Source organism: Tatumella saanichensis, assembly GCF_000439375.1.
GTDB classification, from domain to species: Bacteria; Pseudomonadota; Gammaproteobacteria; order Enterobacterales; family Enterobacteriaceae; genus Tatumella; species Tatumella saanichensis.
Genome location: NZ_ATMI01000014.1, coordinates 1 through 57221, shown reverse-complemented (window position 1 = coordinate 57221; position 57221 = coordinate 1). Strand labels below are relative to the sequence as shown.

The window sequence follows — 57221 nt, the reverse complement described above, 5'->3', positions numbered from 1 at the left end:
GAGAGCGCTTTCTTGCCAGACACCGTGCTATTTATGCGGTATTGGCGAAAGAACTGGCCGGGCCTGTCCATGCACTGGCGTTGCACACCTATACCACCACCGAATGGCAGGGACTGCAAGATACCGTACCGGCCTCGCCAGATTGTCGGGGCGCAGGGCTGCAAGCCTGATACGGACAACCCGATAAACGGCCTTTACGGCCGTTTTTTTGTTCTGAAAAGTCCCATTCAGGCAAAAATCGGTGATCCCGGGCCGATCCTCTGCATGTGGCTTCTCGACTCATACAGATGATGCCGCTATAATGCTGCGTCTATTTTTCCGGAATGTCTTCGGGACGCTTCTGGTAACAGGGAATGGAGTATTCTTCAGGGAAGCCCTCCCGGTTGTCAGATAGTGCGTATTGATAATGCGTGATGTCTGAAGTTGACCGAGCACGTGATTTTTTGAGGTAACAAGATGCAAGTTTCAGTAGAAACCACAGAGGGCCTGGGCCGTCGCATTACCATCACAGTCGCTGCTGAGAGCATTGAGACTGCGGTGAAGAAAGAACTGATCGACGTTTCTAAGAAAGTTCGTATCGATGGTTTCCGTAAGGGTAAAGTCCCTGCCAACATCATCGAGCAGCGTTACGGTGCATCCGTACGTCAGGACGTGCTGGGCGAAGTGATGTCCCGCAACTTCATTGATGCGATCATCAAAGAGAAAATTAACCCAGCGGGCGCACCTAAGTATGTCCCGGGTCAGTATAAAGCAGGCGAAGACTTCACTTACTCTGTTGAGTTTGAAGTCTACCCTGAAATCGAACTGAAAGGTCTGGACGCAATCGAAGTTGAAAAACCTCAGGTTGATGTGACAGACGAAGACGTCGACACCATGCTGGACACCCTGCGCAAGCAGCAGGCTGACTGGAAAGAAACTGACGAAGCGGCGACCGCCACTGACCGTGTTACCATCGACTTTACCGGTACTGTTGACGGTGAAGAGTTCGAAGGCGGCAAATCGTCTGATTTCGTTCTGGCAATGGGCCAGGGCCGCATGATCCCAGGCTTCGAAGAAGGTCTGGTCGGTCATAAAGCTGGTGAAGAATTCACCATCGATGTGAAATTCCCAGAAGAGTACCACGCGGAAGCCCTGAAGGGTAAAGACGCGAAGTTTGCGATTGTTCTGAAGAAAGTAGAACAGCAAGAACTGCCGGAGTTCACTGAAGAGTTCGTAAAACGTTTTGGCGTGGCTGACGGTTCAGTTGCTGGCCTGCGTACCGAAGTTCGTAAGAACATGGAACGTGAGCTGAAAAATGTGGTGCGTAACAACATCAAAACTCAGACCATCGATGGCCTGATCAAAGAGAACGACATCGCGGTTCCTGCGGCCCTGATCGACAGCGAAATCGACGTTCTGCGTCGTCAAGCGGCACAGCGTTTTGGTGGTAACGAAGCTCAGGCGCTGGAATTACCACGTGAACTGTTCGAAGAGCAGGCAAAACGTCGCGTTGTTGTCGGTCTGCTGCTGGGTGAAGTGATCCGTACCAGCGAACTGAAAGCTGATGAAGATCGCGTCAAAGCGATGATCGAAGAAATGGCATCTGCTTACGAAGATCCACAGGAAGTCATTGAGTTCTACAGCAAAAATAAAGAGCTGATGGACAATATGCGTAATGTGGCTCTGGAAGAGCAAGCGGTTGATGCACTGTTAGCTAAGGCTAAAGTGACTGAAAAACCTGCTAAATTCCACGATCTGATGAACCAGGCGCAGCAGTCTGCCTAAGTCATTCCAGAGCATGGAGTGATGTGAAGCCCGTGGCCGGAATGGCCACGGGCTTTTTTGCTTATGGTCGTTAACGACCCAGCAGGTATACTTTTTCTTTATATTTCCTCAATCTGCTAACGGATAATCGTGGAATCTGGTGCATAATCTTCGCGAATCCTCAAAAGATTGTTATGCTTGATTTACTGGCAGTTATCCCCATATCAAAGGGAATGAAGGAAGAGACTGACTGATTAACCGTCCTGACGTAGTCGGAACAGGGCTGCCCGGTAGGAATTCCGGCAGTCCTCACGTAAAATCGGTACAGAGTGTTACCAACGAAATTTATTCAGGAGACGGTTATGTCTTACAGTAGCGAAAGTGAAATGATGGCATCCCAGATGGCACTGGTGCCGATGGTGGTTGAACAGACCTCACGGGGTGAGCGTTCTTACGACATTTTTTCCCGCTTACTTAAAGAGCGTGTGATCTTTCTGACCGGTCAGGTTGAAGACCATATGGCCAACCTGATCGTCGCGCAGATGCTGTTCCTGGAAGCAGAGAACCCTGAGAAAGACATCTACCTGTACATTAACTCGCCAGGTGGCGTCATCACCGCCGGTATGTCAATCTATGACACCATGCAGTTTATTAAACCGGATGTGAGTACCATTTGTATGGGCCAAGCCTGTTCCATGGGCGCATTTCTGCTGACAGCGGGTGCCGAAGGCAAGCGTTTCTGCCTACCAAACTCCCGTGTGATGATCCACCAGCCGTTAGGCGGTTTCCAAGGGCAGGCATCGGACATCGAAATTCATGCCCGTGAGATCCTGAAAGTGAAACAGCGTATGAACGAACTGATGGCAAAACACACCGGTAAGCCATTAGAGCAGATCATTGAAGATACCGAGCGCGACCGTTTCCTGTCAGCATCTGAAGCGGTAGAGTATGGCTTAGTGGACTCTGTCCTGACACAGCGTAAATAAGACACTTTGCTACACTTATCTGCTGAACCTAAGCAGAATCTAAAGCTGGCAGTGTATTGATGAGTACAACAGGTCATTCCTAAAGAGGGCCTGTTGTCGAAACAACAAAGAGGTTAACTGATGACAGAGAAGCGCAAAGACGGTTCAGGTAAGTTGCTGTACTGCTCTTTTTGCGGCAAGAGCCAGCATGAAGTGCGTAAACTGATTGCCGGACCGTCAGTGTATATCTGTGATGAGTGTGTTGATCTGTGCAACGACATTATCCGTGAGGAAATTAAAGAAGTTGCTCCTCATCGTGAGCGTAGTGCATTACCTACGCCACATGAAATCCGCACTCATCTTGATGATTACGTGATTGGCCAAGAAAAAGCCAAAAAAGTGCTGTCGGTAGCGGTTTACAACCACTACAAGCGTCTGCGCAATGGCGATACCAGCAACGGTGTTGAACTGGGTAAAAGTAACATTCTGCTGATCGGTCCTACCGGTAGCGGTAAAACTCTGCTGGCAGAAACCTTAGCCCGTTTACTGGATGTGCCGTTCACTATGGCGGATGCCACCACCCTGACCGAAGCCGGTTATGTCGGTGAAGATGTTGAAAATATCATCCAGAAATTGCTGCAGAAGTGCGATTACGATGTTGATAAGGCCCAGCGTGGTATCGTTTATATCGATGAAATCGACAAAATCTCTCGTAAGTCGGACAACCCTTCAATCACCCGTGATGTTTCCGGTGAGGGTGTACAGCAGGCATTACTGAAGCTGATCGAAGGTACTGTCGCTGCGGTACCACCTCAGGGTGGCCGTAAGCATCCGCAACAGGAATTTTTGCAGGTCGATACCTCTAAGATTCTGTTTATCTGCGGCGGAGCATTTGCTGGCTTGGATAAAGTTATCGCTCAGCGTGTCGAAACCGGTTCAGGTATCGGTTTCGGGGCGACGGTAAAAGATACTTCCCAGAAAGCGACCGAAGGTCAGTTGCTGTCTCAGGCAGAGCCTGAAGATTTGATTAAGTTTGGTCTTATCCCTGAGTTTATCGGGCGTCTGCCAGTGGTCGCGACCCTGAATGAACTGAGTGAAGAAGCGCTGATCCAGATCCTGCGTGAGCCAAAAAATGCCCTGACTAAACAGTATCAGGCGCTGTTCAGCCTAGAAGGTGCTGAACTGGAGTTCCGTGACGAGGCTCTGACGGCGATCGCTAAAAAAGCGATGATTCGCAAAACCGGTGCCCGTGGCCTGCGTTCTATCGTCGAAGCAGCGTTACTGGACACCATGTATGATCTGCCTTCGATGGACGGTATTGAAAAAGTGGTGATTGATGACACCGTCATCAACGGTGAATCAGAGCCGATGCTGATTTACGGTAAGCAGGAAGCCCAGGCCTCCGGCGAATAATTAAGCAAGTTTGTAAATCTGGTCATCATCGAAAGGGGAAATTTGCTTCCCCTTTCATTTTTCTCACATTTATGACATTGAATGTCGTGTCATCATCCCCATATACTCAAATATATTTGGTCTGAACACCCACGCAACTGCGAAGGGCGTCACAGCCCATACCTTGGCGGAAATTAACTAAGAGAGAGCTCTATGACATCTGAGCGTTCCGAACGCATTGAAATCCCCGTATTGCCATTACGCGATGTGGTGGTTTATCCGCACATGGTTATTCCGTTGTTTGTTGGACGTGAGAAATCAATCCGCTGTCTGGAAGCAGCGATGGACAACGATAAAAAGATCCTGCTGGTGGCTCAGAAGGAAGCCTCAACCGATGAGCCAGGCGTGGCAGATCTGTTTTCTGTCGGGACTGTTGCCTCTGTCTTACAGATGCTGAAACTGCCGGACGGCACTGTTAAAGTGCTGGTCGAAGGCTTGCAGCGTGCGCGTATTGATACCCTGACCGATGACGGTGACCATTTTGTTGCCCGTGCGGACTATCTACAGCCGGCTGATATTGAAGAGCGGGAAGAAGAAGTCCTGATCCGCACCGCAGTCAGCCAGTTTGAAGGCTATATTAAGCTCAACAAAAAAATCCCACCGGAAGTGCTGACGTCATTGAATAATATCGATGATGCAGCCCGACTGGCGGATACTATTGCTGCCCATATGCCGCTAAAACTGGCTGATAAACAGTCGGTGCTGGAGATGAACGACATCAACGAACGCCTCGAATATTTAATGGCGATGATGGAGTCTGAAATCGATCTGCTGCAGGTTGAAAAACGCATCCGTAACCGGGTGAAAAAGCAGATGGAGAAAAGCCAGCGCGAGTATTATCTGAATGAGCAGATGAAAGCAATTCAGAAAGAACTGGGTGAAATGGATGACGCGCCTGACGAATTTGAAGCGCTGAAGCAGAAAATCGACGCCGCCAAGATGCCGAAAGAGGCACAGGAAAAAGCGGAAGCAGAACTGCAGAAGCTGAAAATGATGTCACCGATGTCTGCGGAAGCGACCGTTGTTCGTGGCTATATTGATTGGATGGTACAAGTACCTTGGACTGGGCGCAGCAAAGTCAAAAAAGATCTGCGTAAAGCTCAGGAAACCTTGGATACTGACCATTACGGCCTGGAGCGAGTTAAAGACCGTATCTTGGAATATTTAGCGGTACAGAGTCGCGTGAACAAAATCAAAGGGCCAATCCTGTGCTTGGTTGGGCCTCCGGGTGTGGGTAAAACCTCCCTGGGACAGTCAATCGCCAAAGCGACCGGCCGGAAATATGTCCGCATGGCACTTGGTGGCGTCCGGGACGAAGCTGAAATTCGCGGTCACCGCCGGACCTATATTGGCTCTATGCCGGGCAAACTTATCCAAAAAATGGCGAAAGTCGGGGTCAAAAACCCACTGTTCCTGCTCGATGAGATCGACAAGATGTCTTCTGATATGCGCGGCGATCCGGCATCAGCCCTGCTGGAAGTGCTAGACCCTGAGCAGAACGTGGCCTTCAACGATCACTATCTGGAGGTCGATTACGATCTGTCCGATGTGATGTTTGTCGCCACCTCTAACTCCATGAATATTCCTGCGCCATTGCTGGATCGTATGGAAGTGATCCGTCTGTCTGGGTATACAGAAGATGAAAAGCTGAATATCGCGAAACGTCATCTGTTACCGAAACAGATTGAACGCAATGCGCTAAAAGCTAAAGAAATCACCGTGGAAGACAGCGCCCTAATGGGGATTATCCGCTACTACACCCGCGAAGCTGGGGTACGTAGTTTAGAGCGTGAGCTGTCGAAACTGTGCCGTAAAGCGGTGAAAGCGTTGCTGCTGGATAAAGACCAGAAGCACATCACTATCAACGGTGACAACCTGAAAGATTACCTCGGGGTACAGCGCTTCGATTATGGTCGCGCTGACGATCAGAACCGTATCGGTGAAGTGACGGGTCTGGCATGGACCGAAGTGGGGGGTGATCTACTGACCATCGAAACCGCCAGCGTACCGGGTAAAGGGAAACTGAGCTACACCGGTTCCTTGGGTGAAGTCATGCAGGAATCGATTCAGGCTGCGATGACGGTGGTCAGAGCCCGTGCCGAAAGCTTGGGTATTAGCAGCGATTTCTATGAAAAGCGTGATATTCATGTGCATGTGCCGGAAGGGGCGACCCCGAAAGATGGCCCGAGTGCCGGTATCGCCATGTGTACGGCGCTGGTCTCTAGCCTGACGGGTAACCCTGTCCGTGCCGACGTGGCAATGACAGGGGAAATTACTCTACGTGGCCAGGTTCTGCCTATCGGTGGTCTGAAAGAGAAACTGTTGGCAGCGCACCGTGGTGGTATTAAAACGGTTCTGATCCCGGATGAAAACAAACGTGATCTGGAAGAGATCCCAGACAATGTGATCGCTGATCTGAAAATTTATCCTGTGAAGCGTATCGAAGAAGTCCTGAGTCTGGCCTTGGAGCGCGCTCCTGAAGGTTTTGAAATCGTCACTGCGAAATAATTCGGTCAGCTCTGCTCCTCTTTATGGGGAGCAGGCTTTCAGAAACCCCCACGATGCTCAAAATTCGGACTCAATAACATTGTGTCCATTCGCGGGGCTTGCTATAACAGGGCTGTTCTTTATCCGGCGTCTTCCTGCCGGTAAAGTGAAAAAAATAAAAAGGGGATGAACGAGTGAATAAGTCACAACTGATCGATAAAATTGCGGCAGATGCGGATATTTCCAAAGCAGCAGCTGGACGTGTTCTGGATGCATTTATGGGCGCGGTGACCGACTCTCTAAAAGAGGGCGATGAAGTGGCGCTGGTTGGCTTCGGCACTTTCTCTGTACGCGAAAGGGCAGAGCGTACCGGACGCAACCCGCAGACCGGTAAAGAAATCACTATCCCGGCAGGTAAGGTTCCTGGCTTCCGTGCAGGTAAAGCGCTGAAAGACTCTGTAAACTAATAATTTTTTATACCCTGAAAGGATTTTCTTTCATGGATTGAGGACTGATCCCGCGTTCTCATGTAACATACAGGCACATCGTGGTGATGTGCCTTTTTTACGTCCGGCGTGTATAGACCTGGGCGGCATCACCAGAGACGAGCAAAACACGGCGGCTATGGCAGCCCCGGTTTTGGGTTGAACGGCGACGGTAAAGCGTCATATTTACACTACAGCGGAGTGTTGCCATACCATGATGGACAATTTACGCACGGCCTCTAGCCATATCGTGCTGAAGATTATACTGGGACTGATCATTGTTTCTTTTGTACTGACCGGCGTGGGTAATTACCTGATCGGCGGGAATAGCGATTACGCGGCAAAAGTGAACGGCACCACTATCAGCCGGTCTCAGCTGGATAATGCCTTTAACAATGAACGTAGTCGTCAGCAGCAACAACTGGGTGCACAGTTCTCACAGTTGGCGTCAAATCCTGACTTTATGCAGCAGATGCGCCAGCAGGCGATGTCTGATCTGATTGATCAGACTCTGCTTCAGCAGTACATGAAATCCCTGAACCTGCAAATCAGCGATGCGCAAGTTAAGCAAGCGATCTTTGCTCAGAAAGCGTTTCAGACCAATGGTAAATTTGATAATGCCCGTTTTAACGGTATTATCAATAATATGGGCTACACCGCCGATCAGTACGCTGCCGCTCTGCGTAAAAGCTTGGCCACCAGCCAACTGGTGGATGCCGTGACCAATACTGATTTTATGCTGAAAAATGAAACCGCTCAGCTAGTGAGTCTGGTCGGACAGAAGCGAGACTTCCGTGAAGCGGTGATCAGCACTAATGCCTTAGCAGCTAAACAGACTGCCTCTGAGGATGAAATCAACAGCTATTACCAGCAACATAAAGACAGCTTTATGTCGCCGGAGCAGTTCCGCGTCAGTTACCTGGCCTTGGATGCAGCGTCTATGCAACAAACGCCGACCCAGCAGCAGGTTCAGGCCTGGTATGACAGCCACAAAAGCAACTATAGCCAGCCAGCGCGTAGCCGTTTCAGTGTGATTCAGGTCAAGACCGAAGCGGATGCTCAGGCAATCTTAGCCCAGCTGAAGCAAGGGGCTGATTTCGCCACTTTGGCAAAACAAAAATCTATCGATCCTATCTCTGCCCGTCAGGGCGGTGATATGGGGTGGCTGGAGCCAGATACTCTGCCAGATGAACTGAAAAATGCAGGTCTGACCGAAAAAGGTCAACTGTCAGGCGTGATCAAAAGCTCTGTTGGCTACCTGATTGCCCGGTTGGATGATGTTCAGCCTGAACAGGTTCAGCCATTGTCTGCGGTCTATAACACTGTGGCTCAGGCAGCAGAACAGGACGCAGCGGTCAGCGCCTTCTATAAACTGCAGCAGAAAGTCAGCGATGCGGCCACTAATGACAACAGCTCTCTGGCGGGTGCCGCCAGCGTAGCCGGAGTGAAGCCGGTAGAAACTGACTGGTTCAGCCGTGATTCGGTGCCGGATGCCCTGAATTTCGACCCAGTGAAACAGGCTATTTTTGGCGGCAGTCTGCTGGGTAGTAATGGCGGTGCGGGGAATAATTCTGACATCATCACTGTCGACGGCGATCGTGCCTTTGTGGTACGCATCTCCGAGCATAAAGCGCAGGCAGTGAAACCTTTGGATCAAGTTAAAACACAGATTGCCGATCGTATTAAGCAGGATAAAGCCCTGCAGGCAGCTCGTGCTCAAGCGACCTCGCTGTTGGCTGATTTGAAGCAGGGTAAAACCGACAGTTTCGACGCAGCAGGACTGAAATTCGGTGCCAGCGAAACCTTGACCCGTAATAGTCAGAATGCGCTTACTTCTGATGTGTTTAACTTATCTCTGCCACAGGACGGTAAATCCTCCTACGGTAGTGGCGAAGATATGCAGGGGAATGTCGTCATCATCGCGTTGGATAAAGTTGAAGCCGGTGCATTACCGACAGCCCAGGTACAGCAGTTGGCGGCAGGCGTGACGCAGAATAATGCACAGCTGGTGTTTGATGCACTGCTGCAAAACCTGCGTCACGATGCGAAAATAAAACTGGGTGCGGCTGCGCAGTCTCAGTAATCCCTCGCAAAAAACAGGGTATACTCTGTTAACTAAAAGGCTGCCTTGTGCAGCCTTTCTCGTTTCTGCATTCTGCCGGTTTTTCTTGTCGTTTGCCCTTGTCATGATGGCCCTGACTTTTCACATCAGGAGCATTGTTATGACATTCTATCCCCCACAGCGGTCCGGCATTCTCACTTTCTGGATGATGGCTATCGCCTTGATCTGGGCACAGCCTTTGCGCGCAGAAGAAGCACCCGTTCCCGAAAATCCGGTGCAATCTAGCCCATCCGCTAAAGTGAGCATCAATCAGGGCAGTGCAGAAATGTTGGCGGCAGCGCTGAACGGAGTCGGCCTAAGAAAGGCGCAGGCGATAGTGGAATACCGTGAACAATACGGACCTTTTACCCGCGTCGAACAATTAGCAGAAGTGCCAGGTATTGGCGAAAGTCTGCTGCAGCGTAATCTCAGCCGCTTGACCCTGTAAACACTGGCGAGCTAATAGCTCAAGCACGCGCTGGCTGTATACAGTGTGGTAAAAGGCCTGCGTAATAAGAGCACATGAGTTAAAGCCTCTTGCTACCCGTGGAATGCCAAACTCAGACGAGCAGTGTGCCTATACCGTAGCTGCAGCTTCTGACTGCTATGACAGAGTAAAAGGTATTGCCAGAGGGGTCAGAGTGATAATGCTGGATCGCAGAAGCAGAAGCAGAAGCAGAAGCAGAAGCAGAAGCAGACCTTACGGTCCCGTCTGTGTCGGGACCGTAAGGTTTATCCACTAACGTAATCCGGTCTTCTGCTTCATCTCAGCCATCATCGCCTGAGGCTGCTGCTGGTACTCTTCTAGGCCACGGGCCCTTAGATGACAGGCAGCACATTCACCGCAACCATCGCCCTTGATACCGTTATAACAGGTCAACGTCTGCTGACGGACCAAATCAAGCTGCTGCCAGTAATCGGCCAGCGCCCAGGTTTCCGCCTTGTTGAGCCACATCAGTGGGGTTTCAAAACGCACGTCACGGGCCATACCCAGGGTAACAGCATGGTTCAGCGCTTTAACAAACTCATCTCGGCAATCAGGATAGCCGGAAAAATCGGTTTCACAGACCCCGGTGATCACTGCTTCGGCCTCCACCTGATAGGCATATACCGAGGCCAATGTCAGAAACAGAATATTACGGCCAGGCACAAAAGTACTCGGTAGCCCGTTGCTGTCTGGTGTATAGGAAGGCACCGGAATGTTATCCCGCGTCAGACTGCTGACCGCCAACTCATTGAGCAGGGTGACATCCAAAACCTTATGGGCCCTAGCGCCTAACTGTAGGCTGAGTTCACGGGCGACATCAATCTCCTGACGATGACGTTGTCCGTAATCGAAAGTGACACAATGCACTTCATCATACTGGTTCAGAGCCTGGATCAGGCAGGTGGTGGAATCCTGTCCGCCACTAAAAACGACCACTGCGCGTTTCATTGGTTAATTCCTGTCAAAAGTTCGCGGCCAGTTTACCTTTTGCAAACTAAAAGAACAAAGGTATGCAGCGTCGAGGTTAGCTGTTCACTTTAAGCAACCCTGTAACAGAGAACTGATGTCGCTGAGATCACCGATATGTTCGTCTACCCACAGTGGGTTGTAATAGGTATCTGGATAGCGTTCACCGCTGTCACAGATCAAGGTCACCAGTGAACCGGTCTCTCCGCGAGCCTTCATCTGTGTTGCCACCTGCAGCATTCCGGCAAAGTTAGTCCCAGTAGAAGGCCCAACACGGCGACCAAGGATTTTCTCCAGTGCCAGCATCGCAGAAACGGAAGTGGCGTCCGGTATTTTCAGCATTTCATCGATGACATCCGGTAGAAATGACGGCTCTACCCGTGGACGGCCGATACCTTCGATACGGCTGCCACAGTGATGGGTCAGAGTAGGATCACGAGACTGCCAGTAATCATAGAACACCGAGTTATCCGGATCAGTGACCAGCAAGTGAGTGGGTAGGCCGCGGTAACGCAAATAACGTCCCAGTGTTGCGGATGTGCCTCCGGTTCCGGCGCTCATAATCAGTGTATGCGGAATAGGGCAGGGCTCACCTTCTAACTGACGAAAAATACTCTCAGCGATATTATTGTTGCTGCGCCAGTCCGTCGCGCGCTCAGCATAAGTGAACTGATCCATATAATGGCCATTCAATTGTGCGGCCAGCTCTGCGGATCGAGCATAGATTTGGGCGGAGGTGCTGACAAAATGGCATTCCCCCCCATAAAAGCGGATTTGGTCAATTTTACGCTGCGCGGTTGCGGCTGGCATCACTGCAATAAAAGGCAGGCCCAATAACTGTGCAAAATAGGCCTCGGAAACTGCGGTACTGCCAGAGGAGGCTTCGATAATCGGGGTATCTTTGCGGATCCAGCCATTACTCAGGCCATACAGAAACAGCGATCGGGCCAGACGATGTTTCAGGCTGCCGCTGGGGTGAGTGCTCTCATCTTTCAGATAAAAGTGAATACCTGGAAAATCCTTCAACGTGAAGCGGATCAGGTGTGTGTCTGCAGAGCGCCGGAAATCGGCACTTATTTCATTGATCGCATCGCGAACCCAGCTATCGGCCATCGTACTTATTCTCCTGTCAAAAAAAGCAGCATAAAGCACCCTGCGGAAAAAAAGATGGTTAAAAATCAGCTATTATGGCTTCATTAGGGAAAAATTTTCTCTCGGGGAAGATAATGATAGATAAAACCGACCGTAAACTGCTCAATCTGTTGCAACAGGATAGTACGCTGTCATTACAGTCACTGGCTGAGGCGGTGAATCTGACGTCAACGCCCTGTTGGAAAAGGCTGAAAAAACTGGAAGATAATGGCATTATTCGCCGCCGGGTGACCCTGTTGGACAGCGAAAAGCTCGGCCTGGGTCTGACCGCGTTTATGTTTGTAAAAACCCAGAAACACAGTAAAGAGTGGTATCAGACCTTTGTGGGGCTGATCAATGAGTTGCCGGAAGTGATGGGCTGCTATCGGATGTCCGGGATCTATGATTATTTACTGCAGATCCAAGTCGCTGACATGAAAAGCTACGATGCCCTGTATAAAAGATTGGTGGAAGGGATTGAGGGTTTGACGGAAGTGACCTCCAGTTTCTCAATGGAAGAGATCAAATACACCACTGCGCTCCCGCTTAAACCGTAATCTGCAAGCTGATGAGAGCCCGCTGTGCTGCTTTTTCGATACTTACGTGATTATTTCTCTTCTGAATGGCGGCGCTATACCGGGGCCGTCAGCCTGCTTATCATTATTTCGCTGATGCAACTAGTGCCTCCGCACTTGGTAGGAATTATTGTCGACGGTATCAGCCACCACACTCTGAGCCGGCAACAGATCACGGGGCTTATCCTCGCCATGCTCCTGATTGCGCTGCTGGCTTATTTACTGCGTTATCTGTGGCGGATCCTACTGTTCGGTGCCTCCTACCGGCTGGCGGTGGTGTTACGGGAAAAATATTACCGACAACTGAGCCAGCAAAGTCAGCAGTTTTATCAGCAGCAGCGTACCGGCGATCTCTTAGCCCGTGCGACCAATGATGTCGATCGTGTGGTCTTCGCCGCCGGAGAAGGGGTACTGACCCTGATTGATTCGCTGGTGATGGGACTGGCAGTGCTGGTGGTGATGAGTACGCAAATCAGCGGCAAACTGACGCTGATTGCACTGTTACCGATGCCGGTGATGGCGTGGTTTATTAATCGCTGTGGAAAAACATTGCACCAGCGTTTTCGTCAGGCTCAGGCTGCTTTCTCCTCTTTAAATGACCAAGCGCAAGAGAACTTGACTAGCATCCGCATGATTAAAGCCTTCGGTTTGGAAAACTATCGTGCCCAACAGTTTGCCGAGACGACTGCTCTCACCAGCCAAGATAATGTCCGCGTCTCGAAAGTGGACGCTTTATTTGAGCCCTCTATCTATCTGGCGATTGCCGCCTCTAACTTTCTGGCGATAGCCGGTGGAGGCTGGATGGTATGGCATCAGCAATTGACTCTCGGACAATTAACCAGTTTTGTGATGTATCTTGGGCTAATGGTCTGGCCGATGCTGGCACTGGCATGGATGTTTAATATCGTGGAGCGGGGTAGTGCAGCCTGGGGGAGGATCTCGGCACTGCTTTCATTAGCGCCGGTACTGAAAGACGGACATCGTCGGTTACCTGATTTATCCGCACCCCTGCGTGCCGATATTGACGCCTTCCGTTATCCGGGGGCGGAGGCTGACAGTTTGACGGATATCCGCTTCCGGCTACAACCTGGCCAAACATTGGGGATCTGTGGTCCTACCGGCAGCGGTAAAAGTACGTTACTGGCGTTGATCCAACGTCACTATGAGGTGACTGCCGGACAGATCAGTTACCACGGGTATCCACTGCCTGAGATCGTGCTCGATGAATGGCGGCAACGCCTGGCGGTGGTTAATCAAAGCCCGTTTTTGTTTTCGGATACGGTGGCGGCCAATATCGCCCTGGGCGATCCCCATGCCAGCCAAGAGAAAATTGAGCAGGCCGCCATATTGGCGTGTATCCATGAAGATATTTTGCGTTTGCCAGAAGGGTATCAGACCCAGGTCGGTGAGCGGGGTGTCATGTTATCTGGCGGACAGAAACAACGTATTTCTCTGGCGCGGGCACTGCTGGTTAATGCCGAGATCCTGATCCTTGATGATGCAGTGTCTGCCGTCGATGCGCGTACCGAACACCGCATCCTCTCCGGTCTACTGAAACATCAGGGCAAACGTACCCTTATTATTACCGCCCATCGTTTATCCGCGTTGAGCGGTGCTGATGAAATCTTGGTATTACGGCATGGAAAAATCGCCCAGCGAGGCAGCCATCAGACTTTAGCGGATACCGCTGGCTGGTACCGTGAAATGTACCATTACCAACAGCTGGCCGCCTCCGTGACTGGGCACCCGATCCCACCGGCACAGGAGCCTTAAGTGACTCAGCCTGCTTCCTTTCTCAGTACCCTGTTGCGGCTGCTAAGTTATGCGGCCAAATGGAAAAAACAGCTTTGGCTGGCGATAGTATTACTGATCTTCGCTTCGGCGGCGCAGGTCGCTGGCCCAGCGCTGATCAGCGCCTTTATCGATCAGGTGATCACTACCCGACACTGGCAGTGGACGACCGTGCTGGCACTGGGAGGCGGCTTTGTGATCCTGCAGATGCTGGCCGCTTGGTTTAACTATCGCCAGTCGCTACTGTTTAACCGCATTGCCATTGGTATTGTGGCGACATTGCGTTGTCAGGTGATGGAGGCTGCCCTTAATCAACCTTTGCGTGCTTTTGACAGCCAGCCTGTCGGACAATGGGTCTCTCGGGTCACCAATGACAGTGAAGTGGTCAGGGATCTCTATATCTCGGTGATCGGCAGCGTGCTACGCAGCAGTATTCTGATTATTGCGATGCTGATCGCGATGTTTATCCTCAATTGGCAAATGGCGCTGATTGCCTCGGTCATTTTTCCGCTGGTGATGATCGTTATGGTGATTTACCAGCGCTACAGTACCGGTCTTGCCCGTTATGTGCGCCACTATTTGGCCGAAATTACCAATAGCCTTAATGAGGTGATCAGTGGAATGACGGTGATCCAGCAATTCCGTCGACAGAAAGCCTTTGCAGACCGCTTGCATCAGTACAACGAAAAGCACTACCAGGCGCGGATGAAGATCCTGCGTTTGGATGCACTATTACTGCGTCCGTTACTCAATCTGCTGACCTCCTCGGTATTGGCCCTACTGGTACTCTGCTTCAGTTTGGCCACCCCTGGTCATTTTGAGGTCGGGGTATTGTATGCCTTTATTGCCTACCTGGGACGTATTGAAGAGCCGTTAATCGAACTGACTAGTCGCCAGTCATTGTTACAGCAGGCTGTGGTCTCAGCCGAGCGGATTTTCGAACTGATGGATGCTCCGGCCCAGCAATATGGCGCGGACCAGCGCCCGCTAAGCGGCGGTGCAGTGACTGCCCGACAGTTGACCTTTGGCTACCATGTTGATCAGCCCGTGCTAGAGGATATCAATTTCCATCTACCAGCAGGTGGTTTCCTGGCCCTAGTCGGCCATACCGGTAGCGGTAAAAGTACCCTAGCCAGCCTGATCATGGGATATTATCCGCCGTCTGCGGGCACGTTGCAGGTCGATGGCCGAGCGGTCGGTCAACTGAGCCATCAGGTGCTCCGGCAGGGCATTGCCATGGTCCAACAGGACCCGGTGATCCTAGCGGAGAGCCTACGTGAAAATATCCGTCTGGGGCGGGAGGTCGATGATGCGCAAGTCACGGAAGCCCTGCACCGTGTCAGGTTGGGGGAGTGGCTGCAAACCTTACCCCAGGGTATCGACACCCCGCTGAATGAACAGGGCAGTGGTCTCTCTGCTGGGCAGAAGCAGCTATTGGCACTGGCGCGGATCGTCGTCGATGTGCCGCGGTTACTGATCCTCGACGAAGCGACTGCCAGTATCGACTCAGGTACCGAACAGGATATACAACAGGTATTGGCGTTGGTCAGGCAGGAAACCACACTGGTCGTCATTGCCCATCGACTGTCCACCATCACCGGAGCAGACCAGATTATGGTCCTAGAACAGGGCAGGATAGCCGAGCAGGGGACTCATCAGCAGTTGCTGGCGGCTGCGGGACGTTACCAGCAGATGTATCGGTTACAGCAGGCCGGGGTACAGTTGGCCCGCCACAGCGACTCTTAAAATCACTTAATGCGTCTTGCCGGTGAACGCCCACTGGCGGGCAGCATGGTGAGCACTGAGTGCTGGAATGCACCTGCTTAGACCATTTTTCTCGGAACTCTCTGATAAATGCACTGAAATAAGGCCGTATGCATTATTTTGGTGCATATCATTCGCCTTCTTTATGTCATTCCCCGTACTTTTATTTATTCCGCAGACAGCGGCCCCTTTTCCGAGACGGTTCCACGAAAAAATATGCATAATATTAATCGGATGGCATGATATTTGCTTAGACTAGTCCAGGTTCGATGTAACTTATAATTTCAATACCCGGAGGGAGTGATATGAAGCTGGTAACCGTGGTGATCAAACCATTTAAGTTAGAAGACGTGCGCGAAGCATTATCTTCCGTAGGTATCCAGGGACTGACGGTCACAGAGGTCAAAGGTTTCGGTCGCCAGAAAGGGCATGCGGAACTTTACCGTGGTGCAGAGTACAGCGTTAACTTTCTGCCGAAAGTCAAAATTGATATTGCTATCGCTGAAGATCAGCTTGATGAAGTTATTGATATTATTAGTAAAGCTGCCTACACCGGTAAAATTGGTGATGGGAAGATTTTTGTGTCTGAACTGCAACGGGTCATTCGTATCCGTACCGGTGAAACAGACGAAGCTGCGCTTTAATTTGACCTTTGATTGTTGAGGTAAGGGATAAACATGAACAAACTTCTGACGAAACTGGCGTTTGCCGGGGCTGCGCTCTCCCCGACACTGGCCATGGCTGCGCCTGCTGCTGCTGACCAGGCAGACAACGCATTTATGATGATTTGTACCGCCTTGGTGCTGTTTATGTCCGTTCCGGGACTGGCACTGTTTTACGGCGGTCTGATCCGCGGTAAAAATATCCTTTCGATGCTGACGCAGATCTCCGTCTCGTTTTCACTGGTATGTGTGATTTGGGTGATCTACGGTTATTCACTGACCTTCGCAGCCGGTAATAACTACTTTGGCGGTTTCCAGTGGGCGATGTTAAAGGATATCGAACTGAAATCCGTGATGGGCACCATCTACCAGTACATCCATGTTGCCTATCAGGCTTCATTCGCGTGTATTACCGTTGGTCTGGTGTTGGGTGGCTTAGCAGAGCGCGTGCGTTTCTCTGCGGTGCTGATCTTTACGCTGATCTGGGCCACCTTCTCTTACTTCCCAATCGCCCACATGGTCTGGGGTGGCGGTTTACTGGCGGTTGACGGCGCACTGGATTTTGCTGGCGGTACTGTGGTTCACATTAACGCCGCGGTGGCTGCGCTGGTGGGTGCCTATATGCTGGGCAAACGTGCCGGTTTTGGTAAAGAAGCACTGAAACCTCATAACCTGCCAATGGTATTTATTGGTACTGCTATCCTGTATATCGGCTGGTTCGGCTTCAACGCCGGTTCTGCAGCGTCTGCTAACGAAATTGCTGGTCTGGCATTCCTTAACACCGTTGTTGCGACTGCCGGTGCAGTGCTGACGTGGGTATTCGGTGAATGGATGCTGCGAGGCAAACCTTCACTGCTGGGTGCCTGCTCTGGCTTCATTGCTGGGCTGGTGGCTATTACTCCAGCTTGCGGTTACGTCGGTGTTGGTGGTGCATTGATCATCGGTTTGGCCGCGGGTCTGGCCGGTCTGTGGGGTGTTACAGCGCTGAAACGTTTCCTGCGTGTTGATGACCCATGTGATGTGTTCGGTGTGCACGGTGTTTGTGGCATCTTAGGCTGTATCCTGACCGGGGTATTTGCTTCTTCTTCTCTGGGTGGTGTGGGATATGCTTCCGGCGTCACTATGGGCCACCAGATTTGGGTTCAGCTGCTGAGCTGCCTAGTGACGGTTGTCTGGTCTGGTGTGGTTGCCTTTATTGCCTTTAAAGTAGCAGACCTGATGGTTGGACTGCGTGTTCCGGAAGACCAGGAACGTGAAGGGTTGGATGTTAATAGCCACGGTGAAAATGCTTACAACCAGTAATTTGATCCCGACTGCGGTGTGATACGCACCGCATAAAGCTGAAAAGCGCTCATTTGAGCGCTTTTTTTTGCACTACAGAAACATGATTATCGCTACCAGGAATAATCTTAATACCTGGCAAGGTCAGGCTTTTAATCCCCCGAGACAGGAATTAATTTCATTTTCTGCCAGAATTATCAGTAACCGAGGCAAATATGCACTATAAGTAACGCGTAATACACGTTGTTCATTTTGTTCACAAGGAGACGACATCAATGAAATCAATGCATATTATTACTGGGTTGGCGATTGCATTATCTGTAACAGCCTGTGCCGATAAAGCAGACACTCCGCCACCACCACCTACTGGCATCAGCGCACAGACGGCACAACCGGTGATTTCTGGCGCCATTTACCTTAAGCAGCGTATGGCCATCCCTTCCGGTGCTGTGCTGACAGTGACCCTGTCTGATGCTGCTGGCGGTTCAGGTCCGACCCGTGTGATTGCACAGAAAGTGCAACGCCTATCAGGTCAACAGCAGTCTCCACTGCATTATGAACTGGCCTTTAACGGTGCTGATGTTAACTCCCGAACCCAGACTCTGTTAAGTGCCGCAATTACCTTGGACGGTAAGGTGATTTATGCAGCAGACTCTCTGCAGCCTATTACCGCAGGTGCTTCACAGCGTCAGGATCTAACGCTGATCCCATTCCCTCAGGTTGCGGTTCCGGTCGTTGACGTTCCGGCTGTCGTCACTCCTGATGGTGGCGTGGTACCGGCAGTTCCAGCTGCACCTGTAGCACCAGGAGCTCCATAAGGGGTTACCCGCTGGTCAGGAGGGCTCTCCTGACCAGCGATACCGTGCAAGTGTGACTTTCCCTGCTGCATCGACTTCGATATTTTCTGCCCGTAATGCGGACTGCTGACGTTGTAAATCACTCCCCGTTAGCGAAATCTTCCCCTGACTGTTAATCACGCGATGCCACGGCAGTGTTGAACCTGCGGGTAGCTTCTTGAGGATACCACCCACTTGCCGTGCAGCCCGTGGATGACCCGACAGCCGCGCAATGTCCCCGTAGGTGGTCACCTTGCCAGGTGGAATAGAAGCCACTATTAGCCAGACTTGCTCTCGAAAGGATAGGGGGTCAGACATGTTAATTCCGCTAGTCGGGGAGAGAGAGGCAATAATACAAGGGTTGTGCTTAAGAAAACAACGGTCAGGACTGGCTGGGGTTGCAATTGCACAGCTCATCGCTGATAATGCCCCCGCTCTGAGAAATCAGAGCTCATCAATGGGGCCCTGTTGGTTCTTCCGCAATGCTAACCCGTGAACCCGGTCAGATCCGGAAGGAAGCAGCCGTAGCAGGTGACGCATGTGCCGGGATGTCGCTGGCAGGGCCCCACCCAATTAGCTTTATCATGCTGATTGACTCAAGACCTCAAGACCTCAAGACCTCAAGACCTCAAGACCTCAAGACCTCAAGACCTCAAGACCTCAAGACCTCAAGACCTCAAGACCTCAAGACCTCAAGACCGGCAGGACTGCGACCTTATTGCATGATCCTTCTATCAATCGTGGTAGGGAGTAATGAAAGTCAGGATCAGAAGTAGGACGTTAATGGGAGCGAGAAGGTGACCGCATAGACAGTGGACAAAAAATGCGGGCCCGCTCTTAACCGTTTCCCGCATTTCTGATACTACTCGCAGACTATCTCTGGTCACGCACACCGTCATGAAGCGCATCGGAGCTTTCTGGCGACAGCACCACGATTAGCGTACATGTCTCCAGACACTGGCTGGAACTTTATCGTAGAGTTTGTTCATGGTCAGTTCCGCCAAGCGATGGTCTGCGGCGGAATAAAAGACCACCAGTTCTTCATCTGATAATTCATATTTGTTCTTTTCGATAACCCGCTCAAGGGTATCGATAGAACGACAGCGTCTAAGTCGCATCAAATAATCTGTTTTGGTTAATGCGGTTTCACTCATAGTAGCGACTACTCCTGGCTAATGAATGCCTGATGACTGGCGCGCTGGCCAGCAGAGGCATCAAAAAATATTTTAACTAACTGCTTTGATGACATTTCCCAATACAGGAAGTCTTTTTTATTTACGGTATAGCGACTCAATAAGGTAAAGGTATCGTCAAGAAACGTATCAACCTGTGAAATCAGTACCTCATCTTCGGGATGCTTTAATTTATAAACAATTGTTACGTCAGCGATATGTTCGATTAAATCATTTATCTGAAGACTTTCTGGTGATGTTGGATCATTGATCCAGCAAAACTGCTGCGTATTTATCGAGGCATAGATCTCTTGCGAAAGACTTTCACAGAGAAACCGTAACTGCGCCACATCATACCGTTTAGGTGAGTATTCATCCATCTTTTCCACCTCTTATCCGTGGGCTGAATATGCTTCAGCGGAAACAGAAAGCTCAGTAGGAGTACACTCACTGAGAATAGCCAGAGACTTCGTGAAATAAAAAAATAACAGCATTCAGGATGATGCTCGAATATGACAAAAATAATTAAGTTATCCTAACGGATGAACCTTTCATCTTGCGATGATTTAATTCTTGAATCGATCCTTTTAATGACAAAAGTACCGGCAGTAACAATGAAATTAGAGGCGGTTTGCAGAAAAGCCAGTATTTCGATGCGGGAGACGCAGTAGTTACACCGACCAACAAAGTAGCTGATACTACAAAGAAGCTAACATTCTGCGAACCTGCTTATCAATAAAGATAACTCTGAAAACCCTTAGGAGATGAGGTCGTGGCGGGCGAGGGTGACGCTGAGAAACCTTTACGTCCGTCACTTAACTATTAGCACCTGAATACTGGGTGCGTCAATCTCTAGCCAGAGAAATCGTGACTTTTCCACGGAACGAGACTTTCATTTCTCATGCTTTTTCTTTAATATGTTATGTTATAACATTTTTGATTGCAGGCATTCCATGAACAGCAGTCCTTTACTTTTCTCAGCCTTCAGTCGCGCATTGGTGGCTGTACTGATTATTGTTCTTCTCTCTCTGGCTGTAAGCTGGGGGATCCGCGGATGATTCGTTTTAACGACTGCCAAGCAGGTTATGGGGGCCGAGCAGTGACCCCACTGGTCAATGGCGAGATCACCCCCGGTACCCTAACGGCATTGGTTGGGGTGAATGGGTGTGGGAAATCGACGCTGCTGAAAACGGTAGCCGGTCTGCAACCTGCGGTGGCTGGGAAATGTGAGGTTAGCCTGCCTCGCAAGAAAATTGGCTGGTTACCTCAGCGCAGCGACCTGGAACGCCAGTTTCCGCTGACCGTCTTTGAATTGGTGGCGATGGGCTGCTGGCCTCGTACCGGCTGGTTTCGGAGTATCAATGCGCAGCTTCGCCAGGAAATCTATCAGGCCCTGGCGGCGACTGGAATGCAGGAATTTGCAGAGGCTCGTCCGGCGATGTTGTCTGGAGGGCAATTACAGCGAGTACTGTTTTCCCGACTCTTGTTGCAGCAAAGTGACTTATGGCTACTGGATGAGCCTTTCAGCGGCGTGGACCAGCAGACCATTAGTTCTCTTATGACCCTTATCCACCGGCAGCAGCAGGCTGGCACCACTATTGTAGTGGTGCTGCATGACCAGCGTTTGGTGATGCAAAATTTTCGACAGGTACTCTCTCTCGAAGGGGAGCGAGCCCACTGGTACCACACCACAGATAAGCAGGAAAAGGCATTAAATCTATGTTGTTAGTTCAGCCGTTTATTGAGTTTGCCTTTATGCGTAAGGCCTTGGTGGCCTGTGTGGCGATTGCGATCAGTGCCACACCACTCGGGGTGTTTCTGTCGTTGCGGCGTATGAGCCTAGTGGGGGATGCGTTATCCCATGCAGTACTGCCCGGCGTCGCATTGGGGTATCTGATTTCGGGGCTGTCGCTGGTGGCAATGGGTATCGGAGGACTGATTGCCGGGCTATCGGTGGCGCTGCTCTCCGGAGTAGTGAGTCGTTTTACGCCTTTAAAGGAAGATGCTAGCTTCTCGGGCTTCTACCTTGGAGCACTGGCCCTCGGCGTTACCCTGATCTCACTACGCCGCTCTGGTGTTGACTTACTGAATGTCCTGTTTGGGTCATTATTGGCGGTCAACAGTTCAGCTTTGATTATGGTCGCGTCCATATCTGCCGTCAGTTTGCTGGTGTTGGCGCTGATCTATCGTCCACTGGTGATCGATGCTTTTGATCCGCATTTTCTGCATATGCAGGGGCGTTGGCATGCACCGCTGGTACACGGCATCTTTCTGATCTTGGTGGTGATGAATTTAGTGGCCGGTTTTCAGATCCTGGGGACTTTGATGTCAGTCGGGCTGCTAATGCTACCCGCTGCCAGTGCCCGCTTCTGGAGTTATCGCTTAGAGCGCATCTTGGGTGTAGCGATCCTGATTGCTGTTCTCTCCGCTTGGTTGGGATTATCGGCATCTTGGTACGGGTCATTACCGGCCGGGCCAGCCGTTATTCTCTGTGCGACGGCTTTCTTCTTTATTTCGGTGTGTGTCGGTCCCTGTGGAGGGATTTTCCGGCGTATTAATGGCTGATAATGACAGGTGATAGTAATGAAAAAAACGCTCTCTGCAGTATTACTCGGTTGTGTGCTATTTACTCCTGCGGTAATGGCAAAAACAGTGCATGTGGTGGCAAGCTTTACCGTACTGGCAGATATGGTTCGCCAGATTGGCGGACAGTACGTTGAGGTGAAAAGCCTAGTGGGTCCAAACGGTGATCCGCATACTTTTGAACCCTCTCCGCAGGATAGTGTGGCGCTGGCCAAGGCCGATGTAGTCATTATCAGCGGTCTGGGGCTGGAAGGTTGGATGGAGCGCCTGATTGAGGCTTCTGGCTATAAAGGTAAAGTCATGGTCGCGTCCAAGGGTGTCAAGACCCGCACCATGGAAGAAGACGGTACGGTGATCACTGACCCTCATGCCTGGAACAGTATGGCGAATGGGGTCATCTACGCGCGCAATATCAGCGAAAGTCTGCAAAAGGCTGACCCACAGGATGCTATAGCGATCCGTAAGCAAGGGGACGCCTATATTCAGCAGTTACAGGATTTGGATACTCAGACTGCTGCGGAATTTGCCGCCATCCCTGTAGCCAAACGCCATGTTCTTACCAGTCATGATGCCTTTGGCTATTTCGGCGAACGTTATGGGGTGACCTTTATGTCACCTATCGGCCTGAACACCGATGAAGAAGCCAGTGCTTCACAGGTGGCGGCTTTGATTACTCAGTTGAAAACTAACCATATTCATCGTTACTTTATCGAAAACCAGACCGATCCGCGCCTGGTCCAACAGATTGCCTCGGCCGCCGGAGCAACTCCTGGAGGGGAGTTATACCCAGAAGCCTTATCACCGGCAGGTGGCCCAGCGACCACTTATGTGGATGCCTTCAAGCATAATGTCAGTGAGTTGCTGAAAAGCATGCAGTAATGCACAGTAAACAAAAAACGGCCTGCGGGCCGTTTTTTGTTTCTATTGTTAATCACGATTACAGCAGGCCATTGCCCACTCAAAAAGCTCGGTGAGATGGCGTTTATTTTTTCTTGCCTCCTTGAACAGCTTTAAATCGGGGGTTGCTTTTACAGATAACAAATACCCGGCCATGGCGGCGAACCAGTTTACAGTCTGGATGACGTTGTTTGGCGGATTTTAGAGAACTGAGGACCTGCATAGAAAACTCCTGTGATAATAATAAAACACTGATCAATGAAGAAAGGACGACAGTAACATTGCCCCGTGAGCAGAGGGCTGCCAACGCTATATTGAATATTCACTGTCACAGCGCACGGCTCTCATCCTGAGTCACGGTCACATTCCCGATAATACACATGCTAAAGCTACCACTGCCCCAAGAATGCATTGTTATGTTATAACATAACTTAATTATTGCAGTGTTTTACCCCCTATGCAAGGTAAGTCGGTAGGCGATCGGGCACCAAAAAATAAGTATAAAAAAAGAGGCTGCCGGAGCAGCCTCTTAGTATCACCCTACATAAGCTGATAATCAGTGATCTGTGGTTTCTTCAGTATGTTTAGTTGGGGACTGTTTACTGAAGCGGCGACGAACCACCACAAAGAACACCGGCACTAGGAAGATCGCCAGACAGGTTGCGGTGAACATACCACCGATGACCCCAGTACCTACCGCATTTTGCGAACCGGAACCGGCACCGTTGCTGATTGCCAGTGGCAGTACCCCGAGGATAAACGCCAGTGAGGTCATCAGAATTGGACGTAAACGCATACGTACCGCTTCGAGTGTTGCCTCAACCAAGCCTTTACCTTCTTTATCCATCAGGTCCTTAGCGAACTCGACAATCAGGATGGCGTTCTTCGCCGACAGCCCGATAGTGGTAAGCAGGCCGACCACAAAGTAGACGTCGTTGCTCAGACCACGCAGAGTGGTGAACAGCAGCGCACCGACTACCCCGAGTGGCACCACCAACATCACCGAGAACGGTATTGACCAACTCTCATACAACGCAGCCAGACACAGGAATACCACAATCAGAGAGATGGCATACAGGGCAGGCGCCTGGTTGCCAGACATCTGTTCCTGATAGGACATACCGGTCCACTGATAGCCGATACCGGCTGGCAGTTTGGACGCCAGTTGCTCCATTAACGCCATCGCCTGACCTGAACTGGCTCCAGCGGCAGGTTGTCCCAGAATTTCCATGGAAGGCAGACCGTTATAACGTTCCAGACGTGGAGAACCGTATTCCCATTTCGCGCTGGTAAAGGCCGAGAAGGGGACCATCTGGTCATTACTGTTGCGCACATACCACTTATCGATATCGGATGGCAGCATACGGGCATTGGCTTCACCCATCACATAGACTTTCTTCACACGGCCACGGTCAATAAAGTCGTTGACGTAGCTTCCCCCCCAGGCGGCGCCTAAGGTTGTGTTGATATCAGAGATGGACACGCCGAGCGCATTGGCTTTTTCCTGATCGATAATCAGTTTGTACTGTGGCGTATCTTCCAGGCCGTTCGGACGAACACCACTCAGTACATCAGGATGTTGTGCCGCCATCCCCAGTAACTGGTTACGGGCCGCGGTCAGCTTTTCATGACCCAGGTTGGCCTGGTCGATCAGCTCAAAGTCGAAACCGGTGGCATTCCCCAGTTCGATAATCGCTGGCAGGTTAAACGGGATCACAAAGGCATCTTTGATCTGACTTAAAGCGCCCATGGCCCGGGCCGCTATCGCCGGTACTTTATTATTACTGCCTTCACGCTGATCCCAAGGTTTCAAGCTGACAAAGGCGATACCGGTATTCTGTCCACGACCGGAAAAGCCGAATCCGTTCACGGTAAACACCGATTGGACGTTAGCTTTCTCTTTAGTCAGGAAGTAATGGGTTACCTGATCCAGTACTTTCTGTGTCCGCTGCTGGGTTGCTCCTGCCGGTAACTGTGCTTGAGCCAGTAACAGCCCTTGGTCTTCACTCGGTAAGAACGAGGTCGGTAGCTTGACAAACAGCCAGACCATTGCCACCACCAGTACTAGGTAAATCACCAGATAACGGCCGGTACGCTGAATAATGTGGCTGACACTGTTGACGTAGTGATGGGTGCTTTTCTCAAAGATACGGTTAAACCAGCCAAAGAAGCCTTTGGTCGCGCCGTGATCACCTTTTTTCACCGGTTTGAGGATAGTGGAGCAAAGCGCAGGAGTCAGGATCAATGCCACCAGTACCGACAGACCCATCGCCGAGACGATAGTCACGGAGAACTGACGGTAGATAACCCCGGTTGAGCCGCCGAAGAATGCCATTGGAATAAAGACCGCAGACAGAACCAGTGCAATCCCGACCAGAGCGCCTTGAATTTGGCCCATCGACCGTTTGGTCGCCTCTTTGGGAGGCAAACCTTCCTCTACCATCACACGCTCAACGTTCTCGACCACGACGATGGCATCATCCACCAACAGACCGATAGCCAGTATCAGCCCGAACATCGTCAGGGTATTTATCGAGTAACCCAGTGCATTAATAATGGCAAAGGTACCCAGTAATACGATAGGCACGGCAATGGTTGGGATCAGCGTGGCGCGGAAGTTCTGCAGGAACAGGTACATGACCAAGAACACCAGCACAATCGCTTCAAACAGGGTTTTGAAGACCTCGAAAATCGAGATTTTTACGAAAGGCGTGGTGTCATAAGGGTAGACCACCTGCAGGCCATGTGGGAAGAATGGCTCCAACTTACTCAGCTCGGCTTTCACCGCCGCCGCAGTATCCAGTGCATTGGCACCGGTCGCCAGTTTGATCCCAAGGCCGGCTGCTGGTTTCCCGTTATACCGAGCAATGATTTCATAGTTCTCACCGCCCAGTGCGACTTTGGCCACGTCACCCAGGGTAACCCGTGAACCATCAGTATTCACTTTCAGCAAGATCTTTTTGAACTCATCCACCGAGGTCAGACGGGTCTGTGCAATGATAGAGGCATTCAACTGTTGACCTGGCGCTGGCGGGGTACCACCTAGCTGACCGGCTGCCACTTGGTTATTCTGCGCTTTAATAGCGGAAATCACATCCACCGGCGTCAGTTTGTAGTTATCCAGTTTGGCCGGATCCATCCAGATACGCATCGCATACTGCGCACCGAACAGCTGAGTATCCCCAACACCCGGAGTACGGCTGATCGGGTCTTTAATATTAGAGGCAACATAGTCGGCGATATCGTTCTGGGTCATGCTGTCGTCATTGCTGACGAAACCTGCAACCATCAGGAAACTGCTGGACGACTTTTCGACACTGATCCCTTGCTGCTGTACTTCCTGAGGCAGCAGAGGTGTCGCTAGTTGCAGTTTGTTCTGCACCTGAACCTGAGCAATATCCGGATCAGTCCCGGCGGCAAAGGTCAGGGTTAACTGTAAGGTCCCAGATGAATCACTGCTGGACGACATATACATCAGGCCATCGATACCGTTCATATTCTGTTCGATAACTTGGGTAACGGAGTCCTGAAGGGTTTTTGCATCTGCGCCCGGGTAAGTCGCCTGGATCTGAATCGCCGGTGGAGCAACTGCGGGATATTGCTCAATCGGGAGTTTCAGAATCGACAACGCCCCCGCCATCATCACGATGATGGCGAGTACCCATGCAAATATCGGGCGATCGATAAAGAACTTAGCCATGGATCACTGGCTCCTGTAAAAACGAAGGTTTGCCGGAAAATTACTGCGCATTGCTGTTATCGTTGGCATCAGGTTTCACTTCTTCTGGAGTGACCTGAGAGCCCTGTTTAGCACGCTGTAGTCCGACGGTGATCACCCGGTCACCGGATTTCAGTCCGCTGGTTACCAGCCACTGGTCACCGATAGCCTGCGACGCATCGACGTTACGGACATCCACTTTGTTATCCGCACCCACAACCATTGCCGTCGCTTGACCGGTCGGTGTGCGGGTAATGGCCTGCTGCGGCACTAACAGGGCATTCGGGTTAGTCCCTTCGTCCAGTTTGGCGCGTACAAACATGCCTGGCAGTAAGCTGTGATCCGGGTTAGGGATAATCGCACGTAAGGTAATTGAGCCGGTAGTCTGGTCGACAGAGACATCGGAAAACTCAAGGGTACCGGTCTGGTTAAAGGTCTGTCCGTTATCCAGTTCCAAGATGACCTTGGCTTTACCGTTAGTCTGCTTCAACTGGCCGGATGCCAGCTCTGAGCGCAAGCGCAGGAACTGATCACTGGATTGCGTCACATCGACATACATTGGGTCCAACTGCTGAACCGTCGCCAAGGCCGTGGTCTGACCGCTCTGTACCAGAGCCCCTTCAGTCACTGCTGATTTACCGATACGGCCGGAAATTGGCGAACTGACTTTAGTATAAGCAAGGTTAATGCGGGCAGATTCCACAGCCGCTTTAGCGGACTGTACTGCCGCGTTGTTCTGTGCGGCGGTGGCTACAGCCGTATCATATTCCTGCTGGCTAATATATTGAGTGCCCAGCAGGGGTTTATAACGGCGTACAGTCAGTTCGGCGATACGGGCATTGGCTTGCGCTTTGGCTAAATCGCCGAGGGCGCTGTCATAAGCCGCTTGGTACGGGGCAGGGTCAATCTGATACAGAGATTCACCTGCGCGGATGTCACTGCCTTCAATGAAGTTGCGTTTCAGGATGATTCCGGAAACCTGAGGGCGGACTTCGGCCACTCGCCAGGCGGTGGTGCGGCCGGGTAATTCGGTGGTCATGGTCAGCGGGGCGGCTTTAAGTGTCACCACGCCCACTTCAGGAGGCTGCTGTGGGGCGGATTGCTGCGATTTATTGTTATCACATCCGGTGAGTGCGACGCTCCCGGAAAACATCAGAATGGCCGCCAGAGGTGACAATCCTCTGTTTCTTTTCATAGTAAAACCTCTAGTGTCCGGAATGAAATCTGGCCGCAGTGTTCTGAAAAAAAGGGCTGCGGCTGTGTAATTACACAAGCCATGGTATAGTACATATATACATGAATGTATGTAAATCATTAAGTCGCCCGCAGACAGGCGTGCGGCACGTTATCACACTGAAAGAAGCCCCCTATGGCACGAAAAACTAAACAGCAGGCATTAGAGACGCGTCATCAGATTTTGGATGCTGCACTGCATTGCTTTTCCACCCGCGGCGTGTCGTCCACATCGCTGGCGGATATTGCTACCCGGGCAGGTGTCACCCGGGGTGCTATCTACTGGCACTTTAAAAACAAAAACGACATTCTTAATGAAATTTGGTTGCAATGTGATGAATCCCTCGATCAGCGCGAACTGGAACTCCAGGACACTTACCCGAATGATCCTTTGGCACAGATGCGGGCACTGCTGGTCACCTTATTACAGTCCACGGTACGGGATAATTCCCGCCGTGCATTAATGGAAATAATTTTCCATAAATGTGAGTTTGTTGGAGAAATGGAAACCTTCCATAAAATACAACAAACCATGCTGCTAGAGTGTTATCCAAAAATAGAGTTATCGTTAAATAAGTGTATTAACGCCGGTCAACTTCCCGAAAAACTGAATACCCGTCAATGCGCGGTGATGTTGCGCAGTTATATGAGCGGACTGATGGAAAATTGGTTATTTACACCGACAGGTTTTGACCTGGAAAACGATGCGGAGACGCTAGTCGGGGCTTTTATCGACATGCTACGTTTTAGCCCACTATTACTGAACCGTTAATTGTGCCGGTCTCAGTGCATCATTTCTGCAGTGGCGCCTGTTGTTTTAGCTTGCGGACATAATCTTGCTTGACGATGTCCAACGCGGCTAACACCAGTTGCGGTGGAAGCTGGTTTTCCTCTAAAAGCATAATTAAATCAACGGCAAGCTTTATTTCTTCAGGGGCGGATTCCAAAGCCATAACGTTAACCTGTTCTGTCAGAAACTGTTTTATCTCTCTGTGCGGTGAGCAACGGAGTGCGGATAGCCATCAGTGATACCATTGTCATTCGGGTTGGGCAAGCATTGTGTGAAACGCTACTTCAACTGTACAGTGCCGCCTGCCAGTGGCAGCGATTGACTTCAGCACGGCAGCGCGCCAACCGTTGTTCAAGTGTAGTGATTTCGCGGGCAATCGCCTGCTGCTGTTGCAAGGTCTCCGCCTGCCCCAGTAACTGTTCCTGATGGGCAAGCTTCTCCAGTAAACGGCGCTCGTAACCACTGTTTTGCTGATATTGCTGTTGCCAGTAGTGGCCTTCAGTCTGGGGGAGAGGCGTGCGGGCCTGCGGGGTGGAAAGTTCTCGGCTTAATCCTTGACACTGATCCGCCATTTTTTCCGCCAGCCAACGAAATGCCGGCTGATGGCCATCCTTCATCTGCTGTAATTTGACCAGATGTTGCCGCATCTCAGCCAGACATGCGGCAAGGGTATTCTCTTCATTATTGAATAAGCGATTGTCAAAGCGCCGCCCTAAGACCGGACGCTCGCCCGTTCGCTGGCACTGACTCTCAAGGCAGGCAAGAATATACTCAAACTGTTGTATGGTTTTCTGTTTATTCATCGTTTTTTCACTGGCGGTCAGTACCGCGATAAAGGGGCTTTCAGGAGGAGATGCCGCTCAGTACGACAGAATAAAATGACATTCTTCCGGCCATAAGGTTGCATTTATCCCGCAGTTTGCTTAAATTTACCGGTTTTCCTACGCAGATTCCGTCCGCATTATTATCTGTCACAGCCTAGTTTTTTGATACTGGGCCGGCAGCGGGCTGCGTGTTTCTAAGAATTTACCAGGCATACCATTATGAGCGTAACTGAGCAACAGCTTGAATCCATTAAGAATAGCATCAAAAGTGTTCCCGATTATCCAAAGCCGGGGATCCTTTTCCGTGATGTTACCGGACTGCTGGAAGATGCCAAAGCCTATTCAGCAACTATTGACATTCTGGTGGAGCGTTATCGTAATAAGGGCATCACCAAAGTGATTGGCACCGAAGCCCGTGGCTTCTTATTTGGTGCGCCGGTGGCCTTAGGACTGGGTGTCGGTTTTGTGCCGGTTCGCAAACCGGGTAAATTGCCGCGTGAGACGTACAGCGAATCCTTTAGCCTGGAATACGGCACGGATACCCTGGAAATGCACACCGATGCAGTTAAACCGGGTGACGTAGTGCTGGTAGTCGATGATCTCCTAGCGACCGGTGGCACCATTGAGGCGACGGTAAAACTGATCCGTCGTGCCGGTGCAGACGTCCACGATGCTGCGTTTGTGATTAATCTGTTTGACCTCGAAGGCGAAGCCCGCCTGACTGCGCTGGGCCTCGAGTGCTTCAGTGTGGTTAACTTCCCGGGACACTGATCTCCGCGCTCCCCGGCCCACAGCCTAAAAACATAGGCAGCGGGTCGGGTGACTGATACACTAGCGATCACGTTTGTTGATCAATCAACATCGATGACTTACAACTCACGTGTGCGGATGCAGAGCAGCGGCACCGATGCGCTGTATGATGTTTTAACCCCAATCCAGTGACTGAATTTCCATGAGTTATCAGGTTCTTGCGCGAAAATGGCGACCTCAGGTGTTTGCGGATGTCGTCGGTCAACAGCATGTACTAACCGCGCTGGCCAATGGTTTGTCATTGGGCAGACTCCATCACGCCTATCTGTTCTCCGGTACCCGCGGGGTCGGTAAAACCACCATTGCCCGACTGCTGGCCAAGGGACTGAACTGCGAACAGGGCATCACCGCCACTCCCTGTGGTCAGTGTGAAAATTGCCGTGAAATCGAGCAGGGACGTTTTGTCGATTTAATCGAAATCGATGCTGCCTCTCGTACCAAAGTCGAAGATACCCGAGACCTGCTGGATAACGTCCAGTACGCCCCAGCACGAGGCCGTTTCAAGGTCTATCTGATCGATGAAGTCCATATGCTGTCTCGGCATAGTTTCAATGCCTTACTCAAGACGTTGGAAGAGCCGCCCGAGCATGTGAAATTCCTGCTGGCGACTACCGATCCGCAAAAGTTACCGGTCACTATTTTATCCCGTTGTCTGCAGTTTCATCTTAAAGCCTTGGATGTTACGCAGATCACCCAACAACTGACCCATATCCTCGAGCAAGAACAGATTGCCTCCGAGCCGCGAGCCCTGCAACTCTTAGCCCGGGCTGCCGATGGTAGTCTACGCGATGCGTTGAGCCTGACCGATCAGGCGATTGCTATGGGACAGGGCAATGTCAGTGCCGACACGGTTGCTGCCATGCTAGGGGCATTGGACAATGATCAACCACTGGCGTTGATCCAGGCTTTGGCCGCCGGTGAAGGTGGCGCGCTGATGCAGCAGTTACAGGAAGCAGCTAGCCGTGGCACCGAATGGGAAGCCCTGCTAGTGGAAATGCTACGTTTACTGCATTGCATCGCCATGTTGCAATTGTTGCCGTCGAGTCTCGGTGAAGAATTCCTGGCCCATGAGCAGATATTGCGTGAGCTGGCCCGCAAACTGCCGCCAGAAGATGTGCAGTTGTTCTATCAGACCCTGTTGGTGGGCCGAAAAGAGTTGGCGTTTGCCCCAGATCGACGCATGGGGGTGGAGATGACCCTGTTGCGGGCATTGGCTTTCCATCCGCAGGCCGAAATCAGCGACGCGGCGACTGTCAGTCACCGCACTGCACCCGTTCGTCAGGTTGCACAGCCTGCAGACCGTACTGACGCGCCGGCAGCCTCCGCTCCGCCGCAGAGTGCCTCGGCGGCTCCCACCGAGAGTGCTGCCAACCCTGCTGCATTATCAGGGACCACCAGCCAATTATTGCAGGCTCGTACCGAACTGCTCAGGCGGGGGACTCCGGCCACAAAAAAGACTAAGCCGGCGGTGCCTGACGCGCAGCCGGCACAGCGCGCCCTAGACCGACTGGCCTCGGTGACCGACAAAGTCGCCAGCATTGCAACGCATAGCGATGCCGCGGCTAAACCGGTAAAAACCGAGCGTTATCGCTGGAAGGCTTCACAGCCGGAAACTGAAGCGGAACCGGTAACTACTCCTAAAGCACTGCGCAGTGCACTGGAGTTTGAAAAAACGCCGGAATTGGCTGCACGGCTGGCGGAAGAGGCCCGCTTACGTGATCCTTGGGCGGCAGAGATTGCTAACCTTAATCTGCCAAGACTGGTGCAGCAGCTGACCCTGAATGCTTGGAAGCAGCAGGAGGGTAATCTTATTACCTTGCATCTGCGTTCTGCACAGCGTCACCTGAATACCGCTTCTGCCCGTAAGGCACTGGCGGACGTTTTATCAGCAGCTGCAGGGGAAACGGTTGAACTGGTTATCGAGGAAGATGATAATCAGCAGACACTGACGCCACTGGAATGGCGACAGGCAATATATGATGAGAAACTGGAGCAAGCACGCCAGTCGATCAGCGACGATCCGCATATCCGGACCCTGCAAAAACTATTTGATGCGGATCTGGATCCGGAAAGCATCCGACCCGTTTAACATGCTGCAGGTCATCATCGGGATGGCTGTGGCCTAAGCAGAGAGAGAAAACTATGTTTGGTAAAGGTGGTCTGGGCAACTTAATGAAGCAAGCCCAGCAAATGCAGGACAAAATGGCCCAGGCCCAGGAAGAGATCGCGAAAATCGAAGTGACCGGTGAATCCGGTGCTGGCCTGGTTAAAGTGACCATCAATGGTGCACACAACTGCCGTCGCGTAGAAATCGACCCAAGCCTGATGGAAGATGACAAAGAAATGCTGGAAGACTTGGTCGCAGCGGCGTTTAACGATGCAGCGCGTCGTATCGAAGAAACCCAGAAAGAGAAAATGGCGTCTGTCTCTTCCGGTATGCAGCTGCCTCCTGGCTTTAAGATGCCATTCTGATGCAGACCAGCCCGCTTCTGGAATCACTGATGGAATCTCTGCGCTGTCTGCCCGGTGTCGGGCCTAAGTCAGCGCAGCGGATGGCTTTCCAGTTACTGCAACGGGATCGCAGTGGTGGTATGCGCTTGGCGCAGGCGCTGACGCGGGCCATGTCGGAAATCGGCCATTGCAGCCACTGTCGTACCTTTACGGAGCAGGAAACCTGTACCATCTGTGCTAATCCGCGCCGTCAGGAAAACGGGATCATCTGTGTGGTGGAAAGTCCTGCCGATATTCATGCAGTGGAACAGACCGGGCAATTTGCCGGCCGTTATTTTGTGCTGATGGGCCATTTATCCCCTCTCGACGGAATAGGGCCGGCGGATATCGGACTAGATATCCTGGAGCAACGTTTGCAGGCAGAGCCGATCCGTGAAGTGATTTTGGCAACCAACCCCACCATTGAAGGGGAGGCCACTGCCAACTACATCGCGCAGCTTTGCCATCAGTACAGCGTCGACGCTAGCCGCATTGCCCACGGTGTTCCGGTGGGTGGTGAACTAGAGATGGTAGACGGTACCACCCTGTCGCATTCTCTCGCCGGTCGACAAAAGTTCAAATATTGATCTCGCGCTGATGTTTTTTCTGAACATCAGCTTGAAAATCTGTCCCTTATCCCCATCTCTGTTGCTGACATAGTTAATACTGAACTTCTGAGGTATCAATGACCATGAAAGGACAAGAGACCCGTGGCTTCCAGTCAGAGGTAAAACAACTTCTGCAACTGATGATCCACTCCCTCTACTCAAATAAAGAGATCTTTTTACGTGAGCTGATTTCGAACGCTTCCGATGCCGCTGATAAACTGCGTTTCCGTGCACTGTCTGTGCCGGATCTGTATGAAGGTGACGGAGAGTTACGGGTTCGCCTATCCGTGAATAAAGAGCAACGTACTCTGACTCTGAGTGATAACGGTATCGGGATGAGCCGCGAGGACGTTATTGACAACCTGGGAACCATCGCTAAATCCGGTACTAAAGCCTTCTTGGAGTCCATGGGCTCAGACCAGGTTAAAGACAGCCAGTTAATCGGTCAGTTCGGGGTCGGTTTCTACTCTGCCTTCATTGTGGCGGACAAAGTGACGGTACGTACCCGTGCCGCCGGTGCGCCTGCTGACCAGGGGGTGTTCTGGGAATCTGCCGGTGAAGGCGAGTACACCTTGGCGGATATCGAAAAAGCTGATCGCGGTACCGAAATTACCCTGCATATGCGCGAAGGGGAAGATGAGTTCCTCGATACTTGGCGCGTGCGTAACATCGTCAGCAAATATTCTGACCACATTGCGCTGCCGGTGGAAATTGAAACCACGGATGAAGAAACTGGCACCACTACTTGGGAAAAAGTGAACAAAGCCCAAGCGCTGTGGACCCGTAATAAGTCAGAGATCACCACAGAAGAGTATAACGACTTCTACAAACACATCGCCCATGACTTCACCGATCCGCTGATCTGGAGCCATAACCGCGTCGAAGGGAAGCAGGAATATACCAGCCTGTTATACATTCCAGCTCAGGCGCCTTGGGACATGTGGAACCGCGATCATAAACATGGTCTGAAGCTCTATGTTCAGCGCGTCTTTATTATGGATGATGCCGAGCAGTTTATGCCGAACTATCTGCGTTTTGTGCGCGGGCTGATTGATTCCAATGATCTGCCACTGAACGTCTCTCGTGAAATCCTGCAGGATAGCCGTGTGACCCAGACCCTGCGTGGTGCCTTGACCAAGCGTACCCTGCAGATGCTGGAGAAACTGGCGAAAGATGATGCCGCTAAGTATCTACAGTTCTGGAAAGCCTTTGGCCTGTGCTTGAAAGAAGGTCCGGCGGAAGATGCCGGTAACGCCCAAGCGATCGCTAAATTGCTGCGTTTTGCCTCGACTCACAACGACAGCTCCGAACAGACAGTCACCCTGGAAGAGTACCTCGGCCGGATGGCAGAAGGGCAGGAGAAGATCTACTACATCACCGCCGACAGCTATGCTGCCGCCAAGAACAGCCCGCATCTGGAACTGTTCCGTAAGAAAGGTATTGAAGTCCTGTTGTTATCCGATCGTATCGATGAGTGGATGATGAGCTACCTGACCGAGTTCGACGGTAAATCGTTCCAGTCAGTGAGCAAAGCGGATGACGCCTTAGACAAACTGGCCGACGAAGAGAACGAACAGCAGAAAGAGAGCGAGAAAGCCCTTGAGCCATTCGTTGAGCGCGTCAAAACCCTGCTAGGGGAGCGGGTAAAAGATGTCCGTCTGACCCATCGTCTCACCGATACTCCGGCCATTGTGGTCACCGATGCGGATGAGATGAGCACCCAGATGGCAAAACTGTTTGCTGCTGCCGGTCAGGAAGCACCGGAAGTGAAGTACATCTTCGAAATTAATCCGGACCATACCCTGGTGAAGAAAGCTTCCGAAGCCAGTGATGATGCTCGTTTCGCGGATTGGGTAGAGCTGCTGTTAGATCAAGCCCTGTTCGCCGAACGTGGAACTCTGGAAGATCCAAACCAGTTTATCCGCCGTATGAACCAGTTATTACTGGCCTGATTAGCCTCAGAACACCGGCCCGCAGATGCGGGCCTTTTTTGTGGTCAGACAAGCAGTGTTGAATGCCGCTGATTAGCTGCCGATGTTACCGATAACCTCAGGGTTATGGCAGCAAATGCCAGTCAGAGCGGTGATTTCGTCCGCCCTTTCCTTGTGGAGCGGGGGACATGATGGTATGTTTTGGCCCTTCTCAGAATTATCAAACGCGATTCGCAAGAGGTACTACGCAATGCGTATTATTTTGCTCGGAGCTCCGGGCGCAGGTAAGGGAACTCAGGCACAGTTCATCATGGAGAAATACGGCATTCCGCAGATTTCTACTGGGGATATGTTACGTGCAGCAGTTAAAGCGGGCACTGAACTGGGCCAGCAGGCCAAAGCCATTATGGATGCCGGCAAACTGGTCACCGATGAGCTGGTGATTGCACTGGTTAAAGAGCGTATTGCGCAGGAAGACTGCCGTAACGGTTTTCTGCTGGACGGTTTCCCGCGGACTATCCCGCAAGCGGATGCCATGAAAGAAGCCGGTATCAATGTTGATGTGGTACTGGAATTCGCCGTACCGGATGAAGTGATCGTAGATCGCATCATTGGTCGTCGTGTCCACGCCGCATCTGGCCGTGTTTACCACGTCACCTACAATCCGCCGAAGCAGGAAGGTCTGGATGACGTCACTGGCGAAGCGCTGAGCATCCGTAAAGATGATCAGGAAGAGACGGTACGTAAGCGTCTGGTGGAATATCACCAGATGACGGCACCGCTGATTGCTTACTACAGCAAAGATGCGGCAGAAGGACTGACCCGTTATCAGAAGATTGACGGTACCCGCCCGGTGGCGGAAGTGAGTCAGCAGCTGGCCACTATCCTTGGCTAATGCCCTTAACGGACCGTCTTTCTACGGTCCGTTTTCTTTCCCGCTGCTCCCCTGCAAAAAATTCGCTACAATTACCCTTTCCCTGCATAAGCTCATAAACAAGGAATTACGATGAAGCACGACAAGCCAGGTGTGTTACTGGTCAATCTGGGGACGCCTGATGCGCCGACCCCGGCGGCAGTTAAGCGGTATCTGAAGCAGTTTCTGAGTGATAAGCGGGTGGTCGATGTCCCAAATCTGATCTGGTGGCCGGTATTACGTGGCGGGATCTTGCCACTGCGCTCACCACGGGTGGCTAAACTTTACGCCTCAGTATGGATGGAAGAGGGGTCTCCGTTACTGGTGTACAGTAAACGACAATGCGATGCCTTGGCAGCCATGATTGATATACCGGTCGCGCTGGGAATGTCTTATGGTAATCCGTCACTGCAAAGTGGTGTCGAAGCGCTGCTGGAGCAGGGCGTCACCCGCCTGATCGTCTTACCGCTCTATCCACAATTCTCCTCGTCAACGGTGTCTGCCGTCTGGGACGGGTTACACAGTATCTTTCGTAAGCGGCGCTCTCTACCGGGCATCCATTTGATCCGCGACTACGCGACCCATCCGGCTTATATCGCCGCCCTGAAGGCATCCGTCGAGCGTGCTTTTGCTGAGCATGGCAAACCGGATCTGCTGCTGCTCTCTTTCCACGGCATTCCACAGCGTTTCGCCGATCAGGGGGATGATTACCCAGAGCGGTGTGAAGCCACTACCGCTTGCCTGCGTGAAGCCTTAGGTATGAGCGACAGTGAACTGATCATGACCTACCAGTCCCGTTTTGGACGTGAGCCTTGGTTGATGCCCTACACCGATGAAACCATCAAAACCCTGCCTGGCAAAGGGGTCCGTCATATCCAGGTGATGAGCCCAGGCTTTTCTGCAGACTGTTTGGAAACCTTGGAAGAAATCAACGAGCAGAACCGTGAGTTCTTCTTACATGCTGGCGGGGAAAAATTTGAGTATATTCCGGCACTGAATGATGATGCCTTACATATCCAGATGATGGCGGAGTTGGTCAACGCACAGCGATGAAAGGCCGTTAATGGGCAGGAGTATGCTACTATCTGCGGTTTACTCCTGCGATTAACTGAATACTATGAAATTTCCCGGCCATCGTAAATCCAAACACTACTTCCCGGTGAGTGCCCGCGACCCGCTACTGCAAACTGCTCCAGCGGTGATGGAGATGATCTCACCGGTGGTAGGTATCGACCAGACAATGGTCGATATTGAAGCCAAAGTGGATGATGCCTTTCTTGAACGCTACGGCTTAAGCCGTGGTCATTCGTTGGTGATTGATAATCAGGTAGCAGAAGCGCTGTATCAGGAACTGCGGCAGCAGCAACTGATCAGCCATCAATTTGCTGGCGGTACTATTGGCAATACCCTGCACAACTACTCCGTGCTGGCGGATGACCGCTCAGTACTGCTTGGCGTTATGTGCAAAAATATCAATATCGGCGACTATGCCTACCGCTACCTGTGTAACACCTCCAGTAAAGTCGACCTTAACTGCCTACAGGGCGTGGAAGGCTCTATAGGCCGGTGTTATACCCTGATCGGCGACAACGGCGAACGCACCTTTGCCATCAGCCCTGGCGATATGAACCAGTTGCACCCCGACAGCATTCCCGAAGCGGTGATTGCCGAAGCCTCGGCGCTGGTGCTGACCTCGTATCTGGTGCGGGCTAAGGAAGGGGAGCCGATGCCGCAGGCCACCATGAAAGCGATAGAGTATGCCAAGAAACATCAGGTGCCGGTGGTTCTAACCCTTGGCACTCGCCATGTGATTGCCGAAAACCCACAGTTCTGGCGAGACTTTCTGCAACAACATATCTCTATTGTGGCGATGAACGAGGAAGAAGGCTGTGAGCTGACCGGGGAAAGTGACCCGCTATTGGCCGCGGATCAGGCGCTGCAATGGGTAGATTTGGTGCTCTGTACCGCCGGACCTGCCGGACTGTATATGGCGGGCTTCACTGATGACAATGCCAAACGTCAGACCAATCTGCCACTGCTGCCTGGGGCCATTGCCGAGTTTAACCAGTATGAGTTCAGCCGAGCCATGCGTTATGCGGACTGTCAGCAACCGGTAAAAATCTTTTCGCACATTGCGCCCTATATGGGCGGACCTGAGAAAATCATGAATACCAACGGTGCCGGTGACGGTGCATTGGCAGCGGTACTGCATGATATTTCGGCCAATAATTATCATCGCCGAACGGTGCCGAATTCTGCCAAACATAACCAGCCGTTCCTCACCTATTCCTCGCTGGCACAGGTGTGTAAGTATGCTAACCGGGTCAGTTATCAGGTGCTTAATCAGCACTCACCGCGCCTGAGCCGCGGCCTACCGGAACGTGAAGATAGCTTAGAAGAGGCTTACTGGGATCGCTGATCCGTAGGTTGGATCACCGCCGGAAGGATCCGGCGGCGATAATCCTTTAGCCGTGACGGGCAATATCGGCAAAATTGGCATTCAGCAATGCCGCTAGGTCGGCTGGGGCGAGAGAGATATCTAATCCGCGTTTGCCCCCAGAAATATAGATCTGTGGCTGGGGTGAGGCACTGGCATCAATCACCGTTGGCAGCCGTTTTTTTTGCCCCAGCGGGCTGATGCCCCCGACCAAATAACCCGTCACCCGTTGTGCCAGCTGTGGATCCGCCATATCGGCTTTTTTCGCCCCTAACGCTTTAGCGACTTTTTTCAAATCCAGTTGTGTGGCCACCGGCGTGACTGCCACCGCTAGTTGCTTGCCATCTCCGTTCAAAGACACCAGCAGGGTCTTAAATACCTGGGAAGCATCCAGTTGCAGCTTACGAAGCACCTCATCACCAAAGTTAGTTTCATTACTGTCGTGATCATAGTGATGGACCTGAAAAGGGATCTTCTGTTTCTCCAATAGATTGATGGCGGGAGTCATAGGTTTTCCTTGTTATCCAAAAAAAAATCAGCTCGGTCAGCGGCTAAACAGCGACGGCAGATTATGCTCGGCATACAGATGCAGTGCGCCCACGGCCGCCAGATAACGGCCAGCAGGAAGTTGCAAAAAAGCCTGCTGCCACTGCTGATTACGCTGGCGGATCAGGACATCGCTGAGTGACTGTCCGAATGAGGAGGGCAGCAGACCCTCGGGCATCTGGTGTCGCTGGTGTCGCGGTGGGCCTTCAAGCCACCAGCTTATCATGGTCTGTAATAATCGAGCATTGGTATGCCAATGTTCCAGTGAGTCATCCAGCAGTTGTTGGCCGTCATCGGGCAGGGCGGTCAACATTGCCATCTGGGTATCTGCCCCCTCCAGCTCAATCACCGGTTTATTCAGGTCTCTGGCCGCCTGCAATAATTGATAATCTATGCCGTATTCTGGGCGCAGTCCTAAACGCATGGCCTGATGGCTTTGCAGCATCAGGGCAATCTGCCAGGCGGGTAACCGGTCTAGGTTATCAATAGACAGGTCTGATTCGGCACAGCGTTGGCGAAGTGCCGCCAGTAGTTCCGCTGACAACCGCTGCGCCAACGGCGGACGGTCACTGCTGTTTGGCATTACTGCGGGTATATTCAGAATATCCGCCTCAACAATCAGCGCCGTCGCCGCCTGTAACTGTTTTAGCAATGGGTCAGGCAGCGGCGACATTGGCCGGGTCCCCATATGAATACTGCCGACCAAATGGATACGGCTATTAGGCAGCTGTAAATCCACCGCCGGCCAGGGGTAACTGACCGGATGAAGGAGCTGCCAGCAAGTCTGCAGGAATGTGCGGAATCTCATGATAAGCCTATCCTTTGCTGTCCGCCGGCGCTGAATTATCGGGTAGCGTCTGGGGACCGCGGAGTCTGCTGCGGTAACCTGTAGCGTAACAGGCGGTTAGCATTGCTGACTACTGTTATTGATGACAGCGCCATCGCGGCTCCGGCAATCACTGGGTTCAACAGGGTGCTGGTCAGGGGATAGAGTACCCCGGCTGCCACCGGGATCCCCAGACAGTTATAGACAAAGGCACCGGCCAGATTCTGTTTCATATTTCGCAGCGTTGCTCGGGCAATCAATAAGCCATCAGCAATGGCCTGCAGGTCCTGTCTCATCAGAGCCAAGCTGGCGGTTTCGATGGCAATGTCACTGCCGCCACTCATCGCAATCCCTGCATCTGCTTGCGCCAAGGCCGGAGCATCGTTAATACCATCACCGACCATTGCCACCCGTCTTCCCTGCTGCTGCAGTTCGCGCACCGTCGCGGCTTTCTGATCTGGGAGGACTTCGGCAATCACTCGATGGATACCGGCCCGAGCGGCGATCACTTCTGCAGTTTTTTGACGATCCCCACTGAGTAACAATACCTCTAGGCCCTGCTCAGAGAGTTGCTTGACCACCGCGGCGGCTTCTGGGCGCAGTGGATCGCTGATGGTAAACAGGGCAGCCAGTTGCTGATCAATAGCCAGCAGCACCGGTGTTTCCCCCTGTTCTGCAGCGCCCTCCATTGCAGTCTGAGCGGAGGACAGGTCAATCTTTTCATCACTCAACAGTGCCGCGTTGCCCAACAGGATCTGTCGCCCAGCCACTTCCGCCCTTAGCCCTTTGCCGGGTAACGTCGTCAGGCCGTAGGTGGTAGCTAAAGGTTTATTTCCGGCACGGGCAATGATTGCCGCAGCCAGTGGGTGAGAGGAGTGACTCTCTGCCGCCGCCGCATTGTCCAACACCTGTTGCTCATCAAAGCCATTAAACAGCTTAATGGCGGTGACGGTCGGTTTACCGAGGGTCAAGGTACCGGTCTTATCGAAAATGACCGTATCAATGTTGCTGGCCTGCTGCAGCGCATCGGCATCTTTCACCAGTACTCCAGCTTCTGCTGCCCGGCCGACACCGGCTATCACCGACATCGGGGTGGCTAATCCTAGGGCGCAGGGGCAAGCAATGATCAGCACGGTAGTGATCACCACCATACTGTAGGCAAACTGCGGTTGTGGGCCAACCAGATACCAAATCAGTCCGCTGAGCAGCGCAATCACAATCACTGTGGGCACAAAAACTGCTGAAATCTTATCGGCCAGCTGGCCGATCTGCGGTTTACTACTCTGGGCATTACGGACGAGGCTAATAATGCGCGCCAACGAGGTATTACGCCCGGTGGCGGTAGTGCGGAAGGTCAGGTTACCGTCACTCACCAGGGTGCCCGCATGGACGTTATCACCGTGCTGTTTTTTCTGAGGCCAAGCTTCACCGGTTAGCATCGCTTCATCCACTAGCCCCTGACCCTCGGTTACTTCACCATCTACCGGGACTCGGTCACCTGCCCGCAGGCGGATCATCATGCCAGCACTGATCTCACTGACTGGGACGATTTTATCTCCCTCGGCAGTCATTACCCGCGCGGTATCTGGCGTCAGGTCGAGTAATTTTTGCAGTGATTGTGAGGCATGCTGACGGGCCCGCTGCTCTAGGGCATGGCCGAGGTTGATCAAGCCGATGATCATAGTACTGGCTTCAAAATAGAGATGGCGTGCCGCCGCTGGAAAGCTGTCCGGACGTAGGACCACCGCCGCTGAATACAGCCAAGCAACCGCTGTTCCCAGCGCCACTAGTGTATCCATAGTCGCGGTGCGGTTACGCAAACTTTTCCATGCGCTACGGTAAAAATGCCCCCCGGCAATGATCATCACTAGCAGGGTAATAACACTAATCCCTTGCCAGGCCCGCAGATTATCTGCGGTCAGCATCATATTATGACCGACCATGCCCCAGATCATCACCGGAATGCCCGTCAACAGAGCCAACCCAGCTTGCCAGCTGAAACGGATAAACTGTTGCCGCCCGCTTTTTTGTTGCTCTGCACGCCGCTGCTGGTCATCGCGCATCAGCCGTGCAGAATAACCGGCGTGACTGACAGCCGCCAGTAACGCTTGAGGGTCCGGATGCCCGGAAACCAGTGCACTGCGATCCGCCAGATTAACCCGTGCTCGACTGACTTCTGGCACTTTTGCTAGGGCAGTCTCGACTCGGCTTACGCAGCTGGCACAACTCATCCCATCGATCAGCAGTTGCAGATCATCCGCGACAGATTCATTTTCGGGGGGCGATGTCTCCGCTACCATCGGTGCAACGCTCTCGGTGTCAGGGGAGGGCGTCGTGGCCGGGGGCCATGAACCCGCGTCGGTGGTGCCCTCTGTGGCTTGATAACCTGCCCGCTCGATAGTCTCAATCAGCGACTGGGCTGAAGCACTGCTATCAATGACCGCTCGCTCAAGGGTCACCTGTACGTCCGACACATCGGGGCGTTGTTCCAGCACTTCTGTGACGCGACCGATACAGTGATCGCAGCTCAGACCGCTTAGCGAGAGTGTGATAGTTGCCGGATCAGAAGCCGCTGCCAGCCCGTCCGGCGCGGGTGCTGTTGCTGTCAGCGGTTTAGGCTTTGGGAGGCTGTCGCCCTGTGCCAGAGTGGCGTGATAACCCGCCTGTTTGATGGCCTCAATCAGTGCCTGTGGCGTCGCCTCTCCGGTGACTACCGCCTGATCCAAACTTACCTCGGCTTCAGACACATCATCACGTTTTTCTAGCACCTCTTTGACACGCTTAACACAATGTCCACAGGACAGCCCCTGTAGGGCCAGAGTGGTAGTATCAGACATCGCTATTCTCCTGCTTTTTGTTAACGTAAATCAGTTACGCTAATTAAAGTGTAAACCTTCCACTAAGGTTAAGGTCAAATACTTACCGCGTTGCGGAAACCGTCCTCACGGAGAGAGTCTATGAATATCAGTGATGTTGCCCGGAAAACCGGGTTATCCGGTAAAGCGATTCGCTTTTATGAACAGAAAGGGATCATCAGCCCACCGGAACGCAGTGCCAATGGCTATCGCAGCTATGTGAATCATCATATTGAAGAGTTAACGCTGCTGCGTCAGGCTCGCCTTGTGGGGTTCAGCCTTGAAGAGTGTCGTGAGCTGGTGGCGATGTTTAATGATCCACAACGGCATAGCGCCGATATCAAACAACGTACCTTGCAGAAAGTGCGTGACCTGGACCGGCAGATGGAAGAACTGACTCGGATGCGTCAACGATTGGTGGCCCTGGCAGAAAGCTGCCCCGGTGATCAGGGGGCAGCCTGTCCGATCATTGATTCCTTAGCAGGCTGTTGTGCAGCACAGGCCCGTCCGCAAGAGGATCAGTAAAGCAGCGAGTAAAGTTGACGACGGAACTTACCGGCCAGAGAATCCCCGGTGCCTAAGGCTGCCAAGATCTCTTGGAAGGTTTTACGCAGTTCACCGCCACCGGCGGCTAAGTCGGATTTCAAAAAGCCGAACAGCAGTTCCAGTGCTTCCTCATTACGACCTACTTGGTGGAATTGGATCGCCAGTTTGCCGGCCAGATCGCTGTTGCTAGGATCGTCGGCCAATGCCGACTGCAACTGCTGGATCTCCGGAGTATCCGCCGCTTGACGCAGTAGGTCGATCTGCGCGATCAACCCCTGATAGCGACTGTCCTGATCCTGTAACGGGACATGTTTAAGTACCTCTTCCGCTTCATCACTGCGGTTAAGGGAAATCAGGGTTTCTGCTAGCACAAAGCCAATGTCGCTGGCCTGCTGGCTAAGTTGCCAAGCCTCTTTCAGTAGCGGTAGCGCTTCTAGGGGCTTCTCTTCCGCCAGCAATGCCTGCGCCTGCTGCAGTTTAAGCTCTTCTTCCCGTGGTAGTACTGACTGCAACAGGTTACGGATTGCTTCTTCCGGTTGCGGACCTTGGAAACCATCCACCGGCTGACCGTCTTTAAACAGGTAAACCGTCGGGATGGCACGCAGACCAAACTGAGAAGCGATCATCTGTTGCTCATCACAGTCAAGCTTCGCCAGCAAAAACTGCCCCTGATACTCAGCGGCCAGTTTATCCAGTATCGGCGTCAGTTCCTGGCAGTGTTGGCTGCGGGCAGACCAGAAATAGAACAGCACTGGCACCTGCGTGGACTGTTCAAGGGTCTGTTGCAGGTTAGATTCATTAACGTCAATAATCTGGGCTTGTTGTAACATACGCGGTAGGTCCTTGGTCTGAAAATGAGTACCATTATCCCTCTGATATGGGGGAGTTTTCCTGAACTTCAAGCGGCTATTTTCGGTCCGACGAATGACTGTTTAAAATCCGGTCTAACAGTATGCCGGGCAGTAGACGCCGCGCAATAGACATCACATGGGCCACCACAGTTACCGGATAGCGCTGGCGCGGATAGCGGCTTTCCAGCGCATGGCGGATTTTTGGTAACACCGCTTCCGGCGGTAGGGTAAAGCGGGCCGCGATCCCCGGGTTAGTTACCGGCGAGGAGGTATTGGTCTGCACCACACTCTGTGAGAAAGCGGTGGAAATGGGGCCCGGTTCAATCAGGCTGACACGGATGTTATTGTCTTCTTGCTCCATACGTAGCGCGTCTGACCAAGCCTCCAAGGCATATTTACTGGCAGCATAGGCGCCACGGCCGGGAGTTGAAATCAACCCCATCACTGAGCTGGTATTAATGATCCGTGCTTGGCCTGCGGCTTTCAGTGCCGGTAGCAGCCGTGTGGTCAACTGGTGGACGCCAAAAAAGTTGGCGGAAAATTGCTGTTCCAGTTGTTCGCGGGTTAATTCATCGAGCGGACCGTAGACACCGAACCCGGCGTTATTAAATAACCCAAATAGCCGCCCGTCACACAGCGCGATCACCTGTTGTGCAGCCTGCTCGACACTGTCAGGATCATCGAGATCTAGCTGTACCCCTTCATAGCCCAGTTCATTCATCCGCCTGACGTCATCTGCTTTACGACAGGCGGCGATCACTCGATAACCGCGCTGCAGTAAATCTATGGCAGCCACCGCACCGATACCTGACGAACAGCCGGTAATTAAAATAGTCTTTTGCATAAACTCACACGATCCATCGGGAATTGACGCGCAGGATGCGCCCTGTTGTGAAAGTATTACACAGAAAACGGCGTCAAGGCCAATTAGGAGGGGGAGAAGCGCGGGCAAGGCCGCAGCCCTAATAAGGACTGCGGCACAGCAGGTCAGAGTATTTCGGTCGCCCAGCGGACGGCATCGGCATACTCTTCGGGTAACTGCTTGACCAGTGCCGACAGGTTGTCGGTCAGGCGCGCAGTGTCACTGTCGGTGAGATTGAGGTGGCCCAGTTTACGGCCCGGACGAACGTCTTTCTCATACCAGTGCAGGTGCACCAGTGGATGGATCAGCCACTGGTCATTTAGCGGCGTACCTATCAGGTTAACCATCACAGACGGCGCAAACACCACCGGTTGCGGTAGCGGCAGACCGGTAATGGCCCGCAAATGCAGTTCAAATTGACTCACCGACGCACCATTTTGTGTCCAGTGACCACTGTTGTGTACCCGTGGCGCCAGTTCGTTGATCAGCAGTCCTTCTGGCGTGATAAAACACTCCATGGCGATCACACCGACATAGTCTAGCTCCTGCATAATGGCGGTCAGCATGCTTTCTGCTTGATGCTGCAGGACAGCATCTGGCTGTGGCAGGGCCACACTGCATAATAGGATGCCGTTATGATGCAGGTTATGGGTCAGCGGATAAAACACCGTTTTGCCATCACGGCCACGGGCACCAACCAGCGACACTTCACCGGAGAAATTAATGCCTTTTTCGACAATACACTCGCCGTAGCACTCTTCTGGTAGAGTTAGACAGTCTTCGCGGCGCAGACGCCACTGACCGCGGCCGTCATAGCCACCGGTGCGGCGTTTAACAATTGCTAATTCACCCAGCGTATCAAACACCTGCGGCCACTCTTTAGCATCACTGAGTAACTGCCATGGCGAGGTTGCTAAACCAAGCTGATCAAGCAGTTGTTTCTGGGTCAGTCTGTCTGCCAGACGCGGGAAAATGTCGCGGTTAACGAAAGCAGGGTGACTGGCCAGCTCACGGGTCAGGGCTGTTTCTGGCCAGCGTTCGATTTCAGCGGTGATCACACTCTCACGAATAGGCAGCGAATCGGGTTCGGCATCGGTACCCACCGGATAAACGGCTATCCCTAAAGGTTCACCGGCTTGACGCAGCATCCGGCCCAGTTGTCCGTTCCCTAACACACATACAGATTTCATTATGCCTCCCGCGGGTCCGGATTATTCAGCACTGCTTCACTCTGGGCGGTGCGCCACTCATTTAGGCGGGTTGCCAGCGCTGGATCATTGACTGCCAAAATCTGAGCTGCCAGTAGGGCGGCATTGGCGGCACCGGCTTTACCGATGGCTAGAGTGCCTACCGGAATACCCCGTGGCATCTGTACGATAGAGTACAGACTATCAACGCCACTTAAGGCAGCGCTCTGTACTGGGACACCCAGTACCGGCACCAGTGTTTTCGCGGCCAGCATCCCCGGTAGGTGAGCTGCGCCACCGGCACCGGCGATAATTACATGGAAACCCTGCTGCTGAGCTGTTTCAGCAAAGCTGAACAGTTTGTCCGGTGTGCGGTGGGCAGAGACCACTTCAACGTGGTGCGCAAGATTCAGTTCGTTGAGAATTTCTGCAGCATACTGCATCGTAGCCCAGTCACTTTTAGAACCCATAATAATAGCGATACGGGCTGGGGCAGTATTCGACGACATGCGGACAACTCCTGTGAGTAAAAAAGACCTGAATTCAGACAGGTGATACACCCTGAAAAGGGCGTCAGGATAGCATGAGTCAGCGTGAAGGAAAACGGTTGCGTAGCGCCGCAACCGGACTACATCAGCGGAATTACCACGGGAAGGCGATCAGTCGTACCCCGTCTGTATTCACTTCAATCATCGATCCCTGCTGGTGCCAAGCACCCAATACCGCGCGGCGGGCAGGTTGGTGATCCACAGTCAAAGTATGAATTTCAGGGCGATGGGTATGACCGTGGATCAACAGCGAGGCCTGATTATCCTGCATCACCTGCTCAACTGCCTGCGGGTTAACATCCATAATTTCCATACTCTTATGCTGATTCGCCTGCTGGCTATCATTGCGTAACCGGGCAGCGACTTTCTGGCGTAGGGATAACGGCAGCATCAGGAAAATACGTTGTAACCAGGGCTGGTGTACTTTGCGGCGGAAACGCTGATAACCCTCATCATCAGTACAAAGGGTATCGCCGTGCATAATCAGCACCCGTTGACCATAGAGCTCCAGCAACTTCTGTTCCGGCAGCAACTGCATATGGCTACGCGCCGCATACTGTTTCCCTAGCAGGAAATCGCGGTTACCGTGGATAAAGTACACAGGGACGGGGAGGGCAGCCAGTGCCTCGGCCACTTGTTGATGCAAAGGCTCGGGATCATCATCGCCAATCCAGCTCTCAAACAAATCACCCAAGATATACAGTGCATCGCAATGTGTGGCTTCGCGCTGTAAAAAACGCAGAAAACCGGCAGTGATTGCCGGTTCCTGTTGGCAGAGATGTAAGTCTGCGATAAAAAGTGTTCGCGACATTACTCGCTGACGATCACTTTATTAATGACGACGTCTTCTTTAGGAACGTCCTGGTGCATACCGCTGCGGCCAGTAGAAACGCCTTTAATTTTCTCAACCACGTCCATACCTTCAACCACTTCGGCAAACACACAGTAGCCCCAGCCCTGCATGCTTTCGTCACGGAAGTTCAAGAAGTCGTTGTCTGCCACATTGATGAAGAACTGCGCGGTTGCAGAGTGTGGGGCAGAAGTACGGGCCATTGCCAGGGTTCCACGGGTATTTTTCAGACCGTTGTTCGCTTCGTTGCGGATTTCGGCTTTAGTATCTTTCTGGTTCATCCCTGGCTCAAATCCACCGCCCTGGATCATAAAACCGTTAATGACGCGATGGAAAATGGTATTGTCGTAAAAACCTTCGCGGCAGTACTCCAGGAAGTTTGCAACGGTTGCCGGGGCTTTATCATCAAATGTTTTGATTACGATATCGCCGAAGTTAGTCTGGAAAGTGACCATAATTTCATCCTGTCAGAGTTGTCGTTCAGTAGGGCTGCCTTCCCGGTCGTCGGAGCAGGCATTTACAGTCGTTCCTTATATCATAAAATTCATCTTTGCGGCAGTGGCTGGTAATCCGCTGGCCTCTGAGCTTGCTTTACGTCGCAGACCTGTGAAAAATACGGCACAATACGCGGAGTTATCGCACACGCAGAAACGGAAGAGTTAAATGCTAAAAATTTACAACACCAAGAGCAGACAAAAAGAGGAATTTAAACCTATCCATGCTGGAAAAATCGGCATGTACGTGTGCGGTATTACCGTTTATGACCTCTGCCATATTGGTCATGGCCGGACTTTCGTTGCCTTTGATGTGGTGTCCCGTTACTTACGTTATCTCGGTTATGAGTTGAACTACGTGCGTAATATCACCGACATCGATGATAAAATTATCAAACGTGCTAACGAAAACGGCGAAACTATCGGCCAGTTGACCGATCGCATGGTTGCTGAAATGCACAGTGATTTTGCTGCACTGGGTATTCTGCCGCCGGATTCAGAGCCGCGCGCCACCCGTCATATCGGTGAAATCATCGAACTGGTCGAAAAACTACTGCAACGTGGCCATGCCTATGTCGCGGCCAACGGCGATGTGATGTTCGATGTATTAAGTGATGCCCACTATGGTGAGTTATCCCGTCAGGATCTTGAGCAGTTACAAGCCGGTGCCCGTGTTGAAGTCGCCGATATCAAAAAGAACCCGATGGACTTCGTGTTATGGAAAATGTCCAAGTCTGACGAACCTTCTTGGCCATCACCTTGGGGAGCAGGGCGTCCGGGCTGGCATATCGAGTGCTCAGCCATGAACTGCAAACAGTTAGGCGAGCATTTTGATATTCATGGTGGCGGTTCAGACCTGATGTTCCCGCACCATGAAAACGAGATCGCTCAGTCAACCTGCGCCCATGGCGGTGAATACGTCAATTACTGGATGCACTCTGGGATGGTGATGGTTGACCGTGAAAAAATGTCCAAATCCTTGGGCAATTTCTTTACGGTGCGTGATGTATTAAGCCATTACGATGCGGAAACCGTCCGTTACTTCCTGATGTCCGGTCATTACCGTAGCCAGTTGAACTACGGTGAAGACAACCTCAAGCAAGCCCGTGCGGCGCTAGAACGGCTGTATACCGCGCTGCGTCACACAGACCCTTCTGCCAAACCAGCGGAGTGTGCTGACGCTGAGCAGCGTTTCCGTGATGCGATGAACGATGATTTCAATACCCCTGAAGCCTATCCGGTGCTGTTTGACCTAGCCCGTGAGGTTAACCGCCTGAAAACGGAAGACCCGGCAATGGCAGACTCGGTGGCGGCCAAACTCCGTCAGTTGGCTGAGGTTCTTGGGCTGTTACAGCAAGACCCGGAAACCTTCCTGCAGAGCACCGCGGGGGGTAATGATGATGAAGTGGCTGAGATCGAAGGTCTGATCAAAATGCGTAAAGACGCCCGTGAGAGCAAAAACTGGGCTCAGGCAGATATCGCCCGCGATAAGCTGAATGAACTGGGGATTATTCTCGAAGACGGACCACAGGGCACTACTTGGCGGCGTAAGTAAGCCAAAGCAAAAGGGCGTCCCTCGGGACGCCCTTGTTATCTACGTATTGTTAGTTAGTCAATGACCTTCACTGACTGACCGTCAAATGCCACGCTCTGGCCGCTGACAATTTTACAGCGCTTACGGGTTTCAACCTGCCCGTCTACCGTCACCAGCCCTTCGGCGATAAATGCTTTTGCCTGTGCACCGCTCTCTGACCAGCCTTCCAGCTTCAGTAAGTCACAGAGTTCAACATGGGGAAATTTTCCCAGTGAAAAGGTTGCCATTATTCTACTGCTCCATCGTGATATTCTTCACATGCCTGCAAAGTATTCTGAATTAAGGTCGCGACTGTCATTGGACCGACACCTCCCGGCACCGGTGTGATCCAGGATGCCCGTTGTGCGGCGGTCTCAAACTCCACATCGCCCACTACGCGCCCATCATCCAGACGGTTAATGCCTACGTCAACCACAACCGCGCCAGGCTTGATCCAATCACCGGGAATAAAGCTAGGTTTACCAACCGCGACCACCAGCAGATCGGCATTTTCCACATGCTGACGCAGGTTACGGGTAAAGCGATGGGTAACGGTAGTGGTACAACCCGCCAGCAGCAGTTCCAAGCTCATCGGACGGCCAACGATGTTAGAAGCACCAATGATCACCGCATTCAGACCAAAGGTCTCGATATTGCAACGCTCCAGCAGGGTCATGATGCCACGCGGGGTACAAGGGCGCAGCAGAGGGGCACGCTGACACAGACGGCCAACATTATAGGGATGGAAGCCATCGACATCTTTATCTGCGGCGATACGCTCCAGCACTTTCACGTTATCGATACCCGCCGGTAACGGTAACTGCACCAGAATTCCATCGATGTCGGCATCGTCGTTCAGCTTATCGATTAATGCCAGTAACTCATCTTCACGGGTAGTGTCAGGTAAGTCATAAGAGCGGGAAATGAAACCGACCTCTTCACAGGCTTTACGTTTACTGCCGACATAAATCTGTGATGCCGGGTTTTCACCGACAAGAACCACAGCCAAGCCTGGGGCACGCTTACCGGCCGCTAAGCGCTGTTTAACTTTATCCGCAACTTCTCGTCTTACTTGCTGCGCAATCGTTTTACCATCAATAATTTGTGCTGACATCGGAGTAAAATCCACGGAATTAGAAACATAAGGGAGATTCCCTATTCTGTCAGAAGCTTGACGCCCTGTCAGGCAAAGATTGGCGCTGTCTGTACAAAGCTTCAGCACTAAAACGCAATGCGGTGCAAAAACATTGACTCAGTGAGGAGTGACCGTATAATTCCACCAGCAAATCAAGGCGCCCTTAGCTCAGTTGGATAGAGCACCGGCCTTCTAAGCCGTAGGTCATAGGTTCGAATCCTATAGGGCGTACCATTTTCCCTTCCACTACAGTCCTGTAACGTCCACTAATCCCAGTAAATACGCACTTCAAAGCCATTCCTACGTCTACTAACGTCCACCTAAATCCATTGTAATCCACGATCAAGTGGGGGATATGAGTTTTCAGGCAATATCGTTAGGCATACAAAAAGCCAGAGTATGCTTTTTACTCATGCGAAGACAGCTCCTGCAACTTAAGAAACGGTAGCTTTTTCAGACTGACAAACACCCAGCAGAGTGTCACCGCTGCCGCCACATAAGCGACCAACCGTAAGCCTTGAGTCAGGTCATCACCACACGTGCTCAGGATAAGCCCAAAAACGGCGACTCCTGTTACGCCTCCCATTTGCCTTGCACAGTTAAAGTACGCCGAGGCAGACCCCGCAGTACCCTGTGTTGCCTGTGATAGCACGACATTGGTCATGACTGGCATAGCAAATGACGTCCCGCTTCCCAGGAGGATCATCGGTATGAACAACTGGTCAGCAGTCCAGGCTGGCGTAATAAAGAAAATTATCGCAAACCCTAGCATGCTGATCAGGCTTCCCAGGATGGAGAGTGTCCGAACAGAGAACCACGCTGAGAACCATTTTGAACAAAAATTTACGAGAGCGGTTAATGCCATCATCGGCATAAATGCGATACCTGTTTCAAGGGCCGATAAATGTAGCCGGTTCTGAAAGAAGATGCTGAAAATAAAGACAGCCCCGTAGAACACCAGGTTACACAGAAACCCAACGACCACAGCGCTGACTATCAATGGATTGTCTCTGACACCTCTCGCAATAACGGGATTTGTTGAACGGTTATCGACATGATGGAAAACCGCCATTAGCGCTACGCTCAGCACCAATGTGGTTAGAATTACAGGGTTCGCCCAGCCATAATTCCCGGCTTCAGTCAGCGTAAAGGTCAGCATTGCCAGCCCAAGTATGATAAACACCTGACTGGAGAGATTCATGTTGATGCTGGATTGCGGGCTCGCTGGTGCCAGACGCTGAATCACTATTACGCTCAACATCCCTAGGGGAAAGTTGATAAGAAACAGGCTTTTCCAGCCAAAAAACTTAATCAGCAGCCCGCCAGCAACCGGACCTGCCACAAGCGCAAGAGAGCCGGCAGCTGCCCACATCGCAATCGCGGATGCGCGTTCACGCGGATCTGAGAAATACTGGCGAAGAAGAGTAAGTGAGCTGGGCAATAAAAGTGCAGCTCCTATCCCCTGTATACCGCGGGTAAAATCAAGCCAGTAGATAGTCGGTGCCAGTGCACAGCATACAGATGCAGCGATGAAAAGCAGTACCCCGCTTATAAAGGTTTTTTTAGAACCAAAGCGATCAACAATGCTACCGGAGCTCAGCATTAATGCAGCAAAAACGAGTGCGTATGCATTAATAACCCATTCCAGATCCGAAACCGCAGCATCGTAGGCTTCTTTAAGCGAATGTAAACCAACATTAACTATGCTTACGTCAAGCTGGACAAGAACGATCCCCAGGCAGGATGCCGCAGTAAACAACCGCTTGCTGGTTTGTGTAATAGTCATATTATTTTCCCGTTGATAGATGTCTTTTCGTCGCCGACGAAAAAGATCATTTATTTCAGCCTTGCAGCCATCCCTTGAGTCAGGGAAAGGAACCAGCTGATATGTGCGGGAAATGATACTCTTCCTGAATGAGACTGATAATAATCAAAAATCCATAATACTTTCGTGAAAGTATCACCACTACGAAGGCATGGGAATATCAGCGGTTTTTATGCTGGTAAGGGCGAAGAGGGTATACGGGCCCTTCCCGATATTGAGACCGATGTGCCGTGGGCGATATCCCATAAACACGCTTGAAAACGGTACTGAAGGTACTTTCATTAGCATAGCCAAGTCTGAAAGCCAGATGTTTAACCGGCTCGCTGCTGAGCCTCAGCGCCCTGCTGGCGATATGCATCCGCCAGTGCGTGAGGTAACTCAAAGGTGTAGTTCCTGTCGCCTCGCTGAAACGCCGTGCGAAGCCTGCCCGCGACATACCAGAAATAGCCGCCAATTCAATCAGCTGCCAGTTCTTTTCCGGGGTTGTATGCATAGCTTCGACGGCTTTAAGAATTCGAGGTTCTTTCAATGCCCCCATCCAGCCGCTCATGCCTGAGTCTTCAGACAATATCCAACCACGAATCCCCTCAATCATAATGAGCTGCATCAGATGATTGCCTGCCAGTGACGCCCCCGGAAGCCAGGATAAATTTTCTTCATGAAGCCGGGCCATCAGCCAGTATAACGTTGAGGAAGATTCTGTCCCTGTCTTAATCGGGATTAGCACAGGAAGCACGCTCAGTAATTGACTGGCTGGCATCGGATCAATCTCCATTTTACCTGCCAACAGGATGCTGTCCTCACCGCCGTAATCCGCAATACCATTGCGTCTCTGATACGGGATGTTCTCCGAAGGGACGGCAGTCAGACCAGGATCTGTTGCCATTATAAAGGGGGCTGAGCGTGTCAGAATAAGTCCGTCACCTGGATGCAATCTGAGCCATTCCTTTTCCGCTTCCAGACGAAACCACAGGAACCCTTTGCGAATGGAGATAAATTTCATTCCGGTGAAGCCTGGATAACGCATAGACCAGCAAGAACCTGCGGACTGGCCGCTGGTGATGTAACTGCTTGCTGACAGCAGTTGCAGAACATCAGATAATGGGTCCATTGAGACTCTCGAATAAGTAATCGTTATTAGCCAATATTAAAATACCATTTTTCCTCTTTCCCATCTAACCCATTGAAGACCCGGGATACTTCTCTGTAAGGCGAAAAGAGTATGATTTAGTCATATTGTTTCTTTTCAAAAAAGAGCTATGTCAGCTTCTGGCACATAGCCTGCCCCATACAAATGTACAGCCTTATGCCTTCTAATCTATGCGGTAGGACTTTGTGGTGAGAGTCAAGTAAAATACAAAGGGGTAGTCAAATCTGATGCAATTATGCAGCATAACCTGAGTGGTTTCAGGCAGGCCGTAGCGGGAGTAGACGCGCGGGAAATCCCTTATTGTAGGTGACCAGTATCATACAATAAGAGTGCTGATGAGATGAGCATGACCGAGGAGTGAGGTGGGCGTTTAGCTTGCTTGCTATCGGTCAAATGTCCCCCACAAAAAGGGCTCGGAAAATTATTTGGGGGTATCTGTGATTTATCGATGATAAAAATACCAATTAATACATTGTGTTGAGTTTTTTTTATTGAATCCTATAGGGCGGCGGCAGCTTTATAGGCAGAAAGCCCTGCCGAACATCCCTGTTCAACTTCTATGCTTTATCGCCCCCTAACACCCTGAGCAGTTCCTCAACTGAATTGACGGCGCCTGCTGAGACGAGGAGCGAGCGTTGACAGTCCCAGGACATTGCATCGGCCGTACAATAATCGGCGGCACAGCTGAGGGCGACATCGTCATCCAGTAACCCGACGGGCACCCACACATAAGGTTGATTACGCAGGGTATTGGGGACGGTTGATCCACATGCGGCACAGAAATCGTTACGATATCCAGAAGGCTTCGACCAGCTGCCAATCGCTCCGTTTTCTGGGTGCCACTGAAACTGCGAGGCCGCCACCAAGGTCGCCAAATTGTGACCGGTGCCGGTTTGTTTACGACACAGTGAGCAGTGACAACGGTAAAATTTCAGCGGTGGGGTGAGCAGGCTAAAACGCACATTGCCACATAAGCAGCTACCTGAAATCATTGGTTTTTCTCCGCAGTAAAAACGTTTTCAAGAGTATGCCAGAAAGGGAGCAAGCTTCCACAGGGTATATTGCGGTATAGCGAAATCAGAGGGCGGAGTATCAGACAGGCCTGCGCGGGGTAAAGGAGTGGGGGCGGGCGAAGCATAGCGCGGGCAGCCGTGGATGCCCGCGTAGCGAGGGTTATTTACAGACCCAGTAGCCGGAAAGTGGTCGCGACAAACAGGCCAGCACGGCGATCAGACAAACTTCGATGGAGACTGACCAATAAATATGACCGAGGATCTCACTGCTCAGTTCGGCTGCATTCAGGTTCCATAACCAGCCGGTTTTCCCCATCGCATAGGCAGGATCACGAAAGCCCAACAGCGGGATCAGAAACCCGTGCATCACAACGGTGATCACTAAGCCGTAAAGTGCACCGTAACCTGCTCTGATTTTTGGCCAGTAGGCTGACAGCCAGACATACACAAAAGCGAAGGCAAAGCTGAACAACCAGTGATAGAGGGTAACCGCCCCTGATACGGTGATGCCCTGATAGAGATAATCTAAAGAATGGGCGTTGAAACCGCTCCAGCCTAGCCAGCTATCAATATGCGCAGCCGGTGGCGAGATTTCGCCGGCCATCCGTGGTGGCATATTCACTTCTGAACCCCATTTAACCAGTGAGCTCATAAATCCGCCCAGCAGCGTGGCGCGCAGTATAACCTGACGGTTGTTTTTAATATTCCACATATACAGTCCTTTTCCAGAGGTGACCGACAGGCTGCGTAGCGCATACCTGTTCCGGGAAAACACAGCCGTGTAGAGCCGTCTGCCAGTTCTTTTATACTGACTGGATAGGTGACGGCACACACGTTGCGGCACATTTAGCCGTTCGCTGACTAGGCTGTTATACGTGAAACATCCAGTGAACTTATTGATCAGGATTAGGATGTTATGATTTTGTAGCAGTTTTTCTTCACAGTTTCTGTTGGGAGAAGCCTTGTTTATAAAGTAATTCAGCGGCTTTGTAGGATAAAGCGATAACCGATATCGCTTCCAGTGCCAGACGAAGAAAACGGCGGATCTCTTTTTCATTTCAATAACCAGCACATTCATTACGGGGTTTACTCCAAGTCTTTCAACATTGGCGGTGCCTGTTGGGGAATGTCGATGCAAAATTCTGCGCCACCGCTAGGCTGATTACTGGCGCTAATGGTGCCTTGGTGCAAATGGACTATCGCATCACAAATCGCCAATCCTAGCCCGATACTGGGTATTGAGGACTCTTTGCTACCACGAAAGAATTTTTCAAAAATGCTCTGTTGCTGGCCCTGTGGGATACTGGGTCCATCATCGGTGACATGCAGCGTCAATCGCCCAGCCCCCACCGTGGCACTGAGGGTGATTTGTGGCGCATCGCCCCCGTATTTAACCGCATTTTCCAGCAAATTGACCAGTACTCTCTCCAACAGTGCCCCATCGATAAACGCCAGAATCAAGGGATCCGGTAGCGCGAGGGTGATATTCGTACTGATACCGGTACTCTCCAGCGACTGTAAGGCGCTACCCGCCAGTTCCTGTACCGTCATCCACTCCTGGTCAAGCGTGAAGCCGCCAGACTGATAGCGGGCCATGTCCAGCGAATTATTGACCGGTCAAGTTGTGCTGATAATTCGTCGGCGGATCTCTATTGCCTGACCAGTATGGGCGAAGTGTTCACGCTCCAAATCCAGTGCCAGGATTTCGGCTTGGGCAACAGCACCGTGAGGGGGGGGGGGGGCAGGTCGTGAGGCAATGCCGCCAAAAACGTATTACGCAATTTTCACGCTCACTATTGAGGCGCGTCTGATGCCCGCTAATCAGACG

The 57221-nt window shown here is 51.8% G+C and carries 54 protein-coding genes, 1 tRNA gene and 1 other RNA gene (1 of these 56 running past the window's edge); 30 read left to right on the top strand and 26 right to left on the bottom strand.

Annotated elements, in window-relative coordinates:
* From bolA to DW47_RS0107220, 8 genes are all read left to right on the top strand, one after another.
* Nucleotides 1-170, top strand: the 3' portion of a protein-coding gene (bolA, locus tag DW47_RS0107255; protein WP_029685737.1) for a transcriptional regulator BolA. The gene continues 145 nt to the left of window position 1, outside the view; the window shows 170 of its 315 coding nt (coding positions 146-315); the start codon falls outside the window, past its left edge; it ends in the stop codon at nt 168-170.
* Between the two features lie 286 nt (nt 171-456).
* A complete protein-coding gene (tig, locus tag DW47_RS0107250) occupies nt 457-1764 on the top strand; it encodes a trigger factor (protein ID WP_029685736.1) in 1308 nt (435 codons plus the stop codon).
* Between the two features lie 341 nt (nt 1765-2105).
* Nucleotides 2106-2729 (top strand): ATP-dependent Clp endopeptidase proteolytic subunit ClpP, encoded by a 624-nt coding sequence (clpP, locus tag DW47_RS0107245; RefSeq protein WP_029685735.1) that lies wholly within the window; start codon nt 2106-2108, stop codon nt 2727-2729.
* Nucleotides 2730-2849: 120 nt separating this feature from the next.
* Nucleotides 2850-4121: an ATP-dependent protease ATP-binding subunit ClpX gene (clpX, locus tag DW47_RS0107240; RefSeq protein ID WP_029685734.1), complete on the top strand. Its 1272-nt coding sequence runs from the start codon at nt 2850-2852 to the stop codon at nt 4119-4121.
* A 192-nt stretch (nt 4122-4313) separates the two neighbouring features.
* Nucleotides 4314-6668: an endopeptidase La gene (gene lon, locus DW47_RS0107235; RefSeq protein WP_029685733.1), complete on the top strand. Its 2355-nt coding sequence runs from the start codon at nt 4314-4316 to the stop codon at nt 6666-6668.
* 173 nt (nt 6669-6841) lie between these two features.
* Nucleotides 6842-7114 (top strand): nucleoid-associated protein HU-beta, encoded by a 273-nt coding sequence (gene hupB / locus DW47_RS0107230; RefSeq protein WP_029685731.1) that lies wholly within the window; start codon nt 6842-6844, stop codon nt 7112-7114.
* Between the two features lie 232 nt (nt 7115-7346).
* Nucleotides 7347-9215, top strand: coding sequence for a peptidylprolyl isomerase (gene ppiD / locus DW47_RS0107225; RefSeq protein ID WP_029685730.1), 1869 nt, complete (start codon nt 7347-7349; stop codon nt 9213-9215).
* 139 nt (nt 9216-9354) lie between these two features.
* Nucleotides 9355-9681: a helix-hairpin-helix domain-containing protein gene (locus DW47_RS0107220; RefSeq protein WP_241430696.1), complete on the top strand. Its 327-nt coding sequence runs from the start codon at nt 9355-9357 to the stop codon at nt 9679-9681.
* A gap of 291 nt (nt 9682-9972) precedes the next feature.
* Here DW47_RS0107220 and queC read toward each other — a convergent pair whose 3' ends face one another.
* Nucleotides 9973-10668 carry a 7-cyano-7-deazaguanine synthase QueC gene (gene queC / locus DW47_RS0107215; RefSeq protein ID WP_029685728.1) on the bottom strand — a complete coding sequence of 232 codons (696 nt, stop codon included), beginning with the start codon at nt 10666-10668 and terminating at the stop codon, nt 9973-9975.
* Between the two features lie 84 nt (nt 10669-10752).
* Entirely contained in the window at nt 10753-11799 is a 1047-nt protein-coding gene (locus DW47_RS0107210; protein WP_051150862.1) for a PLP-dependent cysteine synthase family protein, read from the bottom strand.
* A 113-nt stretch (nt 11800-11912) separates the two neighbouring features.
* Here DW47_RS0107210 and DW47_RS0107205 point away from each other — a divergent pair, with 113 nt between their 5' ends.
* The 6 genes from DW47_RS0107205 (at nt 11913) to DW47_RS0107180 (ending at nt 18708) form a co-directional block, all read left to right on the top strand.
* Nucleotides 11913-12374, top strand: coding sequence for an Lrp/AsnC family transcriptional regulator (locus tag DW47_RS0107205; protein ID WP_029685726.1), 462 nt, complete (start codon nt 11913-11915; stop codon nt 12372-12374).
* A 24-nt stretch (nt 12375-12398) separates the two neighbouring features.
* Complete coding sequence (locus tag DW47_RS0107200; RefSeq protein ID WP_029685725.1) at nt 12399-14165, top strand: SmdA family multidrug ABC transporter permease/ATP-binding protein; 1767 nt, start codon at nt 12399-12401, stop codon at nt 14163-14165.
* Nucleotides 14166-15929: a SmdB family multidrug efflux ABC transporter permease/ATP-binding protein gene (locus tag DW47_RS0107195; protein ID WP_029685724.1), complete on the top strand. Its 1764-nt coding sequence runs from the start codon at nt 14166-14168 to the stop codon at nt 15927-15929. It begins immediately after the preceding gene.
* A gap of 323 nt (nt 15930-16252) precedes the next feature.
* Nucleotides 16253-16591: a P-II family nitrogen regulator gene (gene glnK, locus DW47_RS0107190; protein ID WP_025902464.1), complete on the top strand. Its 339-nt coding sequence runs from the start codon at nt 16253-16255 to the stop codon at nt 16589-16591.
* Between the two features lie 33 nt (nt 16592-16624).
* The gene (gene amtB, locus DW47_RS0107185; RefSeq protein ID WP_029685723.1) at nt 16625-17911 is read left to right on the top strand and encodes an ammonium transporter AmtB; all 1287 of its coding nucleotides are present in this window, start codon (nt 16625-16627) and stop codon (nt 17909-17911) included.
* A 254-nt stretch (nt 17912-18165) separates the two neighbouring features.
* Nucleotides 18166-18708: a YbaY family lipoprotein gene (locus DW47_RS0107180; protein WP_051150861.1), complete on the top strand. Its 543-nt coding sequence runs from the start codon at nt 18166-18168 to the stop codon at nt 18706-18708.
* Between the two features lie 15 nt (nt 18709-18723).
* On the opposite strand, the gene DW47_RS0107175 is transcribed toward DW47_RS0107180, so the two are convergent.
* Nucleotides 18724-19044, bottom strand: coding sequence for an MGMT family protein (locus DW47_RS0107175; RefSeq protein WP_029685721.1), 321 nt, complete (start codon nt 19042-19044; stop codon nt 18724-18726).
* Nucleotides 19045-19192: 148 nt separating this feature from the next.
* Between DW47_RS0107175 and ffs the strand changes: the two genes are divergently transcribed.
* Nucleotides 19193-19289, top strand: an RNA gene (gene ffs / locus DW47_RS16925) — signal recognition particle sRNA small type.
* A gap of 372 nt (nt 19290-19661) precedes the next feature.
* Here the strand turns inward: ffs and DW47_RS0107165 are convergent.
* Nucleotides 19662-19880 carry an HHA domain-containing protein gene (locus tag DW47_RS0107165; RefSeq protein ID WP_029685719.1) on the bottom strand — a complete coding sequence of 73 codons (219 nt, stop codon included), beginning with the start codon at nt 19878-19880 and terminating at the stop codon, nt 19662-19664.
* 8 nt (nt 19881-19888) lie between these two features.
* A complete protein-coding gene (gene tomB, locus DW47_RS0107160) occupies nt 19889-20278 on the bottom strand; it encodes an Hha toxicity modulator TomB (RefSeq protein WP_029685718.1) in 390 nt (129 codons plus the stop codon).
* 674 nt (nt 20279-20952) lie between these two features.
* Between tomB and DW47_RS0107155 the strand changes: the two genes are divergently transcribed.
* Genes DW47_RS0107155 through DW47_RS0107145 form a run of 3 tightly spaced genes read left to right on the top strand, consistent with a single transcriptional unit; the run spans nt 20953 to nt 23360 of the window.
* Nucleotides 20953-21627, top strand: coding sequence for a metal ABC transporter ATP-binding protein (locus DW47_RS0107155; RefSeq protein WP_051150860.1), 675 nt, complete (start codon nt 20953-20955; stop codon nt 21625-21627).
* Nucleotides 21618-22463: a metal ABC transporter permease gene (locus DW47_RS0107150; protein ID WP_029685716.1), complete on the top strand. Its 846-nt coding sequence runs from the start codon at nt 21618-21620 to the stop codon at nt 22461-22463. Before DW47_RS0107155 ends, DW47_RS0107150 begins: the two co-directional genes overlap by 10 nt.
* Nucleotides 22464-22481: 18 nt before the next feature.
* Entirely contained in the window at nt 22482-23360 is an 879-nt protein-coding gene (locus tag DW47_RS0107145) for a metal ABC transporter substrate-binding protein (protein WP_029685715.1), read from the top strand.
* A gap of 103 nt (nt 23361-23463) precedes the next feature.
* Here the strand turns inward: DW47_RS0107145 and ykgO are convergent, their stop codons facing one another.
* The 3 genes from ykgO to DW47_RS0107130 form a co-directional block, all read right to left on the bottom strand.
* On the bottom strand, nt 23464-23601 hold the full coding sequence (gene ykgO, locus DW47_RS0107140; RefSeq protein ID WP_029685714.1) for a type B 50S ribosomal protein L36: 138 nt from the start codon (nt 23599-23601) through the stop codon (nt 23464-23466).
* Nucleotides 23602-23934: 333 nt separating this feature from the next.
* Nucleotides 23935-27078, bottom strand: coding sequence for an efflux RND transporter permease subunit (locus DW47_RS0107135; protein WP_051150859.1), 3144 nt, complete (start codon nt 27076-27078; stop codon nt 23935-23937).
* Between the two features lie 40 nt (nt 27079-27118).
* Nucleotides 27119-28291, bottom strand: coding sequence for an efflux RND transporter periplasmic adaptor subunit (locus DW47_RS0107130; RefSeq protein ID WP_029685712.1), 1173 nt, complete (start codon nt 28289-28291; stop codon nt 27119-27121).
* A 174-nt stretch (nt 28292-28465) separates the two neighbouring features.
* Between DW47_RS0107130 and acrR the strand changes: the two genes are divergently transcribed.
* A complete protein-coding gene (gene acrR / locus DW47_RS0107125; RefSeq protein ID WP_029685711.1) occupies nt 28466-29101 on the top strand; it encodes a multidrug efflux transporter transcriptional repressor AcrR in 636 nt (211 codons plus the stop codon).
* Nucleotides 29102-29120: 19 nt separating this feature from the next.
* On the opposite strand, the gene rsmS is transcribed toward acrR, so the two are convergent.
* A complete protein-coding gene (gene rsmS / locus DW47_RS16920) occupies nt 29121-29282 on the bottom strand; it encodes a pleiotropic regulatory protein RsmS (RefSeq protein WP_071846619.1) in 162 nt (53 codons plus the stop codon).
* 121 nt (nt 29283-29403) lie between these two features.
* Nucleotides 29404-29922: a primosomal replication protein PriC gene (gene priC, locus DW47_RS0107115; protein WP_051150858.1), complete on the bottom strand. Its 519-nt coding sequence runs from the start codon at nt 29920-29922 to the stop codon at nt 29404-29406.
* 240 nt (nt 29923-30162) lie between these two features.
* Between priC and apt the strand changes: the two genes are divergently transcribed.
* The 8 genes from apt to DW47_RS0107075 all read left to right on the top strand — a co-directional run bounded on the left by apt (nt 30163) and on the right by DW47_RS0107075 (nt 39114).
* Nucleotides 30163-30714: an adenine phosphoribosyltransferase gene (apt, locus tag DW47_RS0107110; RefSeq protein ID WP_029685709.1), complete on the top strand. Its 552-nt coding sequence runs from the start codon at nt 30163-30165 to the stop codon at nt 30712-30714.
* A 181-nt stretch (nt 30715-30895) separates the two neighbouring features.
* The gene (dnaX, locus tag DW47_RS0107105) at nt 30896-32842 is read left to right on the top strand and encodes a DNA polymerase III subunit gamma/tau (protein ID WP_029685708.1); all 1947 of its coding nucleotides are present in this window, start codon (nt 30896-30898) and stop codon (nt 32840-32842) included.
* 53 nt (nt 32843-32895) lie between these two features.
* Nucleotides 32896-33225, top strand: a complete 330-nt coding sequence (locus tag DW47_RS0107100) for a YbaB/EbfC family nucleoid-associated protein (protein ID WP_029685707.1) — start codon at nt 32896-32898, stop codon at nt 33223-33225.
* The gene (gene recR / locus DW47_RS0107095; protein WP_029685706.1) at nt 33225-33830 is read left to right on the top strand and encodes a recombination mediator RecR; all 606 of its coding nucleotides are present in this window, start codon (nt 33225-33227) and stop codon (nt 33828-33830) included. The genes DW47_RS0107100 and recR overlap by 1 nt, the downstream gene beginning before the upstream one ends.
* Nucleotides 33831-33934: 104 nt before the next feature.
* The gene (htpG, locus tag DW47_RS0107090) at nt 33935-35803 is read left to right on the top strand and encodes a molecular chaperone HtpG (RefSeq protein ID WP_038027295.1); all 1869 of its coding nucleotides are present in this window, start codon (nt 33935-33937) and stop codon (nt 35801-35803) included.
* Between the two features lie 229 nt (nt 35804-36032).
* On the top strand, nt 36033-36677 hold the full coding sequence (gene adk, locus DW47_RS0107085; protein WP_029685704.1) for an adenylate kinase: 645 nt from the start codon (nt 36033-36035) through the stop codon (nt 36675-36677).
* Nucleotides 36678-36788: 111 nt separating this feature from the next.
* Nucleotides 36789-37748: a ferrochelatase gene (hemH, locus tag DW47_RS0107080; RefSeq protein ID WP_029685703.1), complete on the top strand. Its 960-nt coding sequence runs from the start codon at nt 36789-36791 to the stop codon at nt 37746-37748.
* 64 nt (nt 37749-37812) lie between these two features.
* On the top strand, nt 37813-39114 hold the full coding sequence (locus DW47_RS0107075; protein WP_029685702.1) for an inosine/guanosine kinase: 1302 nt from the start codon (nt 37813-37815) through the stop codon (nt 39112-39114).
* A 46-nt stretch (nt 39115-39160) separates the two neighbouring features.
* Here DW47_RS0107075 and ybaK read toward each other — a convergent pair whose 3' ends face one another.
* From ybaK to DW47_RS0107060, 3 genes are read right to left on the bottom strand one after another with little or no spacing between them, the layout of a single operon-like run.
* Nucleotides 39161-39640 (bottom strand): Cys-tRNA(Pro)/Cys-tRNA(Cys) deacylase YbaK, encoded by a 480-nt coding sequence (gene ybaK / locus DW47_RS0107070; protein ID WP_029685701.1) that lies wholly within the window; start codon nt 39638-39640, stop codon nt 39161-39163.
* Nucleotides 39641-39676: 36 nt separating this feature from the next.
* Complete coding sequence (locus DW47_RS0107065) at nt 39677-40486, bottom strand: TraB/GumN family protein (RefSeq protein ID WP_029685700.1); 810 nt, start codon at nt 40484-40486, stop codon at nt 39677-39679.
* A gap of 35 nt (nt 40487-40521) precedes the next feature.
* Nucleotides 40522-43341: a cation transporter gene (locus DW47_RS0107060; RefSeq protein ID WP_029685699.1), complete on the bottom strand. Its 2820-nt coding sequence runs from the start codon at nt 43339-43341 to the stop codon at nt 40522-40524.
* Between the two features lie 120 nt (nt 43342-43461).
* Between DW47_RS0107060 and cueR the strand changes: the two genes are divergently transcribed.
* Nucleotides 43462-43884: a Cu(I)-responsive transcriptional regulator gene (gene cueR / locus DW47_RS0107055; RefSeq protein WP_029685698.1), complete on the top strand. Its 423-nt coding sequence runs from the start codon at nt 43462-43464 to the stop codon at nt 43882-43884.
* On the opposite strand, the gene DW47_RS0107050 is transcribed toward cueR, so the two are convergent.
* The 6 genes from DW47_RS0107050 to ppiB form a co-directional block, all read right to left on the bottom strand.
* A complete protein-coding gene (locus tag DW47_RS0107050) occupies nt 43878-44735 on the bottom strand; it encodes a co-chaperone YbbN (protein ID WP_029685697.1) in 858 nt (285 codons plus the stop codon). The genes cueR and DW47_RS0107050 overlap by 7 nt on opposite strands.
* Before the next feature lie 76 nt (nt 44736-44811).
* Nucleotides 44812-45600, bottom strand: coding sequence for an SDR family oxidoreductase (locus tag DW47_RS0107045; protein WP_029685696.1), 789 nt, complete (start codon nt 45598-45600; stop codon nt 44812-44814).
* 143 nt (nt 45601-45743) lie between these two features.
* Nucleotides 45744-46808 (bottom strand): 5-(carboxyamino)imidazole ribonucleotide synthase, encoded by a 1065-nt coding sequence (purK, locus tag DW47_RS0107040; protein ID WP_029685695.1) that lies wholly within the window; start codon nt 46806-46808, stop codon nt 45744-45746.
* Nucleotides 46808-47314, bottom strand: coding sequence for a 5-(carboxyamino)imidazole ribonucleotide mutase (gene purE, locus DW47_RS0107035; RefSeq protein WP_029685694.1), 507 nt, complete (start codon nt 47312-47314; stop codon nt 46808-46810). Before purE ends, purK begins: the two co-directional genes overlap by 1 nt.
* 133 nt (nt 47315-47447) lie before the next feature.
* Entirely contained in the window at nt 47448-48164 is a 717-nt protein-coding gene (locus DW47_RS0107030; RefSeq protein ID WP_029685693.1) for a UDP-2,3-diacylglucosamine diphosphatase, read from the bottom strand.
* Entirely contained in the window at nt 48164-48658 is a 495-nt protein-coding gene (ppiB, locus tag DW47_RS0107025; protein ID WP_029685692.1) for a peptidylprolyl isomerase B, read from the bottom strand. Before ppiB ends, DW47_RS0107030 begins: the two co-directional genes overlap by 1 nt.
* 208 nt (nt 48659-48866) lie before the next feature.
* Between ppiB and cysS the strand changes: the two genes are divergently transcribed.
* On the top strand, nt 48867-50252 hold the full coding sequence (gene cysS, locus DW47_RS0107020) for a cysteine--tRNA ligase (protein ID WP_029685691.1): 1386 nt from the start codon (nt 48867-48869) through the stop codon (nt 50250-50252).
* A gap of 53 nt (nt 50253-50305) precedes the next feature.
* Here the strand turns inward: cysS and ybcJ are convergent, their stop codons facing one another.
* Entirely contained in the window at nt 50306-50518 is a 213-nt protein-coding gene (gene ybcJ, locus DW47_RS0107015; protein ID WP_029685690.1) for a ribosome-associated protein YbcJ, read from the bottom strand.
* Complete coding sequence (gene folD / locus DW47_RS0107010; RefSeq protein WP_029685689.1) at nt 50518-51384, bottom strand: bifunctional methylenetetrahydrofolate dehydrogenase/methenyltetrahydrofolate cyclohydrolase FolD; 867 nt, start codon at nt 51382-51384, stop codon at nt 50518-50520. Before folD ends, ybcJ begins: the two co-directional genes overlap by 1 nt.
* Nucleotides 51385-51562: 178 nt before the next feature.
* On the opposite strand from folD, the gene DW47_RS0107005 reads away from it, so the two are divergent.
* A tRNA-Arg gene (locus DW47_RS0107005) sits at nt 51563-51639 on the top strand.
* A 172-nt stretch (nt 51640-51811) separates the two neighbouring features.
* Here DW47_RS0107005 and DW47_RS0107000 read toward each other — a convergent pair.
* The 5 genes from DW47_RS0107000 to DW47_RS0106980 all read right to left on the bottom strand — a co-directional run bounded on the left by DW47_RS0107000 (nt 51812) and on the right by DW47_RS0106980 (nt 56944).
* Nucleotides 51812-53191 carry an MFS transporter gene (locus DW47_RS0107000; RefSeq protein ID WP_051150857.1) on the bottom strand — a complete coding sequence of 460 codons (1380 nt, stop codon included), beginning with the start codon at nt 53189-53191 and terminating at the stop codon, nt 51812-51814.
* A 199-nt stretch (nt 53192-53390) separates the two neighbouring features.
* Nucleotides 53391-54341, bottom strand: coding sequence for an AraC family transcriptional regulator (locus DW47_RS0106995; RefSeq protein WP_051150856.1), 951 nt, complete (start codon nt 54339-54341; stop codon nt 53391-53393).
* 596 nt (nt 54342-54937) lie between these two features.
* Complete coding sequence (locus tag DW47_RS0106990; protein ID WP_029685686.1) at nt 54938-55372, bottom strand: GFA family protein; 435 nt, start codon at nt 55370-55372, stop codon at nt 54938-54940.
* Between the two features lie 181 nt (nt 55373-55553).
* The gene (locus tag DW47_RS0106985) at nt 55554-56105 is read right to left on the bottom strand and encodes a YagU family protein (RefSeq protein WP_029685685.1); all 552 of its coding nucleotides are present in this window, start codon (nt 56103-56105) and stop codon (nt 55554-55556) included.
* 374 nt (nt 56106-56479) lie between these two features.
* Nucleotides 56480-56944: an ATP-binding protein gene (locus DW47_RS0106980; protein WP_029685684.1), complete on the bottom strand. Its 465-nt coding sequence runs from the start codon at nt 56942-56944 to the stop codon at nt 56480-56482.
* Nucleotides 56945-57221: the final 277 nt, after the last annotated feature.

Excerpts from the sequence above, each read along its gene's own strand:
- tig (WP_029685736.1), top strand. The coding sequence starts at position 457 with ATGCAAGTTTCAGTAGAAACCACAGAGGGCCTGGGCCGTCGCATTACC.
- clpP (WP_029685735.1), top strand. The coding sequence starts at position 2,106 with ATGTCTTACAGTAGCGAAAGTGAAATGATGGCATCCCAGATGGCACTG.
- clpX (WP_029685734.1), top strand. The coding sequence starts at position 2,850 with ATGACAGAGAAGCGCAAAGACGGTTCAGGTAAGTTGCTGTACTGCTCT.
- lon (WP_029685733.1), top strand. The coding sequence starts at position 4,314 with ATGACATCTGAGCGTTCCGAACGCATTGAAATCCCCGTATTGCCATTA.
- ppiD (WP_029685730.1), top strand. The coding sequence starts at position 7,347 with ATGATGGACAATTTACGCACGGCCTCTAGCCATATCGTGCTGAAGATT.
- DW47_RS0107220 (WP_241430696.1), top strand. The coding sequence starts at position 9,355 with ATGACATTCTATCCCCCACAGCGGTCCGGCATTCTCACTTTCTGGATG.
- queC (WP_029685728.1), bottom strand. The coding sequence starts at position 10,668 with ATGAAACGCGCAGTGGTCGTTTTTAGTGGCGGACAGGATTCCACCACC.
- DW47_RS0107210 (WP_051150862.1), bottom strand. The coding sequence starts at position 11,799 with ATGGCCGATAGCTGGGTTCGCGATGCGATCAATGAAATAAGTGCCGAT.
- DW47_RS0107205 (WP_029685726.1), top strand. The coding sequence starts at position 11,913 with ATGATAGATAAAACCGACCGTAAACTGCTCAATCTGTTGCAACAGGAT.
- glnK (WP_025902464.1), top strand. The coding sequence starts at position 16,253 with ATGAAGCTGGTAACCGTGGTGATCAAACCATTTAAGTTAGAAGACGTG.
- amtB (WP_029685723.1), top strand. The coding sequence starts at position 16,625 with ATGAACAAACTTCTGACGAAACTGGCGTTTGCCGGGGCTGCGCTCTCC.
- DW47_RS0107180 (WP_051150861.1), top strand. The coding sequence starts at position 18,166 with ATGAAATCAATGCATATTATTACTGGGTTGGCGATTGCATTATCTGTA.
- DW47_RS0107175 (WP_029685721.1), bottom strand. The coding sequence starts at position 19,044 with ATGTCTGACCCCCTATCCTTTCGAGAGCAAGTCTGGCTAATAGTGGCT.
- DW47_RS0107165 (WP_029685719.1), bottom strand. The coding sequence starts at position 19,880 with ATGAGTGAAACCGCATTAACCAAAACAGATTATTTGATGCGACTTAGA.
- tomB (WP_029685718.1), bottom strand. The coding sequence starts at position 20,278 with ATGGATGAATACTCACCTAAACGGTATGATGTGGCGCAGTTACGGTTT.
- DW47_RS0107155 (WP_051150860.1), top strand. The coding sequence starts at position 20,953 with ATGATTCGTTTTAACGACTGCCAAGCAGGTTATGGGGGCCGAGCAGTG.
- DW47_RS0107150 (WP_029685716.1), top strand. The coding sequence starts at position 21,618 with ATGTTGTTAGTTCAGCCGTTTATTGAGTTTGCCTTTATGCGTAAGGCC.
- DW47_RS0107145 (WP_029685715.1), top strand. The coding sequence starts at position 22,482 with ATGAAAAAAACGCTCTCTGCAGTATTACTCGGTTGTGTGCTATTTACT.
- ykgO (WP_029685714.1), bottom strand. The coding sequence starts at position 23,601 with ATGCAGGTCCTCAGTTCTCTAAAATCCGCCAAACAACGTCATCCAGAC.
- DW47_RS0107135 (WP_051150859.1), bottom strand. The coding sequence starts at position 27,078 with ATGGCTAAGTTCTTTATCGATCGCCCGATATTTGCATGGGTACTCGCC.
- DW47_RS0107130 (WP_029685712.1), bottom strand. The coding sequence starts at position 28,291 with ATGAAAAGAAACAGAGGATTGTCACCTCTGGCGGCCATTCTGATGTTT.
- acrR (WP_029685711.1), top strand. The coding sequence starts at position 28,466 with ATGGCACGAAAAACTAAACAGCAGGCATTAGAGACGCGTCATCAGATT.
- rsmS (WP_071846619.1), bottom strand. The coding sequence starts at position 29,282 with ATGGCTTTGGAATCCGCCCCTGAAGAAATAAAGCTTGCCGTTGATTTA.
- priC (WP_051150858.1), bottom strand. The coding sequence starts at position 29,922 with ATGAATAAACAGAAAACCATACAACAGTTTGAGTATATTCTTGCCTGC.
- apt (WP_029685709.1), top strand. The coding sequence starts at position 30,163 with ATGAGCGTAACTGAGCAACAGCTTGAATCCATTAAGAATAGCATCAAA.
- dnaX (WP_029685708.1), top strand. The coding sequence starts at position 30,896 with ATGAGTTATCAGGTTCTTGCGCGAAAATGGCGACCTCAGGTGTTTGCG.
- DW47_RS0107100 (WP_029685707.1), top strand. The coding sequence starts at position 32,896 with ATGTTTGGTAAAGGTGGTCTGGGCAACTTAATGAAGCAAGCCCAGCAA.
- recR (WP_029685706.1), top strand. The coding sequence starts at position 33,225 with ATGCAGACCAGCCCGCTTCTGGAATCACTGATGGAATCTCTGCGCTGT.
- htpG (WP_038027295.1), top strand. The coding sequence starts at position 33,935 with ATGAAAGGACAAGAGACCCGTGGCTTCCAGTCAGAGGTAAAACAACTT.
- adk (WP_029685704.1), top strand. The coding sequence starts at position 36,033 with ATGCGTATTATTTTGCTCGGAGCTCCGGGCGCAGGTAAGGGAACTCAG.
- hemH (WP_029685703.1), top strand. The coding sequence starts at position 36,789 with ATGAAGCACGACAAGCCAGGTGTGTTACTGGTCAATCTGGGGACGCCT.
- DW47_RS0107075 (WP_029685702.1), top strand. The coding sequence starts at position 37,813 with ATGAAATTTCCCGGCCATCGTAAATCCAAACACTACTTCCCGGTGAGT.
- ybaK (WP_029685701.1), bottom strand. The coding sequence starts at position 39,640 with ATGACTCCCGCCATCAATCTATTGGAGAAACAGAAGATCCCTTTTCAG.
- DW47_RS0107065 (WP_029685700.1), bottom strand. The coding sequence starts at position 40,486 with ATGAGATTCCGCACATTCCTGCAGACTTGCTGGCAGCTCCTTCATCCG.
- DW47_RS0107060 (WP_029685699.1), bottom strand. The coding sequence starts at position 43,341 with ATGTCTGATACTACCACTCTGGCCCTACAGGGGCTGTCCTGTGGACAT.
- cueR (WP_029685698.1), top strand. The coding sequence starts at position 43,462 with ATGAATATCAGTGATGTTGCCCGGAAAACCGGGTTATCCGGTAAAGCG.
- DW47_RS0107050 (WP_029685697.1), bottom strand. The coding sequence starts at position 44,735 with ATGTTACAACAAGCCCAGATTATTGACGTTAATGAATCTAACCTGCAA.
- DW47_RS0107045 (WP_029685696.1), bottom strand. The coding sequence starts at position 45,600 with ATGCAAAAGACTATTTTAATTACCGGCTGTTCGTCAGGTATCGGTGCG.
- purK (WP_029685695.1), bottom strand. The coding sequence starts at position 46,808 with ATGAAATCTGTATGTGTGTTAGGGAACGGACAACTGGGCCGGATGCTG.
- purE (WP_029685694.1), bottom strand. The coding sequence starts at position 47,314 with ATGTCGTCGAATACTGCCCCAGCCCGTATCGCTATTATTATGGGTTCT.
- DW47_RS0107030 (WP_029685693.1), bottom strand. The coding sequence starts at position 48,164 with ATGTCGCGAACACTTTTTATCGCAGACTTACATCTCTGCCAACAGGAA.
- ppiB (WP_029685692.1), bottom strand. The coding sequence starts at position 48,658 with ATGGTCACTTTCCAGACTAACTTCGGCGATATCGTAATCAAAACATTT.
- cysS (WP_029685691.1), top strand. The coding sequence starts at position 48,867 with ATGCTAAAAATTTACAACACCAAGAGCAGACAAAAAGAGGAATTTAAA.
- ybcJ (WP_029685690.1), bottom strand. The coding sequence starts at position 50,518 with ATGGCAACCTTTTCACTGGGAAAATTTCCCCATGTTGAACTCTGTGAC.
- folD (WP_029685689.1), bottom strand. The coding sequence starts at position 51,384 with ATGTCAGCACAAATTATTGATGGTAAAACGATTGCGCAGCAAGTAAGA.
- DW47_RS0107000 (WP_051150857.1), bottom strand. The coding sequence starts at position 53,191 with ATGACTATTACACAAACCAGCAAGCGGTTGTTTACTGCGGCATCCTGC.
- DW47_RS0106995 (WP_051150856.1), bottom strand. The coding sequence starts at position 54,341 with ATGGACCCATTATCTGATGTTCTGCAACTGCTGTCAGCAAGCAGTTAC.
- DW47_RS0106990 (WP_029685686.1), bottom strand. The coding sequence starts at position 55,372 with ATGATTTCAGGTAGCTGCTTATGTGGCAATGTGCGTTTTAGCCTGCTC.
- DW47_RS0106985 (WP_029685685.1), bottom strand. The coding sequence starts at position 56,105 with ATGTGGAATATTAAAAACAACCGTCAGGTTATACTGCGCGCCACGCTG.
- DW47_RS0106980 (WP_029685684.1), bottom strand. The coding sequence starts at position 56,944 with ATGACGGTACAGGAACTGGCGGGTAGCGCCTTACAGTCGCTGGAGAGT.